This window comes from Ruegeria sp. YTSA135, from assembly GCF_059610165.1.
This window is the reverse complement of sequence record NZ_JBXWNC010000005.1, coordinates 1-55,542: the sequence shown is the minus strand read 5'-3', so window position 1 is coordinate 55,542 and position 55,542 is coordinate 1. Positions and strand designations below refer to the sequence as shown.

The following is a 55,542-nucleotide window of genomic DNA, read 5'->3' as shown; positions in this document are numbered from 1 at the left end:
CCTCGGGCACGATCCCCTGCGGACCGGTCCGACCCTCAACCAACGTCGTGGTGGTGATGTTAACAACCGCCGGGCTGATCTTTTCAGCCAAGGGCGCAAGGCTTTCGCTGCGCGCCTGCACGGCTGCGGATTGGGCCAGAACAAAAAGCAGCCCTGCAAAGGCCAACCACATCAGCCGCATGAAACCAACAACCTCGCCCCGCTGGACGGAAATACTGCGTGCTTGTGCCTGCACTTGGGAACTCCTTGTCGACAATTCTTGTAAGATCGCCCAACGGCGACCTCTCTTAACAACCAATGTAGTCAGTTTGTCCAAGCCCGCAACTCGGGATCGCGGGGAATTCACCGGCAATTGAAATCACCGGGCTAAAACCCGACTTGATACGCGCCCCACAAAAGCACCAGACCACTGACCACACACAGAAGCCCAGCAAGTCGCCGCGCCTGCTCGGGCAGGGACCGCAGCACCTCAAGCATACGTTCAATAAGCGAAGGGGCCAGCGCATAGGCCAGCCCCTCAACAATCAACACCAGCCCGAGAGCCAGAAGAACCATACCCATTATTGGCTTGCCTGCCCGGTCGGTGATTTCAGGTAATTGAAGAACTCGGAATCCGGGCTGAGCACCATCGAGCTGTTGCCGCCGCCCAACGCCCGTTCATATGCAGACAGAGAGCGGTAGAATTCAAAGAACTCTGGATCGGCGCCATAGGCTTCTGCAAAAATCGCGTTGCGTTCCGCGTCAGCCTCACCGCGAATGATCTCTGACTCGCGTCTCGCATCCGAGACTAGCTCGACCACAGTCCGGTCTGCTTGGGCGCGGACACGCTGTGCGGCTTCGTTACCTCGGGCCCGTTCGTCAGTCGCCTCGCGTTCCCGTTCCGCCTTCATCCGTTCGAATGTGGCCTCAAGGTTGGCCTGTGGCAGGTCGGTCGCCTTCAGACGCACGTCGATGACACTCACACCCAGCGCCTGCGCTTCGGCAATCGCGCTGTTGCGGATGCGCAGCATCAGGGCTGCACGGTCAGAGCTGAGAATGTCACGAGACGACACCGAACCCAGAACCTCGCGCGTTTCGGCACGCAGGATAAGATCCAGTCGATCCTCGGCCTGTGGAATACCGCCGACACCAACCGCTTGGCGGAACTGCTCCAGATCCGAGATTCGGTAACGCGCAAAGGCGTCGACCACAAGACGGCGATCATCCAAAGGCGTAACCTCAAGCGGTTGGACGTCAATCGACAAGATACGGTCGTCATAGCGAACAACTTCCTGAATCACAGGGATTTTGAACGCCAGACCGGGTTCGTCCTTAACCGCAACCACACGACCAAACTGCAGAACGAGTGCGCGTTCGCGTTCGTCCACGATAAAGATCGACGACAGGCCAAGCACCCCGAGGATCACGATAAAGATAAGAATAATCGGTGACTTACGCATCAGTTGCTCTCCTGAACCTGATTACGGCGCAATTCGTTTAGCGGCAGATAAGGCACGACGCCCTGCCCCTGACCTGTCGATTTTTCGTCAAGGATAATCTTGTCGACGTCACCCAGAACCTGCTCCATCCGCTCAATATACAAGCGCTTGCGCGTCACGTCCGGTGCTTTTGAATATTCTTCAAGAACGGCACTGAAACGACTTGCCTCACCCTGAGCGCTGTTGATCTGCTGCGCACGATAGGCTTCGGCTTCTTCCAGAACCTGTGCAGCTTCACCGCGCGCCTCCGCCAGAACGCGGTTCGCGTAGGCGTCAGCAACGTTTTGCAGACGGTCGCGTTCCTGCGCAGCAGCCTGAACGTCGCGGAATGCGGCGATCACGTCTTGCGGCGGGTCGGCCTTGTCAAAGTTCACACGGACAATGTTCACGCCCGAATCGTAGCTGTCCATCGTAAGCTGGATCAGGTCCTGCAAACGGTCCGCGATGATACCGCGATCCCGGTTCAGGATGGGTGCAAGTTCGCTTTGAGCGATAATCTCACGCATCGCCGATTCTGACACCGCACGGATCGTCTGGCGCGGATCGCGCAGGTTGAACAGGAACTTCGCAGGGTCATTGATGTTCCAGACCACCTGGTAGTCAATATCAACGACGTTTTCGTCGCCGGTCAGCATGAGACCGTCATCGCTGCCGCGCGCGCCACCCATGTCTTCATTCTGTTCGCGCGTGACGGGGATGACTTCGGCGGTCACGAAAGGCCACGGAGCAAAGTTCAGACCCGGATTACCAACGGCCGAGAACTCACCCAGGAACAATTCAACCGACTGTTCTTCAGGCTTGACCGTGTAGAAACTGGCCGCTCCCCAAAGTACTGCAGCAACGACAACACCAATAAGCACGGTGCCTTTGGTGAAAACAGGACCACCCCCACCTGCACCTTGGCCACCGCCTCGGCCTGAACCGCCGCGACCGCCCATCAGGACGCGTAGTTGTTCTTGGCCTTTTTTCATCAACTCGTCAATTTCGGGGATTTGCGGGCCATCGCCTTCGGGGGGCTTACGGCCACCCCCGTTGTTTCCCCGATTTCCTCCGCCGCCCGAAGAGCCTCCGCCCCCCCAGGGGCCACCGCTGTTGCCCGCCATGTGTATCTATTCCCTTATGTTGGACCGTGTGATCACGGATTACCTTTTAACTTGTGTGCGCGCGCTTGCAAATCAAGCAGTGCGCACAGGTTGCCGCAATGTCACCAGTTCTTCGGCCATCACCGGGTGGACGGCGACTGTGCGATCAAAATCTTCCTTGGTCGCGCCCATCTTTACGGCGATTCCGGCCAATTGGATCATCTCGCCCGCACCCGGAGCGACAATATGGCATCCCAGAACCTTGCGGTTGGCCTTGCTGACGATCAGCTTCATCAATACGCGCTGGGTTCCGCCGGCGAAGGCCGTTTGCATCGGTTTGAAAGACGTCGCATAAACCTCGATCGGTTCCTGCGCTGCGGCTTCTTCTTCGCTGAGCCCGACTGTACCGAATTCCGGCTGAGTGAAGATTGCTGTCGGGATCAGGTCATGATCCACCGGTGTGGGGTTTCCTTTGAACACGGTCTCAACAAAAGCCATACCCTCGCGGATCGCAACCGGGGTAAGGTTCACGCGGTCTGTCACATCACCAATCGCGTAAATCGACGGTACGCCCGTTTGGCTATAGTCATCAACGATGATTTCACCTTTGCGGCCACGTTCAACCCCGACACCCTCAAGGCCCAGGTTGTCCGCATTCGGTGCGCGCCCGGTGGCGTACATCACCACGTCGAACTGATCCTCAGTGCCATCAGTCGCTTTGACCCGGATCTTGTCGCCCTCTTTGGTCATCTCAAGCACGTTAGTACCCAGACGTACATCAATGCCGTTCTGGCGCATCTCTTCGCAGATCAGACCGCGCGCTTCTTCGTCAAAGCCGCGCAGAATTTGCGCCCCGCGATAGAACTGAGTGGTCTTTACGCCCATTCCGTTCATGATACCGGCGAATTCACTGGCGATGTATCCGCCACCCACGATCAGGATGCTTTCAGGCAGTTTATCCAGATGAAAAATCTCATTCGAAGTAATCGCCAGGTCCGAGCCCGGAAACTGCGGAACAACAGGTCGGCCGCCGGTGGCAAGAAGAACATGCTTCGCCGTTTTGCGCGTCCCGTCTGCCAGTTCGACCGTGTGCGCATCCACCACATGGGCGCGTTGATCGAAGCTTTCGACGCCGTTATTTTTCAGAATGTTCCGATAAATACCCTCAAGCCGATCCAACTCAGCATAGAGCTTACCGCGGAACACATCCCAATCGAACGCGCCGGGCTTGATATCCCATCCATAAGCCTGCGCATCTTCGACCATACCTGCGTATTCACTGGCGAAAACCATCAGCTTTTTCGGAACGCAGCCCCGAATAACGCATGTGCCGCCGTAACGATCCTCTTCAGCCAAGGCCACTTTGGCACCGTTTTCACCAGCCGCCACACGTGCAGCGCGTACTCCGCCCGAGCCGCCACCGATAACGAACAGATCATAGTCAAAACTCATAGTATTTCCCGTCATTGTTCTGATTGGGGTAAATTTCAGCAACCCTAGATATGGTCGACTTCAAGAGTTGCAATTCATTCTGTATCGACGGACTGCGCGCACCCTACGTTCGGGATAGCTGGCCGATGCTTCTGGCATTTTCGGTGTTTGGCACCGCGGCTTTTCCTTAGTCCGCCAAATCCGAAAAAAGGTTTTCCCCACCGTCGACTAGCTTGTCCATCTCCGTGGTACCTGCGTTAATGTCGCGCAATTCGACCCGACCATCACTGTGGCCGATCACAACTTTGTCACAGATGTCGATAAACAAGCCGTTCTCAACCAATCCGGGCACTTGATTGAGCACAAGCGCCAACTGACGCGCATTTCCAATACGCTGCAAATGCAGGTCCAGAATGTGGTTGCCCTCATCCGTCACGAACGGAGCTTCGCCATTCATGCGCAGCTTGGCCGAGGTGCCAAGAACATCCATCGTGTCCAGCGCCTCTTCGATCAGGGTGCGGGTGGTTTGCCAGCCAAAGGGGATAACCTCGACCGGCAAGGGGAACGCACCCAGCGTTTCAACCTCTTTACCGGCATCAGCGATGACAATCATCTGATCGCTGGCCGTGGCGACGATCTTTTCCTGCAGATGCGCACCGCCGCCGCCTTTGATCAGGTTCAGCTCACCATCAAACTCATCCGCACCATCGATTGTCAGGTCCAGCCAACCAGCCTGATCCAGCGAGACCACCTCGATCCCGACCTCGCGGGCCAGTTGCGCTGTGCGGGTCGATGTCGGAACGCCTTTGATACGCAGCCCTTCATTCTGCACCCGCTCGCCGATGCGGCGCACCATCCAGGCAGCGGTTGACCCCGTGCCCAGGCCGACCCGCATACCGTCCTGAACCATATCGGCAGCGCGTCGTGCGGCGTTGTATTTGGCTTTGTCTATGGGCGACAGATCCCGGGTCATAGCAGCCTTTCCCTCTGTTACTGCCGGACTTATAGGGAATGCGCCCGCCAACTGCGAGAGCCAATTCACCCCCGTTGGCCGCAAACATGCGAAGAAATACGCGTTTCCGATGGGAAACGTCGCAATCAAGACTTTCGCCCCGATCGTCTCGTTATAAGTAGTCGCTATGAACACGCCTTATCGCCTGCACTACGCCCCCGACAACGCTTCGCTCGTGATCAGACTGACGTTGGAAGAGTTGGAGCTGCCTTATAAAACCGTACTGGTGGATCGCCGCCAGAACGAACAGAACGGCGCGACCTATCGTTCGTTGAACCCGAACGGTTTGATCCCCGTTTTGGAAACGCCGCATGGACCAATCTTTGAAACAGCGGCCATACTGCTTTGGTTGGCAGACACGCAGGCGCGCCTCGCCCCCGCTCCAGACAGCCCGGACCGTGCCGCATTTCTCAAATGGTTGTTCTTTGCATCCAACACTTTGCACGCAGATCTTCGCATCCTTTTCTATGCAGAAAAATACATCGACGCCCAACATGCAGAGAGCTTGCGCACCGGTATTCGCCCGCGTCTGCGCGAACATCTGCGCGTTCTGGATGGCGTGGCTAGGACAGCGCCATATTGGTTGCACTCAGATCAACCTTCGGTCCTGACCTATTATTTGGCCTGTCAAATGCGCTGGATGGCGCTCTATCCGGCCAAATCCGACCGCAGTTGGTTTCAACTGGCCGACACACCCTACCTGCAAAGAATACTGATGCAGTTGGAAACCCGCCCCGCAACCCGTACTGCTGTTGCAGCCGAAGGGTTGGGAGTTACCCCCTTCACGTCTCCAAGTTACGCTAACCCTGTAGAAGGCTCGGCTACCTGACATGTTTCTTTCAGTTTTTGATATGTTCAAAGTGGGCATTGGCCCGTCTTCGTCCCACACAATGGGACCGATGGTGGCGGCCGCGCGCTTTCTGGACCTAATGCGCGCGTCACCGTTTGAGTTTGCGGGGCTGCGCGGGTCGCTGCATGGATCGCTTGCGTTCACCGGGGTGGGCCACGCAACCGACCGCGCAACTATCCTTGGATTGGCAGGCTTTGTTCCTGAAACCTATGACAACGATAAAGCCGAGGCCGCCTTGGCCGAGATTGCCGAAGAGCACTCAGTGGCGCCCGAGGGTTTGCCAATCCTGAAGTTCAACCCGAAAGATGACCTCGTTTTCGACTACGAACACACCCTTCCCGGTCACGCCAACGGAATGATCCTGATGGCCACTGATGCGCAAGGTGACGTCATTTTGCGCCAGGTGTATTACTCGATCGGCGGCGGGTTTGTTTTGACCGAAGAAGAGCTGAACGACGGCGCCGCAACAGACGAAGGTGCGCCGGTTCCTTTTCCATTCAAGTCTGCGGCCGAAATGCTTGAAATGGCGAAATCCAGCGGAAAAAGCATCGCGGAAATGAAACGCGACAACGAGATTTCGCGTGGCTGCGCCCAGAGTTTCGCAAAAGGCTCGGCCCGTTTATGGCAGGTCATGAATGATTGCATCGAGCGTGGCCTGACGACCGATGGCATCCTGCCCGGAGGTCTGAAAGTCCGTCGCCGTGCCAAGAAAATCTATGACGCGCTCCTAGCTGAACGTGGCATGAACCTGACCGCGCCGCACACGATCAACGACTGGATGAGCGTTTATGCCATGGCGGTGAACGAGGAAAACGCAGCCGGCGGCCAGGTGGTGACCGCCCCTACCAACGGCGCGGCAGGCGTGCTTCCGGCGGTGTTGCGCTATTATCTTGACCACGTGCCGGGGGCGTCGGAGTCGCATATCGAAGACTTTTTGCTGACTGCGGCAGCTATTGGTGGGTTGGTCAAATTCAATGCTTCAATCTCGGGCGCGGAAGCCGGATGTCAGGCCGAGGTTGGCAGTGCATCGTCCATGGCTGCCGCAGGGCTTTGTGCCGTGATGGGCGGCACCCCGGAACAGGTTGAGAATGCCGCCGAGATCGCGCTTGAACATCATCTAGGCATGACCTGCGATCCGGTTGCAGGGTTGGTTCAGGTACCATGCATTGAGCGTAACGGGCTGGGCGCCATCAAGGCTGTTTCGGCCGCTTCGCTGGCGCTGCGTGGCGATGGTCAGCACTTCGTGCCGTTGGACGCAGCGATCGAAACGATGCGGCAAACCGGGCAAGATATGAATGAAAAGTATAAAGAAACTTCTCTGGGCGGACTTGCGGTGAACGTTCCGAACTGCTGACGCTTGAAAGCATTCGTGAAGAATATCCCGCGCATGTTAGTCATTCTCATCCTGTTTCGAGCCGCGTGCAGGGGTGACTGGTTTTGAATCCGGCATTTGCGCAACAGGTGAATTGATTGGTGTCAGGCGACGCCCTGCTCTATGGAATCGGCCCGGGCTCGCGAGCCTCTGACCACTTTCCACCGACAGACAAAAGGCTTAGCGTCGCGACCATGACACAGGATCGTCCCGTTTTTGGCATCACCTTGATGCTTGGCTTCTGTATCCTCGCACCGCTCGGCGATGCGATGGCAAAGCTCTTGGGCGAGACGACTCCCATCGGCATGCTGGTTTTCGTCCGCTTTGCCATTCAGGCGCTGGTATTGGTCCCCCTTGTCACGCTAACCGGGCGTAATTGGCGTATGCGCGGGCGAATATTACGACTCACTTTCATTCGTACCGTGCTGCACATCATCGGCATTTCAGCCATGTTCAGTGCATTGCTTTTCCTGCCGCTGGCCGATGCAATCGCCATCGCCTTTGTAATGCCTTTCATAATGCTGATCCTTGGCAAATACGTTCTGGGCGAAGAGGTTGGGCTGCGCCGTCTGATCGCCTGCGTCGTGGGCTTTTCTGGCACGCTTCTTGTTATCCAGCCCAGCTTTGCAGAGGTGGGTTTTGCAGCGCTTTTACCTTTGGTTGTTGCGCTTGTGTTTGCCCTCTTCATGCTGGTCACGCGCCAGATCGCAAAAGAGACCGACCCGATTGCCTTACAGGCCGTATCAGGTGTCATTGCAACTGTGCTGATGTTGCCGGTCTTGTTGGTTGGGGCATTCAGCGACACATGGGCCATATCCCTGATTGCGCCACACCCCGACAGCTATTTCCTACTGGTTGCAATTGGTCTTCTGGGTACGTTTGCACATCTGCTGATGACTTGGTCATTGCGCTACGCGCCCTCTGCCACGCTGGCGCCGATGCAGTATCTGGAAATCCCTGTGGCCACCCTGTTCGGCTGGCTGATATTTCACGACCTGCCCGACGGGCTCGCCGCTATAGGTATTGGAATCACCGTGACCGCCGGGCTGTATGTCATTCTGCGCGAGCGGGCCATTGCCCGGTCCGCCCCGACAGAAACGCCCGCATAACCTCGTCCAGAGCGTCGCGCGGCACCATCATCAAAAGCCCGGGCGCATCGACCGACAGCTCTACCTTTGCCAGCGCTCTGTTTGAGGTACCAACGCGGCCAGTTGGTTCCAGCACCAACTCGTCAATGGGCCATTCCAGGCCCCGACTGCGGCCAGTCACTGTCTGAAACGGAAACAGTGAAACGACGTCACCCGGTGTCAGGCTCAACTCTATCCGTGGCGGCGCATGAAACACGACCTCACGTTCACCTAGCAAAATACAAGGACGGTCTGGAAGGCGGACCAGAGAGCTCAGTACCGCAAGCTGATGATCCAAACGACCGCCAAGGAACCCGACGCCCAGAACCAACGGCGCTAGGACATTGCGCAGTGTCTTGTCAAAATCTGTGCTCTCCTGCTCACGGATAGGAAACAGGCGGTCTGCCGGAATACGGTCACGATAGACCCCGTCGAGCGAATCAAAATCGCCGATAACCGCATCCGGCATGCGGCCCGAATCCATGACAGGCACCGCGCCACCATCGGCTGCCACGACAGTGTTGACGCGAATCAGCGCCAGATTTAAGTCATCAGGTCCAAGTTGACCGCCACCAATCAGCGCGATTGGCTCGTCACACCGCACAATCGGCTTATTTTTCGTAAGATTGATCATTTTTCCCGGATTTGGACACATTGAGACCACAAAATGATAGGTTCATGCAGAGAGTTCCGAGCCATTAATGTGCCCGCTGCCGGCTATAGTGGCTCTCGTAGTTTGTAAAGGACGTGCGTCTGATGGTACAGAATAACAAGGTCTTAACCGTTTCTTATGGAACCTTCTCGTGCACTTTGGAAGGGTTTGATGATTCCTTTGAGACGATGAAAGCGATTGCCGAGTACTTTCGCGACCTCGCGGCGGATGATCGTTACTTTGGTTCTGAACCCCCGCAACCCGACGCCGAAATGCTGACACGGATCGCTCAGCGCGACATATCCCGCAGGGTCGAAGCCAGTCAGAACGATTCCGGCCTTTTGATCCGTGCCTCCGAAAAACCCGACGCATCGCAACCTGCCGCCAGCGCACCGGGTCTGAATGTTGTCGACACACCACCGCCGTCTCAGTCCACCTCTTCTGAGGCCGAGGCAGTCGATGACACCCCTGCTCCAGCCGCCGACAGCATTGCCGCCAAGCTACAGCGCATCCGTGCCGTTGTTTCGCATTCCGAGGAGAACTCGGTCATCTACACCGAAGACGAAGAGTCGGCCCTTGTCAAAAGTGCCGGTCCGTCGGATGCGGTCGCTGCGGCGTTTGCGGCAGGTTCGTTGGAGCCCGCTGATCTGGACAGAACCCCCGACACCACTGAGCCAGTTTCAGCACATGGCGATGTGCAGGAGGAAATTCAGGACGAACTGCAAGAACCAGTTCAGCCCGAGTTGGACACACAAGATGCCGAAGAACACGCAACCTTGGTCATAGAAAACGAATCCGAAACCTCGGTCTTGGAAACCGAACCTGAAACCTTAGTAATGGAAAGCGAACCCGAATTCTCGGTAACGGAGTCCGAGTCTGAAGCCTCGGTAATGGAGTCCGAAGCCGACGCCTTGGAAAGCGATGTTGGGGACGCCGCTGCAGAAGATCAGGTCGAGGAAGAGATCGCCGCACAGGACGCCTTGTTCGCGGACCTTGAAGAAACGGCCGAAGACGAACAGGAAGCGGACGCAGAGCCCAATATCCTCAGCGACAGCGAAGATGATGCGGAAATCACAGCCGCAGTCAGTGACAGTGTCCTCACCGAAGAGGACGAGATCGACCTGCTGGAAGAGATTGCCAGTGTAGAAGCTGTTCTGGCAAAACGCTCTTCCATGTCTGCCACCGAGGACGCCGACTTGGATCGGGATGTGTCACGCCTTATGGACAAAGCCGGTGAACAATTGAACGATCCCGACACCACCAATCAGCGTGAGGCCTACACGCACCTGCGCGCGGCCGTGGCAGCAACCGAGGCCGAGCGAGGCGAAGCAGGGACCAAGAATCAGGAAAGCGATGAGCAGGGTTATCGCGGAGACCTATCATCGGTCGTCAGCCCTCGCCGTCCGGAAATTCAGGTCACAAGCAAACGCCCAAGCAGCGATGCCTCTGCACCACTGAAACTGGTCGCGGAACAGCGGATCGACAACCAATCCGGTGAAAGCGGACCGGTTACCCCCCGTCGTGTAAAATCCGAATCCGAAGACGAGGCAACCGAAGAAGGTGGTTTTGCGCAATTCGCCGAGGAACAGGGCGCGCAGTCCCTGCCCGACCTGTTAGAGGCTGCCGCAGCTTATCTTTCCTTTATCGAAGGACAGGAGCAGTTTTCGCGCCCGCAGCTTATGAACAAAATCCGCTCGTTGAAGCAGGATGACTTCAACCGCGAAGAAAGCCTGCGTTCCTTCGGGCAATTGCTGCGTGATGGCAAAATCGAAAAGGCCGGCGGGGGGCGTTTTGCCGCGTCGACCGAGATTGGGTTCCGCCCAGATGACGAGCGCGCAGCCGGTTAATTTTTGAACAATTTGCGAATTATTGAGCCGGGAATACCCCTGGCTCATTTTTTTTTGCACTTACGCTTCGCTGCCCGTTTTGCTGCAGCGGTCACACTGCATGTGCTATGCTGCATCGCAGAAAGATGTTATGAAAGGGCGTACCGTGATCGGTTTGTCACGCGCTGTTCAAGCAAAGGCTAGGCCATGTATGAACTTCCGATACGACGTCTCAGAATTTACGATCGCCCAAAGATAGAAAGCCATTTCAACACCCTGGGCAGCGATACGCTGGCAGCACGGTTCGGCACGCAGGTCAGTGCCGCGTTTGTGCAGCACTATCTTTCCGGGATATTTGATAATTCCGCGCTGGTTTTCGGCGCATTTCCTGATTCCTGTCTGCGCGGCGTGGGAGAACTGCGGCTGGTGCCGGACAACGAAACCCAGATGGCCGAGGCCGCCTTTACGGTCGAAGCCGAATGGCAAGATCGAGGCATTGGCGACGCCTTGTTGTCGCGGATCATCACTGCGGCCCGCAATCGCGGTATTCGAGAGGTTCACTTGCTGTGCCTTGCAACCAACCAAAAAATGCGGCGCCTTGCGGCCAAGCACGATGCCGAGCTAAGTCTCGTCACCGGGCAGGTCGCGGCGACACTGACGGCACCATGGCCCACCCCCCTCAGCGTCGCCGAAGAGATTTCCGGAGAGTATCACGCGATGGCTCGTGCGATCTTTAGCTGGCCTTCGATGGCCCGACGCACGGGCTAAGGTGCTGTTTATCTATCTGCAAATATCCGGACATCAAATCAAAAACACGGATCAGGCCCGACGAACAACTGGGTTACTAGGTCCATTTAGATAATTGTGGTATAGATCGTCGCTTGTGGGAGGAGCGAAGATGAAGGCCGAAATTGAACGCCGCCTTTCTACGGTACTTGCCACAGATGTCGTTGGCTACTCGGCGCTGATGCAGCGTTCTGAGGAAGACACAATAGTGCGCCTGAAACGGCTACGCAAAATTGTGCGGCAACAGGCGGAACGTCATGGTGCCAGAATAATCAGCTGGGCAGGCGACGGCGCATTGGCTGAGTTTACCAGCCCCGTTTCGGCCGTGCGCGGTGCCTTCGAGTTACAGCGCGAACTGGCCGCCCCCCATAACGCTCAGCAAATTGGGCTGCAACTTCGGATCGGAATTCATCTTGCTGATGTGATAGCGGATGGCAAAGACCTTCTTGGCGACGGTGTGAACATCGCGTCGCGTATCGAAGCCGAGGCTGAACCCGGCGGTGTTTTGGTTTCACAAACGGTTTTCGAGCAAGCAAAACGCGGCGCTCAGATCCGGTTCAAAAAGCTTGGCCCGCGTCAGTTGAAAAACATCGATGAGCCCGTTGAGCTTTATTCGGTCGAAGGGGACCTTGGCATACACAGTTGCATGCTGGCGCAAGAAACCACCGTTACCCAACCCACGGCACAGTCTCAACGTGACAACGGCGTCGTTGTCGTACCATTCCAAAACCGCAGTGCAGACGCCGAACAGGACTACTTCGCCGACGGGTTCACGGAGGATTTAATTACCGAGTTATCGCGCTTTAAAGAGCTCTTTGTAATATCGCGCAACGCCAGTTTTTCGTTGGCAAAACGGGATGCTCCATCGGAACAAGTCTGTAAGGAAACCGGCGTGCGCTACAGTATCGAGGGCGGTGTGCGCGTGTTTGGCGCGCGCGTGAGAATTTCAGCAAGCCTGATTGACGGCATCAACAAAGAACAGGTTTGGTCAGAAAAGTATGATTGCGACGTGAATGACCTTTTCGACGTTCAGGATGACATGGTCGCCAAAATTGCGGCTGCAGTGGCCGGTCGTGTTGAAAGACAGGCAGAGGAAACAGCCCGCGCAAAACCAACGGAAGACATGGTCGCCTATGACTGCCTAAAGCGTGGCCTGCACCATCATCGAATGGGCGGCGTCACGCGCGACAATGCCGAAGAAGCGATGGCGTGGCTTGAAAAGGCTTTGGAGAAAGACCCCAATTTCGGTCGGGCACAGGCATGGTTGGCCTGCGCTGTGGCAACGCGCGACGAATGGCTTGGTGTCAACGATGTGGATCACTATTGGTCGATGGGGCGCCGGGCATTGGAATTGGACAGCGACGATGCTGAGGTCCACAGGATCATGGGTTCATTGGCTCTTTACAAGGAGGACTTTGACAGCGCCCTTTACCATTTCACCCGCGCGCTCGAGATTACGCCGAACCATGCCTACATAGTTGCCCATGCTGGGAATGTTCATAATTACATGGGCGATGGTGAAACGGGGCTTGAATTTCAGCGGCGCGCGCAAGAGCTCGATCCGTTTCTTCCCGAGTACTGCCGCGAGGTGGGAGTGATCGCACATTACGTCCTGGGCAACTGGGAGGCCTGCTATAGCGCAGCGACAGCATTTCCACGTATCACCCGCCGTGCCGCCGCGTACAGGGCTGCTGCGGCATTACATCTGGATGATGACGTCCGATTGAAGCGCGCCACGCGCCGTTTGGCCACCGTCGATCCCGAATTTGATGCTGATGGCCTGCTTTCGGTTGAACGATTTCAAGAGGCCTGGCGCAACGAAAAACTCAAAGATGATATTTATAGAGTGCGTGCATTGATACACGGCAACGATTTGCGAGCCGTTGTCTGACAGGGGCATCTTCTAGATTCCTCTGACAGCCTTTTCAGCTTGTGATGCAAAAACGGATCGAAAGAAACGATTGCGCGCGAATGCACAGTTGCAAACCGCTCGCCCCCGTCCCGCGCATGGGCCGAATACGAAAAGTCCAAAGATACCTAGCCCGTGGTTTTACACGGCCGCAAACTTGGCTGCATCAGTGCCGGACTGTTTTATGCCTGTTCAGACTCCCGCCAAGGGATGCTTTGTTCACATTCAGACTTGTGATACCCCCAAGGCAGAAATCAATCCGCGTCTTTATTCGGGTCTTCTTTGCCAACACCTTTGAAAACAAACTTGAACGGCAGCGCCCAAAGAATGCCCAACCCGATATAGACCAGCAACTCCAGCCAGATCGGTGGCCGGTCCAGCCGGTTCACGATCGTCACAACCGCCACGATATAGATCGGCAGCCCGACCAGAAGCAGCACCAGGGACCATCGCCGCCTGGCCTTGTAGCTCAGGCCGGGTTTTTCCTTATCGCTCATCAGTCAGCAAACGGGTCGGTCACCAGGATGGTGTCGTCCCGCTCTGGGCTGGTGGACAAAAGGGCCACAGGGCATTCGATCAGTTCTTCAACACGGCGCACGTATTTGATGGCGTTAGCTGGTAAATCTGCCCAGCTGCGCGCGCCTTCGGTGGATTCGCTCCACCCCGGCATTTCCTCATAGACAGGCGTACAGCGGGCCTGTTGATCCGCCGCGGTGGGCAGATAGTCCAGCCGATCGCCGTCTAGTTCATACCCAACACAGATTTTCAAGGTTTCAAAACCGTCAAGAACGTCCAGCTTGGTCAGCGAAATGCCGTTCACACCGCTGGTTGCGCAGGTCTGGCGCACAAGGCAGGCGTCAAACCAGCCGCAGCGGCGCTTGCGGCCGGTGACTGTCCCAAATTCGTGACCTCGGGTGCCAAGGCGATGCCCGTCTTCGTCATCCAATTCGGTCGGGAATGGCCCCTCACCGACGCGTGTCGTGTACGCTTTGACAATGCCCAGCACAAAATCGACAGATCCCGGCCCGATCCCAACGCCGGTGGCGGCTTGACCTGCGATAACATTCGACGATGTCACAAATGGATAGGTGCCGAAATCGATATCCAGCAATGCACCCTGAGCACCTTCGAACAGTATGCGCTTTCCTGCTTTGCGCTTTTCGTTCAGAACTTTCCAAACTGGCGCTGCATAAGGCAGAATCTGCGGTGCAATCTCTTTGAGCCGCGCGATCAATGCATCGCGGTCGACGGCTTCAATCCCCAAACCCTTGCGCAGCGGGTCGTGATGCTGCAATGCACGATCCACGCGCGCCTCCAACGTTGCATCATCTGCAAGGTCCGCCACACGGACAGAGCGACGACCAACCTTGTCTTCGTATGCAGGGCCAATACCCCGACCAGTGGTGCCGATTTTTGTTCCTTTACTGGCGGCTTCTTCGCGTGCACGATCCAGTTCTCCGTGAATTGGCAATATCAGCGGAGTGTTTTCTGCGATCATCAGCGTTTCAGGCGTAATCTCAACGCCTTGTTTGCGGATCGACTCGATCTCGTTCACCAAATGCCAGGGGTCAAGCACGACACCATTCCCGATGACGCTGAGCTTCCCACCGCGCACAACGCCCGAAGGTAGCGCGTTCAGTTTGTAAACCTCACCATCAATGACCAGAGTATGACCGGCGTTATGTCCACCTTGGAAACGCGCGATGACGTCTGCCCGCTCGCTTAGCCAGTCGACGATCTTGCCTTTTCCTTCGTCACCCCACTGGGCGCCGACAACAACCACATTGGCCATATCCGGTCCTTTTGCGCTGAATTATCAAACCCGGCTCGTATAGCGGGGTCAAAGCAGCAGGGAAACCGATAATTCGCCGCAGTTCACACCCAAATCAAATGTCAGTACCTGTCTGGATTGCCTAGCGTGAGTTTTCCGAAAGAATGCATCCAACAGCCTTAGTCGTGCGGCGGCAATTTCACCGGTTGACCGTGAGGAGTTGTTAAATACGCTTCTTCCCAGGCATTCCTGAAATCAGAGACTTCCCCCTGAGCGGTCGCACCCTGCTCGGCCAGCAATTCTTCAAGCGTATCGAGCCAGGCGTTGAAATAGTCGTCCCCGCCATCCAGTTCACGGTCGAGGCCTCGACGTTTGAGTGTCGCTGAAAAACGGGCAACCCAGTCGGACCAATCGAATCGACCGTCCTCGTTCAGGGCCACGGTTATAGCAAACACCTGTGCGTGCCACGGCTCAGAGAACGCGGGTTCAGGGGCGGTATTGGTAACGCAGGTGCTCATACCGGCTCCAGATAGCTTTGCCACAAATCAAGCACCACTTCGTCCTTGGGATGCTCCGGTTGCGCCCACAGCTCAGACGCCGCGAACGCCACAGCATAGAGCGGTTCGGGCGCCTCACCCAAACCGTGTGCATTTGAGTCAGGAAACACATGCGCACCATGTAGCCGAACAATTCTACCCACCGCACCGGATGCATAGGACGGCAAGCGAGTATGCCCACCATCAACAAGGCGATTGGCCGTTGGGCGCACCGTGCGGACCTTTTGCCCGGTCTCAAATCGTACCGGCACAGTCGAAGGCCGCTCCGTCGGTCCACCCTTGGCAAGGACCCCGGAAACAGATTCAGCTTTCAAGGCGCGTGACGAAAGTGGATGTTGCTCAGCAGTGCCTCCGTCAGAATAATCTTGTGCATTTAGCACACCCTTTTCCACCAGCAGGTCAGCAAGTGCGGAAATCCACCTTTCGTAATAGGAAAACCGAACACTATCCTTCGGCGACAGTCTTTCACGTGCGTGCCGCGTGACATCAAGGTTCCACTGTCCCAATGATCCGGCGGCAAGCGTCACTGCCAAGGCCCGCCCTTGCCACTTTTCGGCGAAAACCGGTGCATCTTCGGCCTCGGGCTGAACCGGACCGTCCCCAAACCGCCCACCCATATCGTGCACGCGCGTCATGACGGCACTTTGGGCAGCCCAGTGCCGATCATGCTGTCGCGGGTGACAAGCGCCACCAGGTCATCTTCGCTGAGTCCCTCTGTGCCTTCTGGCCGCATCGGAAGCACGAGATAACGAATTTCCGCTGTCGAATCCCACACGCGCACGGCCGTCTCCGGTGGTAAGGTGACACCGAACTCTGCCAGCACCTTGCGCGGCTCACGCACGGCACGGGCGCGGTAGGCGTCAGACTTGTACCAACCCGGCGGAATCCCAAGCAGAGGCCAAGGGTAGCAACTGCACAGCGTGCAAACGACCATATTGTGCTGCTCGGGCGTATTCTCGACAACCACCATATGTTCACCCTGTCGACCATAGAAACCAAGATCGGTGACAACCGAGGTTGCATCTTCCAGCAGGTCTTTTTTGAACTGCTCGTCGGACCAGGCCTTGGCGACGACGCGCGCACCGTTTTGCGGTCCGATCTTGTTCTGATAGGCATCAATGAGTTCGTCCAGCGCCGCGGGGTCAACAAGCCCCTTTCGGGTCAGAATCGTCTCAAGCGCTTTTACGCGCAGGGCGGGTTCGGGTGGAAGCAAAGCGTGCGGGTGATCGTGGTCGTCATGCGGCATGAACAGCACCCTGCGTTAACAGCCGCCACTCTGTCCAGTCAATTTGATGCGATGCCAGGTATCCCGTGCTATGATGTAAACTCGTCCCTTGCCCCCGCTGGCAAACTTGCATAAGTACCACGCGATACACGCCACGCTGTACAGGACCACCATGGAAAACGTTGTTCTCATCATCCATCTTCTTTTGGCTCTGGGCCTGATCGCCGTCGTTCTGATGCAGCGGTCCGAAGGCGGCGGCCTTGGTATGGGCGGCGGCGGCGGTGGTGCCATGACTGGCCGCGCTGCAGCGACTGCACTGGGCAAAGTGACCTGGATTCTGGCAGCGTGCTTTATCGTGACTTCAATCACTCTGACGATTCTGGCGGCTCAGAAATCCTCTGGCAGTTCGGTAATCGACCGCTTGGGCGTTCCCGCTCCGGCCCCGACGGAAGAAAGCGCCCCTGCAGTTCCGCCGGCAAATGATCTTCTGCCGCCAGCAGCAGGCGACAACGCGCCTTTGATTCCGCAAGCGAACTGATCCACAAAACCTAGAAACCCTACAGAGGACTGCAACAGCATCTTGCGGTTCTCTTGCGCTTTTGGCGCGAATCCTTTATGTGTGAAGTCCCGTGATGCAGCGGTTTTTCGGAACCGTCGGGCAGCTGATTTTGACGTCTCACGGGAGCAGCCGAAAAACATGGCGCGTTTTATTTTCATCACCGGTGGTGTGGTTTCGTCCTTGGGCAAAGGGCTGGCTTCGGCGGCTCTGGGTGCGTTGTTGCAGGCCCGGGGATACTCGGTACGTCTGCGCAAGCTGGACCCCTATCTGAACGTCGATCCCGGCACCATGTCGCCGTTTGAGCATGGCGAAGTTTTCGTGACCGATGATGGGGCCGAAACTGATCTGGACCTTGGCCATTATGAACGGTTCACCGGTGTGGCAGCGCGCAAGACCGACTCGGTCAGCTCGGGCCGGATTTATTCAAATGTGCTCGAAAAAGAACGTCGCGGCGACTATCTGGGCAAGACCATTCAGGTGATCCCGCACGTCACTAACGAGATCAAGGATTTCATCGCCATTGGCGAGGATGAGGTTGATTTCATGCTGTGTGAAATCGGCGGTACCGTTGGCGATATCGAAGGTCTGCCCTTTTTCGAAGCCATCCGTCAGTTTAGTCAGGACAAGCCGCGCGGTCAGTGTATCTTTATGCATCTCACCCTGCTGCCCTACATCAAGGCGTCCGGCGAATTGAAAACCAAGCCGACACAGCACTCGGTAAAAGAACTGCGCTCCATTGGCTTGGCACCTGACATTCTGGTGTGCCGGTCCGAAGGTCCGATCCCACCGAAAGAGCGTGAAAAGCTGGCGCTGTTCTGCAACGTGCGCCCTGATAGCGTGATCGCCGCTCAGGATCTGAGCACCATCTATGACGCGCCATTGGCCTATCACCGCGAGGGACTGGATCAGGCGGTATTGGATGCCTTCCAGATCAGCCCGGCCCCTAAACCCCATTTGGCCAAGTGGGAAGACGTCAGCGACCGCATCCACAATGCAGAAGGCGAAGTGAGTGTAGCCATCGTCGGCAAATACACCCAGCTAGAAGATGCCTACAAGTCAATTGCCGAGGCTTTGACCCATGGCGGTATGGCCAACCGCGTCAAGGTCAAGGTCGAGTGGGTCGATGCCGAAGTGTTTGATACCGAAGACGCCGCAACGCATTTGGAAGGGTTCCACGCGATCCTCGTCCCCGGCGGCTTTGGTGAGCGTGGGACCGAGGGCAAGATAAAGGCCGCCCAGTATGCGCGCGAACACAAGGTCCCTTACATGGGTATCTGTCTGGGCATGCAAATGGCAGTAATCGAAGCGGCGAGAAACGCCGCCGGGATCACCGAAGCCGGGTCAGAAGAGTTCGATCACGAGGCCGGAAAGAAGCGTTTTGAACCAGTAGTTTACCATTTGAAGGAATGGGTACAGGGAAACCATACTGTCGAACGCAAAGTTGGAGACGATAAGGGTGGCACCATGCGTTTGGGCGCATACAATGCCGTACTGGCCGAGGGCTCGAAAGTGGCCGAAGTTTACGGCGGCACCAATATCGAAGAACGCCACCGGCACCGTTATGAGGTGGACATCAAGTACCGGGAAAAGCTGGAGAAAGCGGGCTTGAAGTTTTCGGGCATGTCGCCGGACGGACGCCTGCCAGAGATCGTCGAATGGTCGGATCACCCGTGGTTCATCGGTGTGCAGTACCACCCCGAACTCAAATCAAAACCGTTCGATCCGCACCCTCTGTTTCGCGATTTCGTGCGTGCGGCCAAGGACAGCTCGCGCCTAGTCTAACGGCAGGCAGGTCACTGCATTGTGACGGTGAGCGAAAAAAGAACCTATACGTGCAAGCCGTTTCCACGGATAACTGTCCTCAACACAGCGACAGGAGACCGGCCATGGCAAAGCAGATCAACCAAGCGGAGACATTCGCAGCCCTGCATAAAAAGGGTGACCCGGTTATTTTGTACAATATCTGGGACGCAGGCAGTGCAGGTGCCGTGCGCGACGCGGGCGCCAAGGCAATTGCAACCGGCAGTGCCCCGGTTGCGATGGCGCAAGGATATGGTGACGGTCAGAACATCCCAATCGAGGCCGCCCTTGAGAATGCCCGCCGGATTGTTGCTGCGGTTGACTTGCCGGTCACACTGGACTTCGAAGGCGCGTACGCCGAGGATGTGATGGGCGTCGCGGAAAACACCCAGCGTGCGCTGGGGACCGGCGTCATTGGTTTTAACTTCGAAGACCAAATCATTGGAACAAGTGATCTTTATGACACCGAAACTCAGGCCGCACGGGTGCGGGCGATGCGCGAAGGATGCGATGCCTCTGGCATCCCGGCGTTCATCAACGCCCGTACCGACATCTTTCTGAAGGCAAAGCCCGATACCCATAACGATGCAATGCTAAACGAAGCAATCGCCAGGGCCCGAGCTTATGCTGACGCCGGTGCCAGCGGTTTCTTTGCTCCGGGGCTGAGAGACAAGGATATGATCGCCACTTTGTGCGAATCGACCGACTTACCTGTAAACATCATCGCCTTGCCGGGGACCCCTGATACGGCCACACTGGCATCGCTGGGCGTAGCCCGGATCAGCTATGGTCCTGTCCCATACCGGCACATGTTGGCCTGGCTGCAGGAACAAGCGAAAGAAGCGCTTCAACAGGGGTGATTCCGCTGCAAGCGGTTCGCGCTTAGCGTGTTTCTGCCGCTCCGACCAGCACCGAAATCATTCAAGGCTATGACGGGTAGTCGATGCTTGGCGGGCCACAAAATATGGAATAACCTCAGGGCATGTTAAAGAAGTTCTTTCAGGCCCTGCGCCCACCGCAACACGACAATTTACCGGACCCTGATGCAGAGCTTGCTCTGGGTGCGCTCATGGTTCGTGTTGCGCAGGCGGACCGGGATTATAAGCTTGAAGAAATCAGCCTGATCGACCGGATCCTTGCCCGTCTCTATCAGCATAACGCGATCGAAGCTGCCAAGGTCCGCGCCACTTGCGAAAAGCTGCACGCCGCCGCGCCTGATACAGACACGTTCGGCAAATTGATCCGCGAAACCACCGACCTGCACGAACGCCTCGCGGCATTGGACGCCCTGTGGGAGATTGTTCTGGCCGATGGAAACTCGGACGAAGGCGAAATCAAAATCGTGGAAGAGGCGCGCATTGCCATGGGGCTCAGCTTTATGGACAGCCAGTCTGCACGCCAACGGGTGCAAAGGCGCTTGGAAGACCTGTGAGCCCCATTTATACGTAACCCATGTTTAGTGATTTTCTGTCCCGGCTCACACGGCCCGACCCCGACCCTCTTCCCGAAGTTGACGCTCGCCTCGCGCTGACGGCACTGCTGGTCCGCATCGCCCGATCCGATAACGATTATGCCGACAGCGAGATGGCGCGAATCGACCGGGTCTGCGCCGAACGCTATGGTCTTTCACCATTCGAAGCCGCCACGCTGCGCGCCCGTGCTGAGGACCTGGAGGCCGAGGCCCCCGACACTGTCCGCTTCACGCGCGCAATCAAGGAAGCCGTAGCTTACGACGACCGGCTCGCCGTCGTGCAGGCAATGTGGTCAGTCGCACTGGCAGATGGGCACCGTACCGGCGAAGAGGACTCGCTGTTGCGGTTGGTCGTCAGCTTGCTGGGCGTCAGCGATGTTGATTCAGCCTTGGCGCGACAGAAGGCAGCAAAATCGTGACCGCGATGTTGGGCATGTATGACATGCCCCCTTTGCAAGACGCCAACGATCGCTTTTGGGCGTTGATTCGGACGCACTTGGGCTTCGGTCCCGATCACCTGACACGTGATGCTGACATGTGGGACGTTTGGCTGAGCCCGGACCTGACCTTTGCCCAGACTTGCGGCATGCCCTATCGCACCCGCCTGCATGGCAAGGTGCAACTGGTTGGCACACCGGACTATGGGCTAGAGGGATGCCCGCCTGGCTACTACCGATCCATATTCCTGGCGCGAAAGGATGATCCGCGCGATTTAGCCGCGCTTTCGGCTGGAGCTTTTGCCTACAATGACCACCTTTCGCAATCAGGGTGGGCAGCGCCGTTGGTTCATTTAGCTGCGCGCGGCCACCGTCCAAATACGACCGTTGAAACCGGTGGCCACGCGCGGTCTGCCGGCACAGTGGCGAATGGCCGGGCCGATTTTGCGGCACTGGATGCGCTAACCTGGGAACTGCTCAAAACGCATTCCGACCTGGTGACCTTTTTACGCGAGGTAGACGTGACCAACCCGACGCCCGCCCTGCCCTACATTACTGCCAACGGCCAGGACGCACCGCGTATCACCCACGCTGTCCGCTCTGCAATTGATGATCTGTCAGCTGCGGACCGCAAGATGCTGCATCTTCGCGGTCTGATCAAAATTCCAGCGGGCGACTATCTGTCTGTCGCCAATCCGACACCGGATTAGCCGATCCAAACGCGAATACTGATCAATTTGGCGAGTAACTTTGGCCAATTTGACTTTTTCGGTACGTATTCATGACAATTGCGCATTGCATTACCTCAATTTTTAAGCCCTAGTACCGCACCAACACCGACAACACATGGGCCACCTGTGACAGATTCCTCTCCAGTTATCGAAATCAAAAATCTACACAAAAGCTTCGGCAATCTGGAGGTGCTGAAAGGGGTCGATATTACGGCCAGACGCGGGGATGTCGTTTCCCTGATCGGGTCCTCCGGATCCGGAAAATCAACCCTCTTACGGTGCTGCAATCTGTTGGAAGACAGCCAAGAAGGCGAGATACTGTTCAAGGGCGAGCCCGTGCGCTGGTCAGGTGAACGGCATAACCGCCGTCCAGCCGACCCAAAGCAGGTCATGCGCATCCGCACCAACCTGTCGATGGTGTTTCAGCAGTTCAACCTTTGGTCCCATATGACCATTCTGCAAAACGTGATGGAAGCTCCGGTGACCGTACTGGGCCGCGACCCGAAAGAGGTCGAAGACAGCGCTCGCAAGTATCTGGACAAGGTCGGTATCGGCGATAAGTGCGACGTCTACCCGGCGCAATTGTCCGGCGGTCAGCAACAGCGCGCAGCCATTGCACGTGGTCTGTGCATGGAGCCCGAGGCGCTGCTTTTCGACGAGCCAACCTCGGCGCTGGACCCTGAGCTGGAACAGGAAGTGATCAAGGTGATCAAGGACTTGGCTGCCGAAGGTCGCACGATGATCATTGTGACCCACGACATGAAAATGGCGGCTGATATTTCAAGCCACGTCGTATTCCTGCACCATGGCCTGATCGAAGAAGAAGGGTCACCGAAAGATATCTTTACGTCCCCCGAATCCGAGCGACTTCGGGGCTTTCTCTCCGCCACAAAGGCGGCTTAAATTCAGGACAGAAAACTAACTGGGGAGTATCCAATGAAAAAACTGATTCTGACCACTGCAGCCCTGGCGCTTAGCGCAGGTATGGCTATGGCGGAGACCATCCGTCTGGGCACCGAGGGCGCATACGCACCTTGGAACTTTGTCAACGACGCGGGCGAGATTGACGGGTTCGAACGCGAACTGGGCGATGAGCTGTGTAAGCGCGCCAACCTGGAATGCGAATGGGTCAAAAACGACTGGGATTCGATCATCCCTAACCTTGTTTCGGGCAACTACGACGCGATCATCGCGGGCATGTCCATCACTGACGAGCGTGATGAGGTCATCGATTTCACTCAGAACTACACGCCGCCAGATCCGTCTGCCTATGTCGCCATGTCCGATGGTGTTGACCTGTCAGGTGGCGTGATCGCGGCACAGACAGGCACCATTCAGGCTGGCTATGTCGCCGAATCCGGTGCAACTCTGGTTGAGTTTGCAGGCCCCGAAGAAACCATCGCAGCCGTGCGTAACGGCGAAGCAGATGCAGTTCTGGCTGACAAATCCTTCCTGGTGCCGTTCACTGAAGATGGCTCGGGCCTTGTCTTCGTTGGTGACGAAGTACCGCTGGGCGGTGGCGTCGGCATGGGTATCCGTGAATCCGATGGTGAGCTGAAAGAAAAGTTCAACACTGCCATTCAGTCCATGAAGGACGACGGTACCTTGAATGAGCTGATCACCAAGTGGGAAGTGTCCTCGACCTTCTAATTTTGCACGTCGCGGCGCGCCTGTCTTCCAAGGCGCGCCGCCTCTGAGCCCTTGCCCGTCAAGGAGGCCAACCATTTTTTCGTTCTGCACTGATCCCGATACTCTCGGCACGTTCCGTTGGTTTTCATGCTATCTGACCAATGGTGTGCACTGGGTATTCTACCTGTCCTTTTTCAAGGTTTTGCTGCTTCTGGCGATCACTGCTCCGGTTGCACTGGGCTTTGGTTTTCTGGGCGCAATGGCAGCGCGGTCGCATGTCCTTCCGCTCAGCCTGCTGGGGAAGGGCTATATCGCCATCGTGCGCGGCGTACCGGATATTGCCTTTTTCATGTTCTTCGTGATCGCGCTGGATCAAGCGTTCGAATGGACACGGCACCAAATTCTCTGCCCCGAATGGACCGACCCAATCCGGCAAGGCAATGACTTCATTGTGTGCCAAGCCGCGAAACTGCCACTAGGCAGCGCACCGGAGTGGGTTCACGAGACTTACGGGTTCTTTCTGGCCGTCATTACCTTTTCCATCGTTTTTGGTGCTTTTGCAGCCAATGTTCTGTTCGGCGGCATGCGCGCCGTGCCCCATGCACAGCTGGAAACGGCCGAGGCTTACGGCATGACCCGCCGCCAAACATTCTGGCGCATTCTCGTTCCGCAAATGTGGGTCTATGCCCTACCCGGCCTGTCGAACCTGTGGATGGTGTTGATCAAAGCGACGCCACTGCTGTTCCTGCTTGGCATCGAAGATATCGTCTATTGGGCACGCGAACTGGGTGCCTTCAAAAACCCGCGCTTCACCCAATACCCGCATGGCGACTGGCGCATGTGGTACTTCCTCGCCCTACTTGTGTTCTATCTTGGTATGACGCGTGTTTCGGAAATCGGCCTTGAAAAGCTGATGCGACGCTTATCCCACGGACAGGCGACCTCGGGCGGTGAGTTGCTGCGCAAGGAGACGACCGCATGAGCTGCTTGCAAACAATCCAGGACTACGCTCTGCGCTCAGTCGGTATTGGCGAACGTCTTTTGCCAGCGAACGATTTTACCCTCTGCCAGCAGTTCACCCTTATTGGCTCGGGTATGATCTGGAACATCTATTTCGGGATTATGGCGCTTGCGACCGGATTTTTTCTGGCCACTGCCCTTGCTCTTGGGAAAGCGTCCACGAACAGATGGCTGCGCAAACCGTCGGAGTGGTTCATTTTCCTGTTTCGAGGCTCTCCGCTGTTCATTCAGTTCTTCTTTGCCTACTTCTTCTTCCTGTCACTCAAGCAGAGCTTCCCATTTCTTGACGCACTTACGTCTGCATGGATGGGCGCTTTGATCGTGCTGTTTTTCAACACCGCAGCCTACTCGGGCGAGATATTCTATGGTGCGCTACGCTCGATCCCAAAGGGCGATATCGAGGCCGCAGATGCCTATGGTATGACGGGCTGGTCACGGTTCCGTCGGATCATCTGGCCAACAATGCTGCGCCTGGCGTGGCCCGCTTATACGAACGAGGCGATCTTTCTGTTCCACGCAACCACGCTGGTGTTCTTCTCAGCCTTTCCTGTCTGGCAACAACGGGGCGATGCGCTGTACTACGCGGGTTACTTCGCTGACAAGACGTTCAACCCGTTCATTCCATATCCGATTCTTGCCTTCTACTTCATCCTGCTAACCCTGGTGGTCATCTGGGGGTTCGGAATGGTCAACAAGCGATTGAATCGGCACCTACCCGCTGCAAAACGCAGCAAAATGAGACTCAGGCTGAACCTGGCGCGCTAATTCTAAGCGCGCCAGCCGTCACTTTGCCTGATACCAAATGAATCGCAAAATGGCCAAGTTCCAAGCGGGAAAACCGCGTACTACTCAGCGTTTTTAGAGGGATTTGGTACCGCCTCCCTGGCTTGAACAGGGGACCTCTGGATCCACAATCCAGCGCTCTAACCAACTGAGCTAAGGCGGCACTTGTGAGGGGCGATGTACCGAACGCGCCCGGGGAATGCAAGAGGATTAAAACCGAATTTTCCAGCTTTGTTCGACAAGATTGACCCCAAAGGAATGTACCGGTTTGCTGCCCAGCAATTGCCACCCATTCGCGCGGTACAGCGCACAAGCCTCCCGGTGGCTTTCATGGGTCCACAACTGCATTTCCGCGTATCCCGCACCACGCGCGAACCCTGTACAGGCGTCCAACAGCCGCTTTCCCAGTCCCTGCCCTCGTGCCTCTGGCACCAACAGGAAAAGCCGCAGCTTTGCGGTTTGTTCGTCAAGCTTCACGCAAAAGATGCTGCCAAGCCTTTGCCCTTCGTGTTCTGCAATCCAACCCCGTTCGCACGACGGATCATGGCTGGAAACAAAGTCATCCAGGATTTGCCGGACCAAGGTACCGAACGAAGCATCGAACCCTTCGGCCTGCGCGTAAAGCGTGCCGTGTCGCTCAACCAACCAACGTGAATCGGACGCGTAAAAAGGTCTGATCTGAACGTCTTTCATACTGCACCAAACCTCAAACGCAGCTTGATTCTCAACCCTTTCAAGGGTAGCAAAAACGCTCAGTCCCGGAGGCGAAAATGGGTATCAACACCGAACGCAACATTCAGGCCAACTTGCAGATCGGCCCAACGGATCAAGGCATGATACGTCTTTTCATCGAGGCGGACGGCATTGAAATTCCTATGGATTTCGACCCTGAGGAAGCTGAAGAAATCGCAGACGAAATCCGCGCAGCCGCGCAAGCCGCCCGGGCTGTGAAGGGCTGACCTTTAAACCCGGGGATCGCGCAGGGCCTGCAATCTGCGTGCAGCATCGGTTGCAAATTTCTGCATCATCTTTTTGCGCCTGGCTGGGGCAAGCTTGTCCTCGGGCGCCATACGCACAATTTCCGCGTCATACGCATCAGCAATGATCAGCCCGGTTTCTGCAGGCAGAAGATCCGTCGGAAAGTCTGTATCGACAGCCCAGAAAAACCGATCACACCACTCAAGATACCCCTGCCACTTGGAATCAGCCTGATAGTCTGCCCGACTGGACTTACACTCAATCACCCAAAGTTCACCCTTTGGGCCTAAGCCCATCACGTCCACGCGCAACCCACGTGCTGGAACGAATTCCTCGACAGAAACAAAACCGTGCGCCCAAAGGTGGCGCGCAACACCGCGTGCCAGCTTCTGTCCGGGTTGCATGTCAAACATCATCCAGAAATTGTGAACAATTAGAGAACAAACCTCAAGCCCCTAATTTTCGCAGTGTAGCAGTTGCAACGCGGGCACACAGAGTGTTGCCAATCCGGTCCATAAATAACATGCCGCTGTCAAGCGATGCAGCAGTGCATAGCTAGAATGAAGGATCGGTCATAATTGCCTTCAATTACTTAAAATTTGGAAGATGTTCAGGAGCAAAATTTACCTTTTTGAAGCATTGGACCAATTGCTGTTCGTAGTTTGTTCCATAGGCCAACATTTTCCTCCAGCTTAGACAGAGTTCTCTCGGACGATTTCAGTGCGCGATCTGACCTCTGCCACTTGTACTCGACCGGGACACGCCTTACTTAGTCGCTTGGCGGGTTCTGCCCTTCTTGTGACTGGTAGCATTCTGGTGGCCTTAAGCAATTCCGAGGGGGCTGGCTCTGTTCAGGTCCTGGCCTGATTACCTGGCGCCCACCTGTACATACAGGTCCTCGGGAATCACACCGCACGGTTGACTGGTGGTCCCGCCACACTTGCCATAAGTTTTTCACCAATAGAAACGGGTTATACGCAAACGCAGGGCTTCGTTGCGCTTGGTTAACAGCAGCGTTGAAGGCCATATGGTTGCCACCAAAGCCCATGGATTAATGGCCGATGAGAGTTATCGGTAGCCAGCGAAAACCTCAGCTCTGCTCAACCTTCACCGGAGCGGGTTTAAAGTCGACAGCCACAGGCGTTCCACGTCGCGGACCCTGCGGTTTTTCGGCCATGCTCATGATCGCATAGGCAAATTGCACGCCCGCGAACACGATCCCGTTCATGATCCAGATCATGACCAGCGCGATCAGCCCAATATCCGACCCAGAGATCAGGCTGCGCAGGTTCGCAACGTTAAGCGCAAGAAGAACCCCAACAAAAATCGCTGAGATAACAAAGCCCCAGGCGGTTTGCGTAATGTATAGACGAATAAGTTTAGGCATGACGGGCCTCCTTGAGATCTTAAGCCAAGGTTAGCGCATCTATTGCTGCGGTAAAGGCGTCAGAACGCCTCGGGCTTGGCTTCGCGCGCCATGTGATCCACTACCGCGTTGACAAATTTCGGTTCTTTGCCTTCCGGGAAAAAAGCGCGCGCGACATCAACGAATTCAGTGATGACGACTTTGGGTGGTGTATCGCTTTGGGTCAATTCCGCCCCTGCCGCGCGGAAAGTTGCGCGCAAGGTCGGGTCAATGCGTGCGATCGGCCATTTTGCAACAAGCGCCCGGTCGGTCATCTGGTCGATTGATGCCTGATAGTTCACCGCATCTTCAACCAGTTTGCGGAAGACGCTGATATCACCGTCCAACATTTCCTCGCCTTCGTAGACAGCGCCGAAACGGTGATCCAGAAACTCATTCACAACCTGTTCAGTTGTCTGCCCGGATTGCTCCATTTGGAATAATGCCTGCACGGCATAAAGCCGGGCGGCAGATTTCATCAGGCGTTTCTGATTGGCCGGTTTCGGCGCGTCTGTCTGGGTCATGCTGTCGTGGATCCGTTGCTGTCGCCCGCCACAAGGATGGACTCGGACGGCGGTTTGAAACCAACGCCCTTTTTCGAAGCGCCCCACTTACGGCTGAGTGCGATCAGATGCAAGGCCGCAGCGGCTGCCCCAGCGCCTTTATTCATCTTTTTGGGGTTCGCGCGCACTTCGGCCTGACTGTCATTCTCAACGGTCAGTATGCCGTTGCCGATACACAAACCTTGCAAGCCCAAAAGTTGAATAGCGCGGCTCGAGTCGTTGCACACCGTTTCATAATGGGTGGTTTCACCACGAATGACACAGCCCAGCGCGACATAGCCATCGAAATTGCACTGGCGATCCGCCATGGCGATGGCGGTTGGAACTTCCAGCGCGCCGGGTACTTCGACCACTTCGTATGTGGCGCCCGCGGCTTCGATCTCGGCTTTTGCACCGGCGATCAGGTCATCTGCGATTGCGCGGTAGAACGGTGCCACCACCAGCAACAGCTTCACTGGTTTATCAAAGCTCGGGGTTGGCAATACGCCGTGTTTGTCTTGTTCTGCCACGATCAGTCTTCCTTGAGGATGGAGCGGGCGCCGACAATGGACAAGCCAAATGCGTCAAGCCCCAGATATACGGTTTTCGGCGAGTCGGTCAGTAATATCAGTTCCTGAATGCCCATCTTGGACAGGATCTGAGCACCCAGACCGGTTTGTTTGATGGTGCGGGGGCCTTCATCCTCGACTGCGTAGAGCGAGTTGCGCGGCTGGCGGAACAAGCAGACCACGCCGCGACCCTCTTCCGCGATCTTTTCCATTGCGCGCGGTAATTCACGCGACGATTTTGGCCCAAGACCAAGAATATCGGGCGCTTCGTGCAGGGCATGGGTGCGTGTCAGGACCGGTTCGGGCGTTGTTATGTCACCCTTGATCATGACCACGTGTTCGATGCCGTGGGTTTGATCAGTGAAAATCCGCATTTCCCATTCGCCACCGTATTCGGACGTGACGGTGCTGCGTGAGGTTTCGACCACCAGATTGTCATTGCGCGCCCGGTACGAGATCAAGTCGCTGATCGTACCGATCTTCATGTCGTGTTTTTTGGCAAAGTCCACCAGATCAGGCAGGCGTGCCATGGTGCCGTCAGGTTTCATGATCTCGCAGATGACGCCCGAAGGGTTCAACCCGGCCAGGCGCGAGATGTCTACTGCGGCCTCAGTATGGCCCGCCCGCACCAAAACCCCGCCTCGCTTTGCCCTTAACGGAAAGACATGACCGGGGGTGGCGATATGCGCCATCGTGTTCTGTTCGTTGATTGCCGTCGCCACGGTCAGCGCGCGATCAGCTGCAGAAATACCGGTACTGACACCCTCACGCGCTTCGATAGACACGGTAAACGCTGTTTCATGCCGGGACGAGTTGTTGACGGCCATCATCGGCAGGCCCAGCGCCTCGATCCGCTCGGCTGTCATCGGCAGGCAGATCAGACCGCGCCCGTGCGTGGCCATAAAGTTAATCGCCTCGGCATCAGCAAATTCGGCCGGGATTACCAGATCGCCTTCGTTTTCACGATCTTCGTGGTCGACCAGAATGTACATCCTGCCCGCGCGCGCCTCATCGATGATATCTTCAATCGGGCTGATCGCGTCGCGCAGGTTGGCTTCGACGGGTCCGGGGGTTGCAAAGCTCATGAGGCAGCCTTTCACAGGGCACGTTTGATCGGGTGGATAGCCTACCAGAGTGCCAAATGCCAGAGCACATCCAGCACCGGGCGACCCTGATGCGACGTTGTTTCAGGACATCTCGGACAGGCGCGCGACGTAGCGAGCCAGTGTGTCGATCTCAAGGTTCACCCTGTCACCCACCGAGACGTCACCCCAGGTCGTGACCTCTTTGGTGTGTGGAATGAAGTTAATTCCGAAATCGCAATCATCGACATCGTTCACGGTCAGCGAGGTTCCGTTCAACGCGACCGACCCTTTCGGCGCAATGAAGCGCGCCAGATCCTTGGGTGCACGCAATGTGACGCGGGTGCTGTCGCCTTCGTCCTGCACTGCCACCACCTCGGCCACACCGTCCACATGGCCCGACACGATGTGGCCGCCCAGTTCATCACCAACCTTCAAAGCGCGTTCCAGATTGACGCGCTTGCCGACCTGCCAGCTATCCAGATTGGTTTTCGAAACCGTCTCGGCGCTGATTTGAACGTCGTACCAATCATCACCCAGCGCGATCACGGTCAGACATACCCCGTCGCTGGCGATTGAGGCGCCGATATCTATGCTGGCAGTGTCATAGTCCGTTTTGATCCGGGCCCGCAGATCGCCCTTCTGATCCAGCTCGGTAACAGTGCCGATATCGGTGACGATCCCTGTAAACATTCCGCTAACCCTTAGTTCCTGATCTGGTCCAGTGTTCTCAGCCGAGGTAAGCCCATGCAGCGCGGCCGGCAAGCCCCACCTTGCCGTGAAAGGCCGAAACAGGCATTATTTTCTGAACAACAGGCAAGAGCAGTACCCATGTCACCCAACGCCACAGGCGACAAACGCCGTGTTTTCCTGTTTCTGCAGGGGCCGCATGGCCCGTTTTTCAATGGGCTTGGGCGTGTGCTTCAGGCGTCAGGAGCCAAGGTTTGGCGTGTTGGGTTCAATGCCGGGGATCAGGCGTTCTGGTTTGATAGGTCATCCTATATCCCCTACTTCGACACACCCAATCAATGGCCGGCCACACTATCCGACCTGATTGATGCCCGAGGCATCTCGGACATCGTTCTGTACGGCGACACCCGCCCCGTTCACGCCGAAGCCGTGCAGGTCGCACGCAGTAAACAGGTCACGGTTCACGTCTTCGAGGAAGGTTACCTGCGCCCTTGGTGGGTGACATATGAACGCTTCGGCTCGAACGGCAACTCGCGTCTTATGTCGCTGAGAGTTGAGCAGATGCGGTATGCGTTGGATAAATCCATGGCGCTATCACCCCCACCGCCATCGCATTGGGGCGACATGCGACAACACATCTTTTACGGCGCGCTCTACCATTGGTTTGTAATGTTCCTGAACAAGCATTACCGCAATTTTCGACGGCATCGTGATCTGCCGGTTTCCAAGGAGTTCAAACTGTATTTCAAGCGTTTGGCGCTGATGCCATTTCACCGGCTTCAACGTCACTGGGCCACGACGCGCGCGCTTGGGAACGGGAAGCCCTATCATCTGGCGTTGCTGCAACTGGCGCATGACAGTTCCGTTCGGTCCCATTCCCACTATACCAGTATGGCCGATTTTCTTGAGGATGTGATTGGGGGATTTGCCAAGGGTGCCCCGCCACACCACCGGCTTGTGGTGAAAGAGCACCCACTGGAAAACCACCGCGAACCCTTAAGGCGCCGTATGCGTGAGTTGGCGCGTGCCCATGGGGTTGCAGATCGCGTGCATTATGTCCCCGGGGGCAAACTTGCCAAGCTATTGGACGGCGCAAGTTCTGCGGTGACAATAAATTCCACCGCCGGACAACAGGCCTTGTGGCGGGGTATCCCACTGCGTATTTTTGGCAGATCGGTCTACGACAAACCCGAATTCGTATCGCGCCAACCGCTTGCAGCGTTTTTTGCAAATCCGATGCCCCCGGATCAGAACGCCTATAAAGCCTATCGACAGTTTCTTCTTAAGACGAGCCAGATTCCGGGCGGTTTTTATTCGCGCCGCGGACGGCGGCAACTCACACGTAGCGTGGCTGATATGATGTTGAATGCAAACGATCCTTATCAATCCCTACTGGCCGAGAAAGAGGCGCTGACGACACAGTTACAGATAGTTGAGTAAAACTGGACGGTTGGCGCTAGAAGTTAGTGCGCGAACCGGTTAGACTTTGCTAAACAAAAGAATACAACAAAAAATACTGAGGATAACCGGCAGTGAAGCGTTTTCCAATCCGATGGATACGGGGGGTATCCCTTGTGGTGGCTATTGGTCTGCTGTCCGCGTGCCAGCTTCCAAAAGCGGGCCCCAACAAAAATGAGATTCTGGCAGGCTCAACCGAAAATGGCGGCAATGCTTTCGTGGTTGAGGTCGACGATCGCGTCGCAAGAGCGGCCGCGGCTATTCCCCAGTTCGGGTTCCCGAATACTTTCCGCAGCGCGCAAAGTCTGGCCGCTGACACCGTACGCGCAGGCGACGTAGTAAGCCTGACGGTCTGGGAAAACGTAGATGATGGTTTGCTGTCAAGTGAGTTGAGCTCAGCCACCGTGCTAGAGCAGGTACAGGTTGACAGCGAAGGCTTTATCTTCGTGCCCTATGCCGGACGCATTCGGGCTGCTGGCAATACCCCAGAACAGCTGCGCCAGTTGATCACCGACAAACTGCAAGATCAAACACCGGACCCACAAGTCGAGGTGCGCCGCTTTGCAGGTGATGGAGCAACGGTTTCACTGAGCGGGGAGATCGGAGCGCCGGGACTCTATCCGATCGAGCGACCCAGCCGCACCTTGTCCGGGATGCTGTCAAGGGCTGGAGGTGTATCGCTGGGTGCGGATATCGCCCTTGTTACCCTGATCCGCGGCAATGAACGTGGAACAGTCTGGTACGACGATCTGGTCCGCGACCCCAAACTGGATGTCGCATTGCGTGGCGGGGATCGCATTCTGGTCGAGGCAGACAGCCGAACATACATCGCACTTGGGGCAACTGGTCAATCACGCGTGGCGTTCGACACACAAGACCTGTCTGCGCTTGAGGCGCTGGCGCAAGTCGGCGGTCTGCAATCTTTGTCCTCGGACCCCACGGGGATTTTTGTACTGCGCAAGGAACGGCAAGACATTGCCCGCGCCGTTATGGGCCGTCAGGAATTGCAGGGCGATCAGCGCATGATCTACCTTCTGAACCTCAACGCACCCAATGGGCTGTTTGTCGCAAGGGATTTCGTTATCCGCGACGACGACACGATTTACGTGACCGAAGCCCCGTACGCACAGTGGAGCAAGTCGATTTCACTGATCGCAGGGGGCCTGACGCCGGTTGCGAACGTTGCCACGCTGACGGGCGGCTGATGCAGGCTGAGCCGACAGCTGGGACACAGCGAACCCGGCTGTTTGTTTACAACGGCGGCTTTATGACGAAACGCCGCATTCGTCGCATACTAAACCTCAAAGGCTATGACATTCGGTTGGGATTGCCCCGGGAAAACGATGTTGTTGGCATCTGGGGAAACAGCCCAACAGCCCACCGTGGCTTGAAAATAGCGACCCAGCGCGGGGTGCCCGTTCATCGGGTTGAAGACGCCTTTTTACGCTCATTGCATCCGGGGCGGGGTGGAGAGCCCCCTCTGGGCTTGCTGATTGATCGAACCGGCGTGCATTTTGACCCTTCGCAGCCATCGGATCTTGAAACCCTGCTGGCAACTCATCCGCTGGACGATACCGCATTGTTGAACCGGGCGCGGTACGGGGCTGAAAGGTTGCGTGACCTGCATCTGAGCAAATACTCTGCCGTTGATCCGACGTTACCGCCCCCCAAGCCTGGATATGTTCTGGTGGTTGATCAGGCACGGGATGATGCCTCGGTCATTGCCAGCGCAGGAGATGACGCGCGATTTCGTGAAATGCTGGTCATGGCGCAAGAGGAAAACCGCGGCGCCCGCGTTTTGATCAAGACGCACCCCGAAACCGTTGCAGGGCATCGCAGCGGATATTTTTCGGATCAAGACCTGTCTGATCGGGTTTCATTTGTCACCACGCCCATAAGCCCATGGGCTTTGCTAGAGGGCGCAGTTGGCGTCTACACCCTTTCCTCTCAGCTCGGGTTCGAGGCCATCATGGCCGGACACAAACCCCGCATATTTGGCCAACCCTTCTATGCTGGCTGGGGGCTGACGCAGGATGAGGCATACCCTCCACGCCGACAGCGCAACCTGACCCGAGCGCAATTGTTTGCAGCGGCAATGATCCTATACCCCACATGGTACGACCCCTATCGGGACAGGCTGTGCGAGTTGGAAACCGTGCTGGATACGCTCGAAGCGCAGACGCGCGCATGGCGTCAGGATTACAAGGGCTGGACCGCGTCCGGCATGCGGTTGTGGAAGCGCAAACACCTGCAACAGATATTCGGCCGCGAGAAGAAAGTTCAATTTACCAACGCCCCTCCGGATCAATCTGACCGTCCCCACATGGTGTGGGCCAGCCACGCCCGCGACGCCGAAGGCGCGGTTCGGATCGAGGACGGGTTTCTGCGATCAAAGGGGTTGGGTGCCAGACTGGTCCCGCCTGTGTCGCTGGCGACAGATGACTTGGGTATTTATTACGACCCGACGCAGCCAAGCCAGTTGGAAGAGTGGATAGCCGCGCGTGAAACTTTGCGCCCGGATCAGGAATTGCGGGCTGAACGGTTGGTGGCACAGATCATCGCGGGCGGGATTAGTAAGTATAATACCGGGGGCGCTGTCCCAAATCTGCCCCAAGGACACCGTATTCTAGTTCCGGGACAGGTCGAAGACGATGCCTCAATCCTGCTTGGCAGCTCATCAGTGCGCACAAATACCGACCTGCTGCGCACCGCGCGCGAAGCAAATCCAAACGCCGTCCTGATCTACAAACCTCACCCGGATGTTGAGGCCGGACTGCGCGAAGGCAGGCCTGATGACCCAAGTCTTGCCGATGTGATTGCATCCAATACCGACCCGGCTGAATTGTTGTCTCACGTGCAAGAGGTCTGGACGATCACATCCTTGCTTGGGTTCGAGGCGCTAATACGTGGGGTCAGTGTGACGACACTTGGCGCGCCTTTCTATGCCGGCTGGGGGCTAACGAATGATTTGGGAACAGTGCCTGCACGACGGGGCGCACGGCCTTCTGTTCTTGGGTTGGCGCATGCCGCACTGATTGACTACCCACGATATTTGGACCCGGCCACGGGGCTACCCTGCCCTGCCGAGGTCGCCTTGCAACGCCTGTCCGAGGGGTATGAGCGCAAACGTGGCCTGTCACTTCGCCTGTTGTCCAAGCTGCAAGGATTGTTTGCCACGCATGCAGGTTTGTGGCGGCGCTAGCGCAGCGCGCGCGCCCAACGATGCAAAATGTCCGGCCCGATGGCGCGGGCCTCGATCAACTCAAAGCGAGGGGCCGACTCTAATCGCTCCAAACCAAGCGACCCAATGGCGGGCAAGCCCTCGGCCCCGATGGTCAGGCCCGCAGTGAAGCCGACCAGCTCATCCACAAGGTCATCAGCCAACAAAGAAGCTGCGAGCGCCGAGCCACCCTCACAAAAAACCCGCGTTAGACCTGCATGCCCCAATTGCTGCAACAGATCGGCTGCATCTATGTGATGTTCTTCAAGCGCACAGGGGATCAGACGGGCGCCCAACCCCTCCCACGCTCGGGCACGTTCTGGGTCGGGGGACGGGCCATGACACAGCCAGACGGGCACATCAGATGCTGTTCGTGCCAGTTGGCTCATCAGGGGAATATCCAGATGACGCGAGACGACAACCCTTACCGGCTGTGCCGAAATTCCAAGATCGCGGACTGTCAACGACGGATCATCGGCCCTGGCGGTACCTGCTCCGACCATCACCGCATCATGACTGGCCCGCATGGCATGCACAGCCCGCCGCGCCTTGGGCCCGGTAATCCACTGGCTGTGTCCAGCTGACGTGGCAATCCGACCATCGAAACTGCTGGCCAACTTGAGCGTTACAAATGGCCGACCTTGTTCTGTCTTGAGAAAGAATCCCGCATGATCGCGTGCGGCCTGTTCGGCCAAAACACCGGTAGTGACCTCAATCCCGGCTTCGCGCAACATCGCAAAGCCCTGTCCAGCCACGCGCGGATCACTGTCTTCGATTGCCGACACGACCCGCGCCACACCCGCCTTGATGAGTGCCTCGGCACAAGGGGGTGTTTTGCCGTGATGCGCACAAGGTTCAAGCGAGACATAGGCCGTTGCCCCACGCGCGGCCTCACCCGCCTGGGCCAAAGCTTGTGTTTCGCCATGTGGCCGACCACCGGGTTGCGTCCAGCCGCGCCCTACAATCCGGCCATCGCGCACAATAACGCAACCTACGGCCGGGTTCGGCCAGCACGTTCCTTGACCGCGCTGACCCAATGACAAGGCCAGCGCCATATATCGCTTATCTGTTTCGCTCACTCGTCCGTCGAAGGTTGCGGCGGTCGCAGTTCGTGGACGAACTCCTCGAAGTCATCGGCCGCCTGGAAATTCTTGTATACACTCGCAAAGCGAACATAGGCCACGGTGTCAATCCGCGCCAGAGCTTCCATCACAATCTCACCGATCTTTCTGGACGGGATATCCGTATCTCCCATGCTTTCCAGACGACGCACGATCCCGGAAATCATCTGGTCGATGCGCTCCGGGTCGATAGGACGTTTTTGCATAGAGATTCGGATCGAGCGTTCCAGCTTGTCCCTGTCAAAATCCTCGCGCTTACCGTTGGTTTTGATAACCACCAAATCCCGCAATTGTACCCGTTCATACGTGGTAAATCGCCCCCCGCAAGCGGGACAAAACCGACGCCTGCGGATCGCGACGTGATCCTCTGCCGGGCGTGAATCTTTGACTTGAGTGTCGATATTTCCGCAAAACGGGCAGCGCATCCGCCGTCTCCTCGTCCCTTGTTCCGCCTCTTTTGTAAGCGCTGCGGCTTACTTATCCACAACTATAGGGCACCCGCTAGGATTTGGGTAGTCGGAATTTTTCACCGCTAAATAAGGGGGTCACGCAAAATGCGCAGCGACGTTTCGATTATGCCGTGCGCTACGGTGCTCAAACAGATAAATCCCCTGCCACGTACCAAGAACAGGCCGCCCAGACGCCACTGGGATCGACAGTGATACAGGTAACAGCGCGGCCTTGATATGGGCTGGCATATCGTCCGGGCCTTCATACGTGTGCCGCAGATAGGCCATGGATGGATGGTTGGACGGTGGCACCAGCCTCTCGAAAAAAGCCCGCATATCTGTTTGTACGTCGGGGTCGGCGTTTTCCTGCACAAGCAGTGAACACGACGTATGGCGGACAAACAGCGTCAGAAGCCCATCGCGCGCAACTGGCTTTAGCCAGCGACGCACGTCCGAGGTGAATTCGTACAACCCGGGACCCTGCGTCGGTATCTCAAACTCGGTCTGCATTCTTTGTTTGATCTTTGTTAATTGATGAATGGGCGGCCTCTGCATCGGGCATTGGCAGCCTGAACAGACATACTGTATCCCGGCTGAAATCCGGAAGAGAAAACGCCGCTTGACTGCTGCGGGGCGCCCTCTGGTGCGACCAGCGTAAATTGTACCGCTGTTCTGCGGCCTGTCGCCTCGCTTGGGCCATAGCCGCGCTTTACATAGATGCGCTGCTGCCAGCCTGCCCCCAACGTTCTGCGGGCAAAGTCTGCTGCCGCGCACCAGTACCCATCCGTATCCGTTCGACCGCGCGGGATCACTTCGAAAACCGAGTCATTCACCGCAACCGTCTGAAAGCCTAAACGGCCGTTAAATGCCGTAGCCGGAGTGCCGAGCACGACAGCCGCAAAAACCACATAAGTCATAAGCTTTTTCATAATCATACTCTTTTGCTGTCTCGAGGTATGTAACGACGTAGCTTGCTTTGAAACCCAACAAAGCCCAATCACAAGGAATTCAGCCGGGACTGACGAGGGGGCGAAATCTGCATCGGCATGCCCCAAAACCCACCCAAACACGGAACAGATTTTTTGCCAAAGGCAATGACAAACTGAATATGTACTTTTTTCTTGTTTTTAACTGCCAGAACCATTCGAATTTCAGTCAATTGATCTAGACTTATCATCACGCCGTGTTTTCCGCCAAATTAGCGGGAAGCAGATTGAAAGCACAGTGGAGAAGGTCATGGAAGTTGATATCGCCCGCCTTCAACTCTTGACCCGTGTGCTTGATCAACAAACTAACGGCACTGAAGCGTCAGATCGCATTCTTGAAAAATGCAAGCTGACCCGCGGCGCACTCTCTGACTCTACGTCCATGTGCAGCGCCCACCAAGAGGCCTTGTTTGCGCGATATGCGTGTGATGCCGTGAGCGACATCACATTCGCGGCGCGAGCCGGGTTGCAGTTTTCAGCCTCGTCCAGCCTGACGGCATATATCAGCAAGTACTCACGTGACTTACGGCAAGTGATCGAGAACACGTCGCGATTTCACCAAATCATTGACCCCGCCATAGCCTTTACCCTGCGATTGGCCGGGAACTTCGCCACCATCGAAGCCGATTGGAAAGATGCCAGTTTCGCCCGCTATCACCGACGGACAGAATTCCTGATCTTCGCTGGGTTGGCCCGAATGCGGACCCTCACGCAATCAAATTTCTATCCGATCGAGATCAGGTTTCAGCACGAAGTAGGCAGAAACAGCGAAAGGTTTCTAAAGCTTGCAGGATTTCCAATCGTTTTTGGCGCAGAAAAGCTGGAAATCGTGGTGGCCGTGTCCACGCTAGACTTACCCATTCCGACCTACGATTCAAACCTGCGTGCGCATCTTCTGCAATATGCCGAGCACGTTCTGGCCGAGCGAAAATCGCCCAAGCAACCGCTCCGCGCTCAGGTCGAAGGGCTGATCACCCAGTCGATGCCTGGCAAGATCATCAATGCGGACGAGGCCGCCGCCAATCTGGGGATGAGTCCCCGCACGTTTGCGCGGCGGCTCAAGCACGAGGGCACCAGCTATCGCGGTATCGTCGACGACCTGAAATGCGATCTGGCACAAACATTTATCACCAATGGCATGCCTTTGTCCGAGATCGCCTATGCGCTTGGCTATGCCGACCAGCCAGCCTTTTCAACAGCCTTCAAACGCTGGACTGGTCAAGTCCCCAGTGCGTTCCGCAGTCGACTGAACTTTACGGGGGGGGCTTGAAACGGGCGACCGGGGGTCATGGGCAACTCAGCCTCGCCCCGGCCTGTCCCGTGAGTGGACACTAAGCATATAAAGGGGCGTATTGACTTCGCCTTGTGAGTTGCCGCCAATTTTACTGGAAAAGCGGTCAACGTGAGTTTTCGTGATCAAAAAAGGCGCCTCGAATGAGGCGCCTTTGGTATTATTGATCCAGGAAGGATCGCAGCTTACGCGACCGACTGGGGTGCTTCAGCTTGCGCAGCGCTTTTGCTTCAATTTGACGGATACGTTCGCGGGTCACGCTGAACTGTTGGCCGACTTCTTCCAGCGTGTGATCGGTGTTCATACCGATGCCAAATCGCATCCGCAGGACGCGTTCCTCACGCGGAGTAAGTGACGCCAGAACCCTTGTGGTCGTTTCCTTGAGGTTTTCCTGAATGGCGCTGTCCAGAGGCAGAACCGCATTTTTGTCCTCGATGAAATCGCCCAGTTGGCTGTCTTCTTCGTCGCCAATTGGTGTTTCAAGGCTAATCGGCTCTTTGGCGATCTTCATCACCTTCCGAACCTTCTCAAGCGGCATCTGCAGCTTTTCGGCCAGTTCCTCGGGCGTAGGCTCGCGGCCGATCTCGTGCAGCATCTGGCGACCAGTCCGAACCAGTTTGTTGATCGTCTCGATCATGTGAACCGGGATACGGATCGTACGAGCCTGATCCGCAATCGACCGGGTAATCGCCTGACGGATCCACCACGTCGCGTAGGTCGAGAATTTGTAGCCGCGGCGATATTCGAACTTATCCACCGCTTTCATCAAACCTATGTTGCCTTCCTGAATAAGATCCAGGAATTGCAGGCCGCGGTTGGTGTATTTTTTCGCAATCGAGATCACAAGGCGCAGGTTGGCTTCGACCATTTCTTTCTTGGCCTGCCGAGCCTCCTTCTCACCCTTCTGAACCTGCTGTACGATACGGCGGAATTCGCTGATATCCAGACCGACATACTGACCCACCTGGGCCATATCGTTGCGCAGTTCCTCGACCTTGTCGGTCGAGCGTTCGATGAACATCTGCCAGCCCCGGCCCGGTTTTTCAGCCATCTCGGCCATCCAGTTCGGGTCCAGTTCGCGGCCGCGATAGGCGTCAATGAATTCACGACGGTTAATGCGCGCCTGATCCGCCAGCTTCACCATCGCACTGTCCAGCGACATGACGCGGCGGTTAATGCCGTAAAGCTGGTCGATCAGCGCCTCAATCCGGTTGTTATGCAGATGCAGACCATTCACCAGTTCGACAATTTCGGCCCGCAACTTTTGATAGGTTGCTTCATCCTTTGCACTGAACGAACCATCTTCGTTCAACGTGGCGGAAATCCGGCTATCCTGCATTTCCGACAGCATCGAGAAGTCCGTCGAAATACGCTCAAGCGTGGTCAGAACCTGATCTTTCAGCGCGGCTTCCATCGCAGCCAGCGACATATTGGCCTGATCGTCCTCATCATCGTCATCATCGCTGGCGATCGGATTGCCGTCTGCGTCCAGTTCTGGGCCTTCTTCCTTTGCAGGCTTTGCGGCCTGAACGACAGATGTGTCAACGACAGGCTCTTCGACATCACCGTCTTCGTCCATCTGGTTGCCGAACGTGGCCTCAAGATCGATGACGTCGCGCAGCAGAATATCTTCGGAAAGAAGTTCGTCGTGCCAGATGGTGATCGCCTGGAAGGTCAGCGGGCTTTCGCACAGCCCTGCGATCATGGTGTTGCGACCAGCCTCAATCCGTTTGGCGATGGCAATCTCGCCTTCGCGGCTCAGCAGTTCAACGCTGCCCATCTCACGCAGGTACATGCGGACGGGGTCATCGGTGCGGTCCAGCTTTTCGGTGGCAGCACCAGCCAACGCAACCTCACGGTTACTTTCGGTCGTGGTAAGTTCGGTCGAGCCTTTGTTTTCTTCTTCTTCGGCTTCTTCATCTTCGATGATGTTGATGCCCATTTCGGACAGCATCGACATGACGTCTTCGATCTGTTCCGAGCTGACCTGATCCGGTGGTAGAACCTGATTGAGCTGGTCGTAGGTGATATACCCCTTCTCGCGGGCCTCAGCGATCATCTTCTTGACCTGGGCCTGGCTCATATCCAGCGAGATTTCCTGTTCCTGCTCGTCGGATTTGCGGTCTTCGTTCGTATCCTTGGCGGCCATTCAATGCTCCTGCAGGGATGGGTGATTCGTTTGACCGAATCATTAGCGCGTAGAAATGATTCGGCTACCCGTTTACCTGTTTTTCTTTTCCAGTGCCTTACGAAAACACCACCTTAACGGCGTTTTCGTTCGAAATTGATTCCCGACATAATCGCCTCGAACGCGTCTTTTTCGTCGCGATTAATGCGCGCACCATTGTCTGCGACGTCAAAAACGGCCCTGTCTTCATTCTGGCTCCGGCTTGCGCGGTTGCGCTCTTCGGCGGCTTGCGCCAGACGATATGTCAACGCCTCATCTGCCAGATCAGACAGCTCCTCTTCGGCTTCGGCAATCTCTGCATCCAACCCCCGGAGCGCTTTGATTTTTGCGAGTTCTTCGGCCAGGGTCATCTCGGCCTTTTCAACGTCGCCTGGTTTATACACACAAGGGATCACTGCGACATGGCGAAGGGCCAGCAGGTTTTCAAGGGCTTCGGGCCCCAAAGATGCAGCGATGTGGTCTTTAAGGTTGTCTGGATCATCTGTCGCGTGGCGCAGGAGCGCGTTTCGCAGCACCGCATGATCAGGATCACGGCATTCCATATCTTCTAACTGATGCTCGAATTGCACCACAACTTGCGGATTCAGAATTGAAATGGCCAGAATGGCAGCTTCCCGCAACTGGATCTCGGCATTTTCGGACGATGCAAGGAATGAGGCCCGCGCGCCGGCGGTTGCGGGTTGTTTCTGTGTTTGCCATTTACCGCGCGGCTGCCATTGCCGGCCCTGAGTTTGGCGCTGCGGACGGAAAAGCTGCCAGCGAAGGTCCTTGATCTCTTGGCCATAGTGAGACCGTATCGACGGGTCGCGGATCAGTTTGATCTTGTCGCGTAGTACCTTATCCAGTGCCGCCTTGCGCTCGGGGCTATCAAAGACCTTGCCTTCGGTTTCGCGCTGCCACAGCAATTTGACCATCGGAATGGCCCCATCCAACACGGCCTGCACCGCCCCTGCCCCTTCGGCTCGCAGCAAGTCATCGGGGTCCTTGCCTTCGGGCATCAAGGCGAAGCGAAGGGATTTGCCGGCCTCCAAAAGCGGTAGCGCCAGATCAACAGCGCGCATCGCGGCGCGTAGGCCTGCGGTATCACCGTCAAGGGCGATGATCGGCTCATCCGCAATGCGCCACAGCAGTTGCAACTGATGTTCGGTGATCGCGGTGCCCAAAGGCGCTACCGACGCGCCGAATCCGGCCTCGGCCAGCGCAATCACGTCCATGTAGCCTTCCGCAACGATCAAGGGCTGCCCCTTGCCAGCCGATTGCCGTGCGGGACCATGATTGTAAAGACTGCGACCCTTGTCGAACAGCTCGGTCTCAGGCGAATTCAGGTACTTGGCATTATCACTGGGGTCCATCGCCCGACCGCCGAAAGCGATACAGCGACCGCGTGGGTCACGGATCGGGAACATGATCCTGTTGCGGAAAGTATCGTAGGGTTTCTTGCCCTTGTTTGACGGCTTCGCCAGCCCTGCGGCAAGGATCAGATCTTCCTCGATGCTCTTGCCACGGAGATGATCCCAAAGGGCTTGCCAGCCGTCTGGGGCAAACCCAATCTCCCAACGTTCCAACGCCTGCGCGTCCAACCCGCGGCGAGTCAGGTAATCGCGCGCGGCACCCCCTGCCCCAGTTTTCAGTTGCAAGCGAAAGAACTGAACCGCTTGCTCCATCACGTCAGCAAGTTGCGAGCGGCGATCCTGCTTTTCCTGTGCCTTCGGGTCTCGGGCGGGCATCGGCATTCCTGCCTCGCGCGCCAGAATCTCAACCGCTTCGATGAACGAGACATTCTCGGTCTCTTTCACAAAGCTGATCGCATCGCCTTTGGCGTGGCACCCGAAGCAGTAGTAAAATCCCTTTTGGTCATCGACATGGAAAGACGCGGTCTTTTCATGGTGGAACGGGCACGGCGCCCACATATCGCCCTTGCCCTGGTTGGACTTGCGCTGATCCCACATAACCTTGCGCCCAACAACCTGAGACAGGCTGAGCCGGGTACGCAGTTCATCAAGAAATCCGGGGGGCAGTGACATGGGTCAAGCTTGGCAGAATTGTAGACGCGCGCCAAGAGCACAGCGCGCTGTTGTCCACAGAGAAATCGCGGCCCTGTGGACTATTGTTGCAGGCAAAGCTCTAACCAAGCCGCGCCTAAATCTTTTTTTCGCACATCACGCATCTTTTGCTCATACACCCAAGGGGTAATCAGTGGGATCGCAGCATTGTAGTTTTCTGGCCATGTCGGCGACGTCTCAGCCACCGCTTGAGGCACGTCGCGTTCCTTGACCTTGTCCAATCGGGCCCTTTGAATCGCCGCAACGACATCGGCCTGATACTGGCAGCTTTGTTCTTTGGTTTCTTCGGCCGCCAAAGGTGTGGCCAGCAGCACAAAGGCAGCTAGGGCGGTGCGCAACATGAGAGTCTCCCGGAATCGTTTCATTCACGGCAGCTTACCCGCCCGAGGGACCGCCTGCTATCACCGTTTTTGCCAGGTGGTACGGATAAGGTCGAACAGGCGCCCGAAGCGGTCAGACTTTGGCCCGACCGCCCCGCGAACAAACGATTACAGCCCCTTGGCGCGATAGCTTTTCGAGACCCGGTCAATGGCCACGATATACGCCGCCGTACGTAGATCTTCGACATCGTCGCGGTCGTGCCAAACCTCGCGCATGGACTGATAGGCAATGCGCATTGTGTCGTCGAGACCCGACCGCACCAATTCCAGCTCATCCGCGCCTTTGAGGTACTTCGCCTTGAAATCCGGGGACATCGACCACGCATCGCCAAGATATCGGTCCAACCGTTCCAATTCGCTGACAATCAACTCGTGCCGCGCCTCTTCCTGACGGCGCTGCATGCGGCCAAACCGGATATGACTGAGGTTCTTGACCCACTCGAAATAAGACACCGTCACACCACCGGCATTCGCATACATGTCGGGGATAATAACCGTGCCCTTGTCACGCAGAATCTCATCTGCGCCAGCCGTCACTGGACCGTTGGCCGCCTCGATGATCAAAGGTGCCTTAATCCGCTCGGCGTTGGTTAGGTTGATGACACCCTCAAGCGCAGCCGGAATGAGAATATCGCATTCCGCCTCAAGAACCGTGGCTCCATCGGCCGAATGTGTCGCATCGGGATAGTCTTTTACACCGCCGTGTTTCACAATCCATTGTCGGACTGCTTCGACATCAATCCCCTCGGGGTTATAAAGCGCTCCATCCCATTCGATGATGCCGACAACTCTTGATCCATCCTCTTCGCTCAGGAACTTGGCGGCATGGTAACCCACATTGCCCAAGCCTTGAACGATCACGCGCTTGCCGTCCAATTTTCCCGACAGACCTGCCTTCTTCACATCTTCGGAATGGCGGAAGAACTCGCGCAGCGCGTACTGAATGCCCCGCCCTGTCGCCTCAACCCGGCCCGAGATACCACCCGCGTTCAGAGGCTTTCCCGTCACACAGGCCCGTGCGTTGATGTCAGTGGTGTTCATGCGTGTATACTGATCTGCCATCCAGGCCATCTCACGCTCGCTCGTGCCCATATCGGGCGCAGGAACGTTCTGAGACGGATTGATCAGGTCACGCTTGGCCAACTCGTAGGCAAACCGCCGCGTGATCTGCTCCAACTCGTGCTCTTCGTATTGCCTAGGGTCAATGCGCAACCCCCCTTTTGAGCCACCAAACGGCGCTTCGACCAAAGCACATTTATAGGTCATCAGGGCTGCCAGCGCCTCAACCTCGTCCTGGTTCACGGCCATTGCGTATCGGATACCACCCTTCACCGGCTCCATGTGTTCGGAATGAACCGAGCGATAACCGGTGAACGTGTGAATCTGTCCACGCAGGCGTACACCGAACCGAACGGTATAAGTGGCGTTGCAGACCCGGATTTTTTCTTCCAACCCCGGAGGCAAATCCATCAGGGACGCCGCCCTGTTGAACATAAGGTCCACACTCTCGCGAAAACTGGGTTCTTTAACGGCCGTCATTGAGTCCTCCGTGCCAGCGAACGACATGCGTTCTGACGTCTTGTCGCACCCAATGCGTTAACGATCAATAATTAAGCAGAAATAAAACCCGAAAACCGGGAAAGAAACTGTCACTTGGCCGTGAGTCGCCGATCCCGCACTACACAGTCAGAATTGTTACCCATTCGAAAACAGATCCACAAGATGTCCGAAAATTATCCCGCTTTTTCAGGCAAACCGACCAAGTCAGCGGCTTTTTCGCCAAATTCCCGCCACGTTTCGACACTAATTTTCTGAAAGTTATTTTTTCCTCAGCAGTACGGATGTCTGCTCAGCGAGGTCGTCAATATGAAGAAGCGCATAATTCAATGTGGCGCACATAAATTTGAAAAAAAGCTCTCAAAAGCGCGTCGGTTCGCCGGCATCTTCGCCAAGCAAGAAGATGGCGCCGTCTTTACACTGTTCGTGATTATCGGACTGATCGTCATGTTTGCGACAACGGGCATCGGTGTCGACATCATGCATTTTGAGCGCGACAGAGCAAACCTTCAGGGCACACTTGACCGTGCGGTTCTTGCGTCTGCCAACCTAAAGCAACAACAACCGCCTGCGTCAGTGGTTAAAGCTTACATGGAGAAGTCAGGTCTAAAGGACAAGCTTACGGGAGAGCCGGTGGTAGTCGAAGGGATCGGCTCCAGGAAGGTAAGTGCTACGGCCTCTACGGTTGTCCAAACGCACTTCATGCGGTTTTCGGGCATTGAAACCCTGACGGCCAACGTTGCCAGTACTGCCGAGGAATCCGTCGGTTCCGTCGAGATTTCTTTGGTTCTGGACATGTCCGGCTCGATGAACAGGGCCTCAGCCACCGAAGGGAAAACCAAGATCGAAGTTCTGCGCAAGGCGGCCAAGACCTTCGTGACCGAGATGTATTCTAAAGAAAACCCTGACAAAATCTCGATCTCAATCATCCCCTACGCCACGCAGGTGAACGCTGGTGAGAATCTACTGGGCAAGTTTACCAACGTTACATCGGAACATAGTTACTCGCATTGCCTGAATTTTAGCGGGTCAGATTTTCGACAGGCAACGTTGGATCCGACGTTGTCATATCAACGGACAGCCCATTTCGATCGCTACAGACCATCACGTGGAAGTCCATGGGAAGAAAACCGCTATCCTACTTGCCCCACACGTCCCGGCAGTGAAATCACCGCGCATACAAACGTCGTCGCCGATCTGCATGCGCGTATCGACGACCTGACTGCTTTCGGCAATACCTCGATCGATATCGGTGTGAAATGGGGTATGGCTCTGCTGGACCCTGAATTCCAAGGCATCATCAACCAGTTGTCGAAAGAAAGGGTAAGCCCGTCTTCGACAAAAACAATTGTTCCAGCGACCTTCAAAGATCGTCCAAAGAACTATGAGGATGATGTTCAGAAGGTCATGATCGTCTTCACCGATGGCGAAAACACGTCACAGTACAGGCTCAAAAGCTCTTTACGCGACGGAAATTCGGACGTGTGGTTCAACGCTGACTACGTTCACTGGGACGGCAAAAAGGGCGAATATAGCGTACGGATTTCTGATCCGGGCGACCCGCCGCGTTACTACTGGACGCGGCAGAGAAAATACAAGGACCACCGTTACGGCGACAAGGACTCGCAGGCTGGTGATCCCATTCGCCTGACTTACCCACAATTGTTCAACCGCGTTTCGCTGCGCTGGAACGCTGAATACAACTATGCTTGGCAAGACAATAACATCAGAAATCATTACAACCGAGCGTATAACTCTATCGGTTCGTCGACCAAAAACACACGGACATCCGATATTTGCGCCGCTGCCAAGAATAAAGGCGTGATCGTATACGGAATCGCATTCGAGGCACCTCCGGTCGGGGTGACCACGATCGAAGACTGCGCCAGCAAACCCAGCACGGTATATAAGGTCAACAGCGATGGAACTCTCGGCTCCAGCAACCTGACCCTTGAAGAAGTGTTCGAATCGATCGCCGCATCGATCAAACGTTTGAAGTTGACCCAATGACACGCCGAGCTTGGCATAACGTACTTCGCTTTCGACGCTCAGAAGAAGGCAGTCTGGTGGTTGAATTCGTCATTCTGTTCCCACTATACCTCGCCTTTATTTTATGCGCGGTGGAGTACGCGTTGGTGACGGTCAAACAGTCGATGCTTGAACGGTCTGTTGATCTGGTCGTCCGGGATATCCGGCTTGGAACCGGGTCCGGGCCGACCCATGATCAAATCAAGGAGGCGATCTGTGAACAGTCGCTGGTTATCGACGACTGCAGTAACAACTTGCAGCTTGAGATGATCCGTCAGAGCGCATTTACCGGCGTAACACTTCCGGCGGAACCGGATTGCACAGACCGGTCGGAGGAGGCCAAACCCGTCCGCGAATTCACGAATGGCCCGCCGAATGAACTTATGATCCTACGCGCCTGTGCGATCGTCGATCCGGTTTTCCCTACGTCGTCAATGGGCCGAGCATTGGTAAATGACGATGGTCTGATCGCACTTACAGCAACCACTGCCTTCGTTCAGGAGCCTTGATATGTTGCGTGTTTTCTTGAACACCCGTCAATTCCTAGGCAGATGGCTACGGCGTGAAAATGGTGCCCTCACTGTGGAAGCTCTGTTGATCTTCCCTTTGTTTGTTATGACCGTTTCGCTGACCTATACGTTCTATGACGCGTTTCGACAAAGTACTGCAAATCTGAAGGCTGCTTACACGGTAAGTGATCTTATTTCTCGCGAAAAAGATGGAATAAACAATACTTACGCAAATTCGATGCACCTATTGATGCAACGAATGATTAATAGCGAATCCGAACTAAAAATGCGCCTGACTTTCATCAGGTTCAAGGAAGATGAAGACCGTCTTGTCGTCGACTGGTCGACACGCTGTGGGTACGCAGACATCTGGACAACCGAAAACGTTGAGGCTTTGCGTGACTACCTTCCACCGCTGTCAGATCTGGAACCTTTGATAATTGTCGAGACAGAGAACGACTATGCCTGGAAGGTAAAACCACCTTGGTTGGATACAGACTACCAGTTTAAGAATTTCATTTTCACCCGGCCGCGTGTCGCCGACCAGATTAACGGCGATGATCTTTCTGCTGATTTCTGTACTGCGTAATCAGGGCCGTCAGCACCTCAGATACAAACTTGGTTTCGGCGGCCGTTGTCATTCCGCCGACGCCGACACGGCGCCCCAAACGCCACCACAGGCCAGGATCCCAACTGTTTTCTGCGCTATTTCGTGTTTTTAGCAGAAACCCGTTTGACGGTTTGAACGCGAAAACGCCCCTGTCGACGGCTTCAATATCCTCTACTTTCGCAATGAGGCGCCCTGTCCCGGTTCGGAGCTCGGTCTCTGTCAACTCAATCGAATCAGAGGTCGCTTGCCACATGCGGTACGCCAGCCAGAACGTTCCCCCCCCTACTGCAATGAGGAAAATCAGCCACATCGGCTCAGGCGGTCGTGTAATGGCCACGAACAGGACCAATCCGCCGACAATACTAAGCATGCCAACACCCAGCCAGCGTCTTGCAGGTGAAGGTTGAATAGTGGCCAGTACGTCTTGATGCATGTGAACCCCTGCGATTTTTCCGAGGGTTTAGCCGCTTTGATCCGGAAATGACAGAGGGGCAGATTCCCGCACAGTGACCGTTTATTTCTGCTGATTGACCCTCATCATGCTTATCTTACATGCATGCCCAAGCTATTGGAGGCCACAATGTCCCTACGACCAGTTTTGGAAACCCGCAAAGCCACCCCCACGCTTGAGGGCGCGGGCGTCAAGTTGCACCGCGCTTTCGGGTTTCATGACCCGTCAGAGCTTGACCCGTTTTTGCTGTTTGACGACTTTCGGAACGAGCGGCCGCGCGATTATCAGGCCGGTTTCCCCTGGCACCCGCATCGCGGGATCGAGACGATCACATATGTGCTTGCAGGCGAGGTCGAACATTCGGATTCGCTGGGCAACAGCGGGACACTCGGCGCAGGCGACGTTCAGTGGATGACCGCCGGGTCCGGAATCCTGCACCAAGAGATGCCAACAGGTAACGCCACCGGTCAGATGCATGGGTTCCAACTGTGGGGCAACTTGCCGTCGGCGCAGAAAATGACGGCACCGCGCTATCAGGATGTGCAAAGCAAGGAAATCCCCGAAGTTACTGATGATGACGGTACAACGGTTCGCGTGATTGTGGGCGAATTCTGGGGTAAGACCGGCCCTGTCGACGGGATTGCCGCCGATCCGCAATATCTGGACGTTCGCGTTCCGGCGGGCGTCAAGAAGACCTTTCGCATCGACACCTATCGTCGAGCTTTTGCCTATATCTTTGAAGGTCAGGCCGCTTTTGCAGATGCGTCGCAACCCACTGGTGTCCTTCTGGAAAAAGAAGTTGCGGGGCAAGAGGTGAACATCCGTGACATGTCCGGCGACAGAACGCTTGTCCGGTTTGGCACCGGTGATGAGATAACCGTGCAGGCCGGGCCTGAAGGCGTGCGGTTCCTGCTGATCTCAGGCGCGCCAATTGCCGAACCTGTCGCCTGGCATGGTCCGATCGTCATGAACACGCGGGCAGAGCTTGAGAAAGCCTTCCGCGAGTTGCGGAACGGAACCTTCATCCAGCCGGCACACTAAGACCGTCAGGCCGAGACCGAGCGGCGGACCATATCCCAATAATTCTGCTCAACCTCGTCCAGAGACAGACGACCACCTGCGCGATACCAGGTCATCACCCCGTTCAGCATGGCAATAACGGCAAGTGTGGCGACCTTGGTATCCGCAATATCGAACAGACCGGCCCCCTGCCCTTTGCGCAGGATGGCCTCCAACGCGTCTTCATATCTACGGCGCAAGGCTTCGATTTCCGAAAAGTTTTCGGGCGTCAGATTGCGCAACTCCATGTAGGCAATGAATACTTCATCCGGGCGCTCAAGATGGAACCGGATGTGGAACCTTACGAACTGGTGTAACGCCTCAAAGGCATTCTCAGGCTGCGCAAGTTCGCCGAAAGCCGACAAAAGCTCTTGCATGTGCTCATGCATCAGGTGGAATAGAAGGCTCTGCTTGTCCGGCGTGTAGTTGTACAGCGCCCCGGCCTGCACCCCGACCTCGGCCGCGATCTGGCGCATGGATACCGCCGCATAACCGTGGCGGGCGAACAATCCCAATGCCGCTTTTCGGATTCGCGGGCCGGTGATATCGGAATGTGAACCTTGTGTGCGTGCCATCGCTTCACAGTATCTGAACGTATGTTCAAATAGAAGCCCGCTTGAACCAGCGCGACAAAAGGTGCATCACGGTTGGTATCGACCTTGAAAGGGTTCCGTATGAAGCCTCTGCCGTTGCTGATCTTGGTGCTGATTTGCGCTGGCTGCGCAGATTTCCCCGAGCTGGAAGGAAGCGAACCGCCCGAGCTCAGATCGGCCCGCTATCCCAAGCTTATTCCCCTGCAAGAGGCACTTGGACCCCCGGTTGAACCAGCGAGCGAAGCGGCTGATGTCGAAGAAGATTTGAAGGCGCGGCGCGAAGCGCTTGAGAAAAAGTCGCAGGACCTCCAAAACACTGAAATCAACTGACCCCTTGGGATTCACCCCAGTTCGGACCGCGACGCATTGCACCCTAGCGCCGAACCCGATAAGGCAGCGCTGAACGGGCGACAGGCCCAGTGCAACGGAAATTTTCGAGCGGAAAGGAACCCACGGGATGACACAGGCGCTGCGGCTGGGAATTGCGGGCTTGGGAACAGTTGGCGTGGGTGTCGTGAAGATCATCCGCCGCCATGCGGACCTGCTGCAGGCGCGTACTGGTCGGCAGATCGAAATCACTGCCGTCTCCGCACGTGATGCGAAAAAGGACCGCGGTGTAAACCTGTCAGACTATGCGTGGGAGTCAGACCCCGTAGCCCTTGCCAAACGCGATGATATCGACGTGTTCGTGGAGTTGATTGGTGGCGAGAATGGCCCGGCCAAAGCCTCGGTCGAAGCAGCACTGGCCAGCGGCAAGGATGTGGTCACCGCCAACAAGGCGTTGCTGGCGATCCACGGTCAGGAATTGGCCGAAAAGGCCGAGGCCGCAGGCCGCGTGATCCGGTTCGAAGCAGCCGTTGCAGGTGGCATTCCGGTCATCAAATCCCTGACCGAAGGGCTGGCCGGAAACGAGATCAAACGCGTCATGGGCGTGATGAACGGAACCTGCAATTACATCCTGACCCGGATGCAGTCGGAGGAACTGGGCTATAACGCTCTGTTCGAAGAATGCGCCGAGTTGGGATACCTTGAGGCTGACCCAAACCTTGACGTCGGCGGCATTGATGCGGCGCATAAGCTGGCACTTCTGTCTTCGATCGCGTTTGGGACCAAACCGAACTTTGACGGCATTCAGATCGAAGGCATTCAGCAGATCAGCCTGGAAGACATCCACCAGGCAGACGATATGGGGTATCGCATCAAGCTGCTGGGTGTCGCACAGCGCTCGGCCCGTGGTCTGGAACAGAGGATGCAACCCTGTTTGGTGCCCAGCACATCGGCCTTGGGGCAACTTGAAGGCGGCACAAACATGGTCGTGATCGAAGGCGATTCCGTCGAACAGGTCGTTCTGCGCGGCCCCGGCGCCGGTGAGGGACCAACCGCCAGCGCCGTCATGGGCGATGTGTGCGATCTGGCGCGCGGATTACAGATTCCGACCTTTGGCCGCCCCGCAACCTCGTTACAGGATGCGCAGGCCGCAGTGACCGGACTGCCCGCCCCCTATTATGTACGCCTTGCTTTGTTCGACAAACCCGGCGCGCTGGCCAAAGTGGCGTCCATTCTGGGGGATGCAGGCGTCTCAATCGACCGGATGCGCCAGTACGGTCATTCCGAGAGCACAGCCCCGGTCCTGATCGTCACCCACAAAACCACACGTGCGACGCTGGATATCGCGCTGGAAGGCTTCCGCAATGCCGATGTGGTGGCAGACGAACCCGTCGCCTTGCGCATCGAAGAGGTTTGACACTTGCGGTAAACCTGAAACGCGGGCTATGCCGAGATAAAAACCGACAGTGACCTGAGGATAGTGAAAAATGAGTGCTGCCAAGATTGATTTCAACGACCGCCTGTTGTCTTTGGGCCTGGCGCGTGTCGCAGAGCAGGCCGCGCTTGCCTCGGCCTCGCTGGTTGGACGCGGCGATGAAAAAGCGGCGGATCAGGCCGCTGTGAACGCCATGCGTGAACAGTTGAACCTGTTGGACATCGCGGGTGTCGTGGTCATCGGTGAAGGCGAGCGTGACGAGGCACCGATGCTGTATATCGGTGAAGAGGTCGGCACCGGCAATGGCCCCGGTGTGGACATCGCGCTGGACCCGCTGGAGGGCACAACCCTGACCGCCAAGGATATGCCCAACGCGCTGACCGTGATCGCCATGGGCCCGCGCGGATCAATGCTGCACGCCCCTGACGTTTACATGGACAAGCTGGCGATTGGCCCGGGCTTTCCCGAGGGGGTCGTGACCCTCGACATGACCCCGCGTGAACGAGTTGAGGCTCTGGCCAAGGCAAAGGGGTGTAAACCGTCTGATATTACCGTCTGCATACTGGAACGCCCACGTCACGACGCGATGATCGCCGAGGTGCGCGAAACCGGGGCATCAATACGTCTGATCACCGACGGAGACGTTGCCGGAGTGATGCACTGTGCTGAAAGCGAAGTGACCGGGATCGACATGTACATGGGTCAAGGCGGCGCGCCCGAGGGTGTGCTGGCCGCAGCAGCGCTGAAATGCATGGGAGGTCAGATTTTTGGACGCCTGTTGTTCCGCAATGATGACGAACGCAGCCGCGCCGCCAAAGCTGGCATCACCGATCTGGACCGCGTCTATGCCCGCGATGAGATGGTTACCGCTGACGTCATCTTTGCCGCAACCGGCGTGACCGGTGGTTCGCTGCTGCCGCGCATCAAGCGCGAGCCCGGCTGGGTTGAAACGACCACCCTGCTGATGCGGTCGAAAACCGGCTCGGTCCGTCGCATGTCCTACCGCACACCGATGTGGTCGCACGACAACGCCTAACCGCTTGCGCCTGAACCGCGCGCAAGGGTATCCATACACACAACGAGGCCGGGTCCGAGAGGGTCCGGCCTTGGCACATGAAAGGCAGGGCATGAGCTTTTTAGGGGTTGAGCAGTCATTGACCGGACGGCGTTGGGTTGGACCGTCGGCAGAAACCGAGCGGGCCACTGAAATGCTGATCCAACAGGCGGGCTTGCCCCGTGCAGTCTGTCAGGTGCTGGCGCGACGCGGCGTTCCCGCCATGGAAGCACCGGGGTTTCTTGAACCCAAGTTGAAGGAGCTGCTGCCCGACCCGCGATCTATGAAGGATATGGAAAAAGCAGCGACCCGTTTCCTTGCGGCGGTCAGGGCCAAACAGCGGATCGCAGTGTTCGCAGATTATGACGTGGATGGTGGTAGTTCCGCGGCTTTGCTTATAGTCTGGCTGCGACAAATGGGGCTACAAGCGACCCTGTACGTGCCAGACAGGATTGATGAGGGATATGGCCCCAACGTTCCCGCCATGCAGGAATTGGCTGCGGCGCATGACCTCATACTCTGCGTCGATTGCGGCACCTTGAGCCACGAACCGATTGCAGCCGCCAAAGGCGCTGACGTGATCGTTCTGGACCACCATCTGGGCGGTGAGACGTTGCCGGACTGTGTCGCCGTGGTGAACCCCAACCGGCAAGATGAAAGCGGCGATTTGAGCTATCTCTGCGCCGCGAGTGTCGTCTTTCTGATGCTGGTTGAGGCGGGGCGCCACTTGCGGGCGCTTGGAACCAACGGACCTGACCTGATCTCATTGCTGGACCTTGTAGCACTGGCAACCGTGGCAGACGTTGCGCCCCTGATCGGGGCAAACCGAGCTTTGGTGCGTCAGGGGTTGAAAGTCATGGCGCAAAGGCAGAGGCCGGGTTTGGTGGCGCTGTCGGATGTGGCCCGCATGGATTCGGCACCCAACAGCTATCACCTCGGGTTCCTGCTTGGCCCTCGTGTCAATGCAGGTGGGCGGATTGGGCAGGCTGATCTGGGCGCGCGGTTGCTCAGCACCGACTCGATACACGAGGCCGAGGCTCTCTCGCAGCGTTTGGATCAATTGAACACCGAACGCCGCGACATAGAAAACGTCGTGCGTGCGGCAGCTATGGAACAAGCCGAAGAACGGGGTCTGGATGCGCCGCTGGTATGGGCGGCAGGCGATGGCTGGCATCCCGGAGTGGTTGGCATCGTGGCATCGCGCCTCAAGGAGAATGCGAACCGCCCTGCGATTGTCATCGGTTTTGACGGGGATGAGGGCAAAGGCTCGGGCCGATCCGTATCCGGCGTTGATCTGGGTGCTTCGATACAGCGTCTGGCGGCCGAGGGGCTGCTGGTCAAAGGCGGCGGTCACAAGATGGCAGCGGGTCTGACCGTGATGCGCGATCAACTGGAACCCGCGATGGCACGGTTGAGCGAACTGCTGGCCAAACAGGGCGCGGGCGAAGGCGGCCCCGCCGACCTGAAACTGGACGGTACGCTGATGCCGGGCGCAGCCACGATCGACCTGATCGAACAGATTGAAAAGGCCGGGCCGTTTGGGGCCAGCGCCCCTGCCCCACGATACGCGCTGCCCGACCTGCAAGTTCGGTTTGCCAAGCGCGTCGGCGAATCTCATCTGAAGCTGTCGTTATCAGATGGTGTCGGCGGCGGATTGGACGCTATTGCCTTTGGTGCATTTGATGGCCCGATGGGTGAGAAGTTGTCAGATCATGGCGGCGCGCGGTTCCATTTCGCCGGGCGGCTCGAGGTCAACAGCTGGGGCGGGCGGCAGACGGTTCAACTCCGGCTTGAAGACGCGGCACAGGCCAATTGATCCAGATATCCGGCGCGGCAAAAAACTTTCACAACCTTGCGTTTTTCGGCTTGCGGGGGTCACGGTGAAACCGTAAAAGGCGCTCCACAAGCCAGCGTGGCCCGTTCGTCTATCGGTTAGGACGCCAGGTTTTCAACCTGGAAAGAGGGGTTCGATTCCCCTACGGGCTACCA

58 protein-coding genes and 2 tRNA genes (1 of these 60 only partly in view) are annotated in these 55,542 nt (G+C 56.6%); 30 read left to right on the top strand and 30 right to left on the bottom strand.

Annotated elements, in window-relative coordinates; genetic code table 11:
* The 6 genes from AC2FIT_RS08425 to rpiA form a co-directional block, all read right to left on the bottom strand.
* A protein-coding gene (locus tag AC2FIT_RS08425; protein WP_496828481.1) for a DegQ family serine endoprotease crosses the window boundary here: on the bottom strand, window positions 1–235 show its 5' portion. 1,256 nt of this gene lie to the left of the window's left edge; only the first 235 of its 1,491 coding nucleotides appear in the window; it begins with the start codon at window positions 233–235; its stop codon lies beyond the left edge, outside the window.
* A gap of 131 nt (window positions 236–366) precedes the next feature.
* Entirely contained in the window at window positions 367–561 is a 195-nt protein-coding gene (locus AC2FIT_RS08420) for a DUF2065 domain-containing protein (RefSeq protein ID WP_496828479.1), read from the bottom strand.
* Window positions 561–1,439: a protease modulator HflC gene (gene hflC, locus AC2FIT_RS08415; RefSeq protein WP_496828477.1), complete on the bottom strand. Its 879-nt coding sequence runs from the start codon at window positions 1,437–1,439 to the stop codon at window positions 561–563. The genes AC2FIT_RS08420 and hflC overlap by 1 nt, the downstream gene beginning before the upstream one ends.
* Complete coding sequence (hflK, locus tag AC2FIT_RS08410; protein WP_496828475.1) at window positions 1,439–2,581, bottom strand: FtsH protease activity modulator HflK; 1,143 nt, start codon at window positions 2,579–2,581, stop codon at window positions 1,439–1,441. The genes hflC and hflK overlap by 1 nt, the downstream gene beginning before the upstream one ends.
* 72 nt (window positions 2,582–2,653) lie before the next feature.
* On the bottom strand, window positions 2,654–4,012 hold the full coding sequence (gene gor / locus AC2FIT_RS08405) for a glutathione-disulfide reductase (protein ID WP_496828473.1): 1,359 nt from the start codon (window positions 4,010–4,012) through the stop codon (window positions 2,654–2,656).
* A 166-nt stretch (window positions 4,013–4,178) separates the two neighbouring features.
* A complete protein-coding gene (rpiA, locus tag AC2FIT_RS08400) occupies window positions 4,179–4,964 on the bottom strand; it encodes a ribose-5-phosphate isomerase RpiA (protein WP_496828471.1) in 786 nt (261 codons plus the stop codon).
* Between the two features lie 166 nt (window positions 4,965–5,130).
* Here rpiA and AC2FIT_RS08395 point away from each other — a divergent pair, with 166 nt between their 5' ends.
* From AC2FIT_RS08395 to AC2FIT_RS08385, 3 genes are all read left to right on the top strand, one after another.
* Entirely contained in the window at window positions 5,131–5,832 is a 702-nt protein-coding gene (locus AC2FIT_RS08395) for a glutathione S-transferase family protein (protein WP_496828469.1), read from the top strand.
* A 1-nt stretch (window position 5,833) separates the two neighbouring features.
* Entirely contained in the window at window positions 5,834–7,207 is a 1,374-nt protein-coding gene (locus AC2FIT_RS08390; protein WP_496828467.1) for an L-serine ammonia-lyase, read from the top strand.
* Between the two features lie 212 nt (window positions 7,208–7,419).
* The gene (locus AC2FIT_RS08385) at window positions 7,420–8,334 is read left to right on the top strand and encodes a DMT family transporter (RefSeq protein ID WP_496828465.1); all 915 of its coding nucleotides are present in this window, start codon (window positions 7,420–7,422) and stop codon (window positions 8,332–8,334) included.
* On the opposite strand, the gene AC2FIT_RS08380 is transcribed toward AC2FIT_RS08385, so the two are convergent.
* Window positions 8,279–8,986 carry a thiamine diphosphokinase gene (locus tag AC2FIT_RS08380; RefSeq protein ID WP_496828463.1) on the bottom strand — a complete coding sequence of 236 codons (708 nt, stop codon included), beginning with the start codon at window positions 8,984–8,986 and terminating at the stop codon, window positions 8,279–8,281. The genes AC2FIT_RS08385 and AC2FIT_RS08380 overlap by 56 nt on opposite strands.
* Before the next feature lie 122 nt (window positions 8,987–9,108).
* On the opposite strand from AC2FIT_RS08380, the gene AC2FIT_RS08375 reads away from it, so the two are divergent.
* The 3 genes from AC2FIT_RS08375 (at window position 9,109) to AC2FIT_RS08365 (ending at window position 13,507) form a co-directional block, all read left to right on the top strand.
* Window positions 9,109–10,851, top strand: a complete 1,743-nt coding sequence (locus AC2FIT_RS08375) for a hypothetical protein (protein WP_496828461.1) — start codon at window positions 9,109–9,111, stop codon at window positions 10,849–10,851.
* 186 nt (window positions 10,852–11,037) lie between these two features.
* Window positions 11,038–11,598 (top strand): GNAT family N-acetyltransferase, encoded by a 561-nt coding sequence (locus AC2FIT_RS08370; RefSeq protein ID WP_496828459.1) that lies wholly within the window; start codon window positions 11,038–11,040, stop codon window positions 11,596–11,598.
* A gap of 130 nt (window positions 11,599–11,728) precedes the next feature.
* A complete protein-coding gene (locus tag AC2FIT_RS08365; RefSeq protein ID WP_496828457.1) occupies window positions 11,729–13,507 on the top strand; it encodes an adenylate/guanylate cyclase domain-containing protein in 1,779 nt (592 codons plus the stop codon).
* 272 nt (window positions 13,508–13,779) lie between these two features.
* Here the strand turns inward: AC2FIT_RS08365 and AC2FIT_RS08360 are convergent, their stop codons facing one another.
* The 5 genes from AC2FIT_RS08360 to nthA form a co-directional block, all read right to left on the bottom strand.
* Complete coding sequence (locus AC2FIT_RS08360) at window positions 13,780–14,022, bottom strand: DUF2842 domain-containing protein (RefSeq protein ID WP_496828455.1); 243 nt, start codon at window positions 14,020–14,022, stop codon at window positions 13,780–13,782.
* A complete protein-coding gene (locus AC2FIT_RS08355) occupies window positions 14,022–15,317 on the bottom strand; it encodes an adenylosuccinate synthase (protein WP_496828453.1) in 1,296 nt (431 codons plus the stop codon). Before AC2FIT_RS08355 ends, AC2FIT_RS08360 begins: the two co-directional genes overlap by 1 nt.
* Window positions 15,318–15,475: 158 nt before the next feature.
* On the bottom strand, window positions 15,476–15,814 hold the full coding sequence (locus AC2FIT_RS08350) for a nitrile hydratase accessory protein (protein ID WP_496828451.1): 339 nt from the start codon (window positions 15,812–15,814) through the stop codon (window positions 15,476–15,478).
* A complete protein-coding gene (nthB, locus tag AC2FIT_RS08345; RefSeq protein WP_496828449.1) occupies window positions 15,811–16,488 on the bottom strand; it encodes a nitrile hydratase subunit beta in 678 nt (225 codons plus the stop codon). The genes AC2FIT_RS08350 and nthB overlap by 4 nt, the downstream gene beginning before the upstream one ends.
* On the bottom strand, window positions 16,485–17,099 hold the full coding sequence (gene nthA / locus AC2FIT_RS08340; RefSeq protein ID WP_496828447.1) for a nitrile hydratase subunit alpha: 615 nt from the start codon (window positions 17,097–17,099) through the stop codon (window positions 16,485–16,487). The genes nthB and nthA overlap by 4 nt, the downstream gene beginning before the upstream one ends.
* A 151-nt stretch (window positions 17,100–17,250) precedes the next feature.
* On the opposite strand from nthA, the gene secG reads away from it, so the two are divergent.
* The 10 genes from secG to AC2FIT_RS08290 all read left to right on the top strand — a co-directional run bounded on the left by secG (window position 17,251) and on the right by AC2FIT_RS08290 (window position 25,490).
* On the top strand, window positions 17,251–17,616 hold the full coding sequence (gene secG / locus AC2FIT_RS08335; protein ID WP_068334438.1) for a preprotein translocase subunit SecG: 366 nt from the start codon (window positions 17,251–17,253) through the stop codon (window positions 17,614–17,616).
* A gap of 159 nt (window positions 17,617–17,775) precedes the next feature.
* On the top strand, window positions 17,776–19,419 hold the full coding sequence (pyrG, locus tag AC2FIT_RS08330) for a CTP synthase (RefSeq protein ID WP_496828445.1): 1,644 nt from the start codon (window positions 17,776–17,778) through the stop codon (window positions 19,417–19,419).
* 104 nt (window positions 19,420–19,523) lie between these two features.
* Window positions 19,524–20,297, top strand: coding sequence for an isocitrate lyase/PEP mutase family protein (locus AC2FIT_RS08325; RefSeq protein WP_496828443.1), 774 nt, complete (start codon window positions 19,524–19,526; stop codon window positions 20,295–20,297).
* Window positions 20,298–20,419: 122 nt separating this feature from the next.
* Window positions 20,420–20,869, top strand: coding sequence for a tellurite resistance TerB family protein (locus AC2FIT_RS08320; protein ID WP_496828441.1), 450 nt, complete (start codon window positions 20,420–20,422; stop codon window positions 20,867–20,869).
* 20 nt (window positions 20,870–20,889) lie between these two features.
* On the top strand, window positions 20,890–21,327 hold the full coding sequence (locus tag AC2FIT_RS08315) for a tellurite resistance TerB family protein (RefSeq protein ID WP_496828439.1): 438 nt from the start codon (window positions 20,890–20,892) through the stop codon (window positions 21,325–21,327).
* On the top strand, window positions 21,324–22,055 hold the full coding sequence (locus AC2FIT_RS08310) for a phosphate/phosphite/phosphonate ABC transporter substrate-binding protein (RefSeq protein ID WP_496828437.1): 732 nt from the start codon (window positions 21,324–21,326) through the stop codon (window positions 22,053–22,055). The genes AC2FIT_RS08315 and AC2FIT_RS08310 overlap by 4 nt, the downstream gene beginning before the upstream one ends.
* 147 nt (window positions 22,056–22,202) lie before the next feature.
* On the top strand, window positions 22,203–22,979 hold the full coding sequence (locus AC2FIT_RS08305) for an ABC transporter ATP-binding protein (RefSeq protein ID WP_068334421.1): 777 nt from the start codon (window positions 22,203–22,205) through the stop codon (window positions 22,977–22,979).
* Between the two features lie 33 nt (window positions 22,980–23,012).
* Window positions 23,013–23,726 (top strand): transporter substrate-binding domain-containing protein, encoded by a 714-nt coding sequence (locus AC2FIT_RS08300; protein ID WP_496828434.1) that lies wholly within the window; start codon window positions 23,013–23,015, stop codon window positions 23,724–23,726.
* 73 nt (window positions 23,727–23,799) lie between these two features.
* Window positions 23,800–24,687 (top strand): ABC transporter permease, encoded by an 888-nt coding sequence (locus AC2FIT_RS08295; RefSeq protein WP_496828813.1) that lies wholly within the window; start codon window positions 23,800–23,802, stop codon window positions 24,685–24,687.
* Window positions 24,684–25,490: an ABC transporter permease gene (locus AC2FIT_RS08290; RefSeq protein WP_496828431.1), complete on the top strand. Its 807-nt coding sequence runs from the start codon at window positions 24,684–24,686 to the stop codon at window positions 25,488–25,490. The genes AC2FIT_RS08295 and AC2FIT_RS08290 overlap by 4 nt, the downstream gene beginning before the upstream one ends.
* A 104-nt stretch (window positions 25,491–25,594) precedes the next feature.
* Here AC2FIT_RS08290 and AC2FIT_RS08285 read toward each other — a convergent pair.
* Window positions 25,595–25,671 (bottom strand) — tRNA-His (locus tag AC2FIT_RS08285).
* Window positions 25,672–25,718: 47 nt separating this feature from the next.
* Window positions 25,719–26,201, bottom strand: coding sequence for a GNAT family N-acetyltransferase (locus tag AC2FIT_RS08280; protein ID WP_496828429.1), 483 nt, complete (start codon window positions 26,199–26,201; stop codon window positions 25,719–25,721).
* Between the two features lie 77 nt (window positions 26,202–26,278).
* Between AC2FIT_RS08280 and AC2FIT_RS08275 the strand changes: the two genes are divergently transcribed.
* Window positions 26,279–26,467: a DUF6324 family protein gene (locus AC2FIT_RS08275; protein WP_496828427.1), complete on the top strand. Its 189-nt coding sequence runs from the start codon at window positions 26,279–26,281 to the stop codon at window positions 26,465–26,467.
* Between the two features lie 3 nt (window positions 26,468–26,470).
* On the opposite strand, the gene AC2FIT_RS08270 is transcribed toward AC2FIT_RS08275, so the two are convergent.
* The 6 genes from AC2FIT_RS08270 to AC2FIT_RS08245 all read right to left on the bottom strand — a co-directional run bounded on the left by AC2FIT_RS08270 (window position 26,471) and on the right by AC2FIT_RS08245 (window position 30,777).
* A complete protein-coding gene (locus AC2FIT_RS08270) occupies window positions 26,471–26,902 on the bottom strand; it encodes an MmcB family DNA repair protein (RefSeq protein ID WP_496828425.1) in 432 nt (143 codons plus the stop codon).
* 674 nt (window positions 26,903–27,576) lie between these two features.
* Window positions 27,577–27,873, bottom strand: coding sequence for a hypothetical protein (locus tag AC2FIT_RS08265; RefSeq protein ID WP_496828423.1), 297 nt, complete (start codon window positions 27,871–27,873; stop codon window positions 27,577–27,579).
* Window positions 27,874–27,932: 59 nt separating this feature from the next.
* Window positions 27,933–28,415 carry a transcription antitermination factor NusB gene (gene nusB, locus AC2FIT_RS08260; protein WP_475180742.1) on the bottom strand — a complete coding sequence of 161 codons (483 nt, stop codon included), beginning with the start codon at window positions 28,413–28,415 and terminating at the stop codon, window positions 27,933–27,935.
* Window positions 28,412–28,963: a 6,7-dimethyl-8-ribityllumazine synthase gene (locus AC2FIT_RS08255; protein WP_496828421.1), complete on the bottom strand. Its 552-nt coding sequence runs from the start codon at window positions 28,961–28,963 to the stop codon at window positions 28,412–28,414. The genes nusB and AC2FIT_RS08255 overlap by 4 nt, the downstream gene beginning before the upstream one ends.
* Before the next feature lie 2 nt (window positions 28,964–28,965).
* Window positions 28,966–30,087 (bottom strand): 3,4-dihydroxy-2-butanone-4-phosphate synthase, encoded by a 1,122-nt coding sequence (gene ribB, locus AC2FIT_RS08250; protein ID WP_496828419.1) that lies wholly within the window; start codon window positions 30,085–30,087, stop codon window positions 28,966–28,968.
* A 102-nt stretch (window positions 30,088–30,189) separates the two neighbouring features.
* Window positions 30,190–30,777 (bottom strand): riboflavin synthase, encoded by a 588-nt coding sequence (locus AC2FIT_RS08245; protein WP_496828417.1) that lies wholly within the window; start codon window positions 30,775–30,777, stop codon window positions 30,190–30,192.
* A 138-nt stretch (window positions 30,778–30,915) separates the two neighbouring features.
* Here AC2FIT_RS08245 and AC2FIT_RS08240 point away from each other — a divergent pair, with 138 nt between their 5' ends.
* The 3 genes from AC2FIT_RS08240 (at window position 30,916) to AC2FIT_RS08230 (ending at window position 35,434) form a co-directional block, all read left to right on the top strand.
* A complete protein-coding gene (locus tag AC2FIT_RS08240) occupies window positions 30,916–32,214 on the top strand; it encodes a capsule polysaccharide biogenesis protein (RefSeq protein ID WP_496828415.1) in 1,299 nt (432 codons plus the stop codon).
* A 92-nt stretch (window positions 32,215–32,306) separates the two neighbouring features.
* The gene (locus tag AC2FIT_RS08235) at window positions 32,307–33,437 is read left to right on the top strand and encodes a polysaccharide biosynthesis/export family protein (RefSeq protein ID WP_068334396.1); all 1,131 of its coding nucleotides are present in this window, start codon (window positions 32,307–32,309) and stop codon (window positions 33,435–33,437) included.
* On the top strand, window positions 33,437–35,434 hold the full coding sequence (locus AC2FIT_RS08230) for a capsule polysaccharide biogenesis protein (protein WP_496828413.1): 1,998 nt from the start codon (window positions 33,437–33,439) through the stop codon (window positions 35,432–35,434). Before AC2FIT_RS08235 ends, AC2FIT_RS08230 begins: the two co-directional genes overlap by 1 nt.
* Here the strand turns inward: AC2FIT_RS08230 and ribD are convergent.
* The 4 genes from ribD to AC2FIT_RS08210 form a co-directional block, all read right to left on the bottom strand.
* Window positions 35,431–36,531, bottom strand: a complete 1,101-nt coding sequence (ribD, locus tag AC2FIT_RS08225) for a bifunctional diaminohydroxyphosphoribosylaminopyrimidine deaminase/5-amino-6-(5-phosphoribosylamino)uracil reductase RibD (protein ID WP_496828411.1) — start codon at window positions 36,529–36,531, stop codon at window positions 35,431–35,433. The genes AC2FIT_RS08230 and ribD overlap by 4 nt on opposite strands.
* Window positions 36,528–36,998 carry a transcriptional regulator NrdR gene (gene nrdR, locus AC2FIT_RS08220; protein ID WP_068334393.1) on the bottom strand — a complete coding sequence of 157 codons (471 nt, stop codon included), beginning with the start codon at window positions 36,996–36,998 and terminating at the stop codon, window positions 36,528–36,530. Before nrdR ends, ribD begins: the two co-directional genes overlap by 4 nt.
* 120 nt (window positions 36,999–37,118) lie before the next feature.
* A complete protein-coding gene (locus tag AC2FIT_RS08215) occupies window positions 37,119–37,532 on the bottom strand; it encodes a secondary thiamine-phosphate synthase enzyme YjbQ (RefSeq protein ID WP_496828409.1) in 414 nt (137 codons plus the stop codon).
* 17 nt (window positions 37,533–37,549) lie between these two features.
* A complete protein-coding gene (locus tag AC2FIT_RS08210; RefSeq protein WP_224890326.1) occupies window positions 37,550–37,951 on the bottom strand; it encodes a hypothetical protein in 402 nt (133 codons plus the stop codon).
* A gap of 307 nt (window positions 37,952–38,258) precedes the next feature.
* On the opposite strand from AC2FIT_RS08210, the gene AC2FIT_RS08205 reads away from it, so the two are divergent.
* Window positions 38,259–39,278, top strand: a complete 1,020-nt coding sequence (locus AC2FIT_RS08205; protein ID WP_496828407.1) for a helix-turn-helix domain-containing protein — start codon at window positions 38,259–38,261, stop codon at window positions 39,276–39,278.
* 181 nt (window positions 39,279–39,459) lie between these two features.
* Here the strand turns inward: AC2FIT_RS08205 and rpoD are convergent, their stop codons facing one another.
* The 4 genes from rpoD to AC2FIT_RS08185 form a co-directional block, all read right to left on the bottom strand.
* Window positions 39,460–41,448 carry an RNA polymerase sigma factor RpoD gene (rpoD, locus tag AC2FIT_RS08200; protein ID WP_068334388.1) on the bottom strand — a complete coding sequence of 663 codons (1,989 nt, stop codon included), beginning with the start codon at window positions 41,446–41,448 and terminating at the stop codon, window positions 39,460–39,462.
* A 113-nt stretch (window positions 41,449–41,561) separates the two neighbouring features.
* Window positions 41,562–43,511 (bottom strand): DNA primase, encoded by a 1,950-nt coding sequence (dnaG, locus tag AC2FIT_RS08195; RefSeq protein ID WP_496828404.1) that lies wholly within the window; start codon window positions 43,509–43,511, stop codon window positions 41,562–41,564.
* An 80-nt stretch (window positions 43,512–43,591) separates the two neighbouring features.
* Entirely contained in the window at window positions 43,592–43,891 is a 300-nt protein-coding gene (locus AC2FIT_RS08190) for a hypothetical protein (protein WP_496828402.1), read from the bottom strand.
* Between the two features lie 147 nt (window positions 43,892–44,038).
* Window positions 44,039–45,469: a Glu/Leu/Phe/Val family dehydrogenase gene (locus AC2FIT_RS08185; RefSeq protein ID WP_496828400.1), complete on the bottom strand. Its 1,431-nt coding sequence runs from the start codon at window positions 45,467–45,469 to the stop codon at window positions 44,039–44,041.
* Between the two features lie 327 nt (window positions 45,470–45,796).
* On the opposite strand from AC2FIT_RS08185, the gene AC2FIT_RS08180 reads away from it, so the two are divergent.
* Genes AC2FIT_RS08180 through AC2FIT_RS08170 form a run of 3 tightly spaced genes read left to right on the top strand, consistent with a single transcriptional unit; the run spans window position 45,797 to window position 48,613 of the window.
* Window positions 45,797–47,497: a TadE/TadG family type IV pilus assembly protein gene (locus tag AC2FIT_RS08180; protein ID WP_496828398.1), complete on the top strand. Its 1,701-nt coding sequence runs from the start codon at window positions 45,797–45,799 to the stop codon at window positions 47,495–47,497.
* A complete protein-coding gene (locus AC2FIT_RS08175; protein WP_496828396.1) occupies window positions 47,494–48,024 on the top strand; it encodes a TadE/TadG family type IV pilus assembly protein in 531 nt (176 codons plus the stop codon). Before AC2FIT_RS08180 ends, AC2FIT_RS08175 begins: the two co-directional genes overlap by 4 nt.
* A gap of 1 nt (window position 48,025) precedes the next feature.
* Window positions 48,026–48,613, top strand: a complete 588-nt coding sequence (locus AC2FIT_RS08170) for a TadE/TadG family type IV pilus assembly protein (protein ID WP_496828394.1) — start codon at window positions 48,026–48,028, stop codon at window positions 48,611–48,613.
* Here AC2FIT_RS08170 and AC2FIT_RS08165 read toward each other — a convergent pair.
* Window positions 48,573–49,067 (bottom strand): hypothetical protein, encoded by a 495-nt coding sequence (locus tag AC2FIT_RS08165; RefSeq protein ID WP_496828392.1) that lies wholly within the window; start codon window positions 49,065–49,067, stop codon window positions 48,573–48,575. The two genes, AC2FIT_RS08170 and AC2FIT_RS08165, sit on opposite strands and share 41 nt — an antisense overlap.
* 147 nt (window positions 49,068–49,214) lie before the next feature.
* On the opposite strand from AC2FIT_RS08165, the gene AC2FIT_RS08160 reads away from it, so the two are divergent.
* Window positions 49,215–50,126 (top strand): pirin family protein, encoded by a 912-nt coding sequence (locus AC2FIT_RS08160; protein WP_496828390.1) that lies wholly within the window; start codon window positions 49,215–49,217, stop codon window positions 50,124–50,126.
* Window positions 50,127–50,131: 5 nt separating this feature from the next.
* On the opposite strand, the gene AC2FIT_RS08155 is transcribed toward AC2FIT_RS08160, so the two are convergent.
* Window positions 50,132–50,719: a TetR/AcrR family transcriptional regulator gene (locus AC2FIT_RS08155; protein ID WP_496828388.1), complete on the bottom strand. Its 588-nt coding sequence runs from the start codon at window positions 50,717–50,719 to the stop codon at window positions 50,132–50,134.
* Window positions 50,720–50,818: 99 nt separating this feature from the next.
* On the opposite strand from AC2FIT_RS08155, the gene AC2FIT_RS08150 reads away from it, so the two are divergent.
* From AC2FIT_RS08150 to AC2FIT_RS08130, 5 genes are all read left to right on the top strand, one after another.
* Window positions 50,819–51,067: a hypothetical protein gene (locus AC2FIT_RS08150; RefSeq protein WP_496828386.1), complete on the top strand. Its 249-nt coding sequence runs from the start codon at window positions 50,819–50,821 to the stop codon at window positions 51,065–51,067.
* Window positions 51,068–51,194: 127 nt separating this feature from the next.
* On the top strand, window positions 51,195–52,481 hold the full coding sequence (locus AC2FIT_RS08145) for a homoserine dehydrogenase (RefSeq protein ID WP_496828384.1): 1,287 nt from the start codon (window positions 51,195–51,197) through the stop codon (window positions 52,479–52,481).
* Window positions 52,482–52,551: 70 nt separating this feature from the next.
* Window positions 52,552–53,535, top strand: coding sequence for a class II fructose-bisphosphatase (glpX, locus tag AC2FIT_RS08140; protein ID WP_224890313.1), 984 nt, complete (start codon window positions 52,552–52,554; stop codon window positions 53,533–53,535).
* Window positions 53,536–53,626: 91 nt separating this feature from the next.
* The gene (recJ, locus tag AC2FIT_RS08135) at window positions 53,627–55,369 is read left to right on the top strand and encodes a single-stranded-DNA-specific exonuclease RecJ (protein ID WP_496828811.1); all 1,743 of its coding nucleotides are present in this window, start codon (window positions 53,627–53,629) and stop codon (window positions 55,367–55,369) included.
* 98 nt (window positions 55,370–55,467) lie between these two features.
* A tRNA-Glu gene (locus AC2FIT_RS08130) sits at window positions 55,468–55,542 on the top strand.

What these genes read in the sequence shown, in the direction of transcription:
- AC2FIT_RS08150 (WP_496828386.1), top strand. Translation starts at nt 50,819, where the DNA reads ATGAAGCCTCTGCCGTTGCTGATCTTGGTGCTGATTTGCGCTGGCTGC.
- nthB (WP_496828449.1), bottom strand. Translation starts at nt 16,488, where the DNA reads ATGACGCGCGTGCACGATATGGGTGGGCGGTTTGGGGACGGTCCGGTT.
- rpoD (WP_068334388.1), bottom strand. Translation starts at nt 41,448, where the DNA reads ATGGCCGCCAAGGATACGAACGAAGACCGCAAATCCGACGAGCAGGAA.
- AC2FIT_RS08210 (WP_224890326.1), bottom strand. Translation starts at nt 37,951, where the DNA reads ATGAAAAAGCTTATGACTTATGTGGTTTTTGCGGCTGTCGTGCTCGGC.
- AC2FIT_RS08385 (WP_496828465.1), top strand. Translation starts at nt 7,420, where the DNA reads ATGACACAGGATCGTCCCGTTTTTGGCATCACCTTGATGCTTGGCTTC.
- AC2FIT_RS08315 (WP_496828439.1), top strand. Translation starts at nt 20,890, where the DNA reads ATGTTTAGTGATTTTCTGTCCCGGCTCACACGGCCCGACCCCGACCCT.
- AC2FIT_RS08355 (WP_496828453.1), bottom strand. Translation starts at nt 15,317, where the DNA reads ATGGCCAATGTGGTTGTTGTCGGCGCCCAGTGGGGTGACGAAGGAAAA.
- dnaG (WP_496828404.1), bottom strand. Translation starts at nt 43,511, where the DNA reads ATGTCACTGCCCCCCGGATTTCTTGATGAACTGCGTACCCGGCTCAGC.
- AC2FIT_RS08205 (WP_496828407.1), top strand. Translation starts at nt 38,259, where the DNA reads ATGGAAGTTGATATCGCCCGCCTTCAACTCTTGACCCGTGTGCTTGAT.
- AC2FIT_RS08365 (WP_496828457.1), top strand. Translation starts at nt 11,729, where the DNA reads ATGAAGGCCGAAATTGAACGCCGCCTTTCTACGGTACTTGCCACAGAT.
- AC2FIT_RS08175 (WP_496828396.1), top strand. Translation starts at nt 47,494, where the DNA reads ATGACACGCCGAGCTTGGCATAACGTACTTCGCTTTCGACGCTCAGAA.
- glpX (WP_224890313.1), top strand. Translation starts at nt 52,552, where the DNA reads ATGAGTGCTGCCAAGATTGATTTCAACGACCGCCTGTTGTCTTTGGGC.
- AC2FIT_RS08350 (WP_496828451.1), bottom strand. Translation starts at nt 15,814, where the DNA reads ATGAGCACCTGCGTTACCAATACCGCCCCTGAACCCGCGTTCTCTGAG.
- pyrG (WP_496828445.1), top strand. Translation starts at nt 17,776, where the DNA reads ATGGCGCGTTTTATTTTCATCACCGGTGGTGTGGTTTCGTCCTTGGGC.
- AC2FIT_RS08240 (WP_496828415.1), top strand. Translation starts at nt 30,916, where the DNA reads ATGTCACCCAACGCCACAGGCGACAAACGCCGTGTTTTCCTGTTTCTG.
- hflC (WP_496828477.1), bottom strand. Translation starts at nt 1,439, where the DNA reads ATGCGTAAGTCACCGATTATTCTTATCTTTATCGTGATCCTCGGGGTG.
- AC2FIT_RS08265 (WP_496828423.1), bottom strand. Translation starts at nt 27,873, where the DNA reads ATGCCTAAACTTATTCGTCTATACATTACGCAAACCGCCTGGGGCTTT.
- AC2FIT_RS08370 (WP_496828459.1), top strand. Translation starts at nt 11,038, where the DNA reads ATGTATGAACTTCCGATACGACGTCTCAGAATTTACGATCGCCCAAAG.
- gor (WP_496828473.1), bottom strand. Translation starts at nt 4,012, where the DNA reads ATGAGTTTTGACTATGATCTGTTCGTTATCGGTGGCGGCTCGGGCGGA.
- secG (WP_068334438.1), top strand. Translation starts at nt 17,251, where the DNA reads ATGGAAAACGTTGTTCTCATCATCCATCTTCTTTTGGCTCTGGGCCTG.
- AC2FIT_RS08145 (WP_496828384.1), top strand. Translation starts at nt 51,195, where the DNA reads ATGACACAGGCGCTGCGGCTGGGAATTGCGGGCTTGGGAACAGTTGGC.
- ribB (WP_496828419.1), bottom strand. Translation starts at nt 30,087, where the DNA reads ATGAGCTTTGCAACCCCCGGACCCGTCGAAGCCAACCTGCGCGACGCG.
- AC2FIT_RS08190 (WP_496828402.1), bottom strand. Translation starts at nt 43,891, where the DNA reads ATGTTGCGCACCGCCCTAGCTGCCTTTGTGCTGCTGGCCACACCTTTG.
- AC2FIT_RS08280 (WP_496828429.1), bottom strand. Translation starts at nt 26,201, where the DNA reads ATGAAAGACGTTCAGATCAGACCTTTTTACGCGTCCGATTCACGTTGG.
- AC2FIT_RS08420 (WP_496828479.1), bottom strand. Translation starts at nt 561, where the DNA reads ATGGGTATGGTTCTTCTGGCTCTCGGGCTGGTGTTGATTGTTGAGGGG.
- AC2FIT_RS08270 (WP_496828425.1), bottom strand. Translation starts at nt 26,902, where the DNA reads ATGATGTTTGACATGCAACCCGGACAGAAGCTGGCACGCGGTGTTGCG.
- AC2FIT_RS08155 (WP_496828388.1), bottom strand. Translation starts at nt 50,719, where the DNA reads ATGGCACGCACACAAGGTTCACATTCCGATATCACCGGCCCGCGAATC.
- AC2FIT_RS08300 (WP_496828434.1), top strand. Translation starts at nt 23,013, where the DNA reads ATGAAAAAACTGATTCTGACCACTGCAGCCCTGGCGCTTAGCGCAGGT.
- AC2FIT_RS08395 (WP_496828469.1), top strand. Translation starts at nt 5,131, where the DNA reads ATGAACACGCCTTATCGCCTGCACTACGCCCCCGACAACGCTTCGCTC.
- AC2FIT_RS08325 (WP_496828443.1), top strand. Translation starts at nt 19,524, where the DNA reads ATGGCAAAGCAGATCAACCAAGCGGAGACATTCGCAGCCCTGCATAAA.
- AC2FIT_RS08380 (WP_496828463.1), bottom strand. Translation starts at nt 8,986, where the DNA reads ATGATCAATCTTACGAAAAATAAGCCGATTGTGCGGTGTGACGAGCCA.
- rpiA (WP_496828471.1), bottom strand. Translation starts at nt 4,964, where the DNA reads ATGACCCGGGATCTGTCGCCCATAGACAAAGCCAAATACAACGCCGCA.
- recJ (WP_496828811.1), top strand. Translation starts at nt 53,627, where the DNA reads ATGAGCTTTTTAGGGGTTGAGCAGTCATTGACCGGACGGCGTTGGGTT.
- AC2FIT_RS08230 (WP_496828413.1), top strand. Translation starts at nt 33,437, where the DNA reads ATGCAGGCTGAGCCGACAGCTGGGACACAGCGAACCCGGCTGTTTGTT.
- AC2FIT_RS08160 (WP_496828390.1), top strand. Translation starts at nt 49,215, where the DNA reads ATGTCCCTACGACCAGTTTTGGAAACCCGCAAAGCCACCCCCACGCTT.
- nthA (WP_496828447.1), bottom strand. Translation starts at nt 17,099, where the DNA reads ATGCCGCATGACGACCACGATCACCCGCACGCTTTGCTTCCACCCGAA.
- AC2FIT_RS08320 (WP_496828441.1), top strand. Translation starts at nt 20,420, where the DNA reads ATGTTAAAGAAGTTCTTTCAGGCCCTGCGCCCACCGCAACACGACAAT.
- nrdR (WP_068334393.1), bottom strand. Translation starts at nt 36,998, where the DNA reads ATGCGCTGCCCGTTTTGCGGAAATATCGACACTCAAGTCAAAGATTCA.
- nusB (WP_475180742.1), bottom strand. Translation starts at nt 28,415, where the DNA reads ATGACCCAGACAGACGCGCCGAAACCGGCCAATCAGAAACGCCTGATG.
- AC2FIT_RS08215 (WP_496828409.1), bottom strand. Translation starts at nt 37,532, where the DNA reads ATGCAGACCGAGTTTGAGATACCGACGCAGGGTCCCGGGTTGTACGAA.
- AC2FIT_RS08170 (WP_496828394.1), top strand. Translation starts at nt 48,026, where the DNA reads ATGTTGCGTGTTTTCTTGAACACCCGTCAATTCCTAGGCAGATGGCTA.
- AC2FIT_RS08390 (WP_496828467.1), top strand. Translation starts at nt 5,834, where the DNA reads ATGTTTCTTTCAGTTTTTGATATGTTCAAAGTGGGCATTGGCCCGTCT.
- AC2FIT_RS08245 (WP_496828417.1), bottom strand. Translation starts at nt 30,777, where the DNA reads ATGTTTACAGGGATCGTCACCGATATCGGCACTGTTACCGAGCTGGAT.
- AC2FIT_RS08275 (WP_496828427.1), top strand. Translation starts at nt 26,279, where the DNA reads ATGGGTATCAACACCGAACGCAACATTCAGGCCAACTTGCAGATCGGC.
- hflK (WP_496828475.1), bottom strand. Translation starts at nt 2,581, where the DNA reads ATGGCGGGCAACAGCGGTGGCCCCTGGGGGGGCGGAGGCTCTTCGGGC.
- AC2FIT_RS08290 (WP_496828431.1), top strand. Translation starts at nt 24,684, where the DNA reads ATGAGCTGCTTGCAAACAATCCAGGACTACGCTCTGCGCTCAGTCGGT.
- AC2FIT_RS08185 (WP_496828400.1), bottom strand. Translation starts at nt 45,469, where the DNA reads ATGACGGCCGTTAAAGAACCCAGTTTTCGCGAGAGTGTGGACCTTATG.
- AC2FIT_RS08165 (WP_496828392.1), bottom strand. Translation starts at nt 49,067, where the DNA reads ATGCATCAAGACGTACTGGCCACTATTCAACCTTCACCTGCAAGACGC.
- AC2FIT_RS08375 (WP_496828461.1), top strand. Translation starts at nt 9,109, where the DNA reads ATGGTACAGAATAACAAGGTCTTAACCGTTTCTTATGGAACCTTCTCG.
- AC2FIT_RS08180 (WP_496828398.1), top strand. Translation starts at nt 45,797, where the DNA reads ATGAAGAAGCGCATAATTCAATGTGGCGCACATAAATTTGAAAAAAAG.
- AC2FIT_RS08360 (WP_496828455.1), bottom strand. Translation starts at nt 14,022, where the DNA reads ATGAGCGATAAGGAAAAACCCGGCCTGAGCTACAAGGCCAGGCGGCGA.